Below are 55,863 nucleotides of genomic sequence, written 5' to 3' on the forward strand. Positions count from 1 at the left end.
TTCAAATCGCATCTTCCGAACCTCCTGTAATATCTCTGTCCGTCCCATACGTCACCTCCACTGGTGACCATTGTAAACCGGACAGATTATGTGCTACAATACAGGACAGTTTATTTGTTTCTGACATGTGTCAAATATTGTATTGCAATCGAGTCTATTGTTTAGTAAACTATTATTGGCACAATGAATGATCACTTTTTGAGTATGGAGGTACATCATGCCTGCCACTAAGAAACTTGTCGATGAAGCCCTTTCTCTTCCAGTCGAAGATCGGGCGCTTATCGCAGATTCCTTATTGAAAAGCCTTAACACGCCCGACCCTGACATTGATAAAAAATGGATAGAGTTAGCTAAACGGCGCCTTGGGGAACTTCGTTCAGGAAAAGTCAAACCGATTCCAGGTAATAATGTATTTGACAGGATTCATGAACGGTTTGCCAAATGAGATACTTTTTTCACCCTGAAGCCGAGGCCGAGTTTGACGCTGCTGTAGACTACTATGAAGATTGTGAGCCAGGTCTCGGTTACGATTTCGCAGTTGAGGTGCATGCCACCCTTGAGAACATTCTCAGTTTCCCAAAAGCTTGGCCTATACTTGAAGACGATATCCGGCGCTGCCAGACTCGACGTTTTCCTTTTGGCATTATCTATGCAATCAACGAAGATGTTATCTTCGTCCTTGCCGTTATGCACCTGCACAGAGATCCTGAATACTGGAAAAGTAGATTGTAGTAATTGGCAGAACCTGTCATTCAACCTGACCTGTGCCATGGCAGGCTTTTTGCAACTATTGAATGCATAACAATGTAGCTTCTCCTTAAGAGATTTGTAGTAAGTAATTTCCTTCAAGCCCGACAACATTCAGGAAAGGGGACAGGAAAACTTTCTATGTCTGATAATCTTGTGGTTCTGAATAATTTGAAGAAATACTTCTTTATAAAGGAGGGGTTTTTTTCTGGAAAAGAAGTTGTCGTAAAGGCTGTTGATGGTGTAAACCTTCAAATCAAAAGAGGTGAAATCCTGGGATTGGTGGGAGAGAGTGGATGCGGAAAGTCAACTATGGGAAGATTGGTGCTCAAATTGGAAGAACCCACAAGGGGAGAGATATACTTTGATGGTGAAAACATCACCTCCAGCAACGGAGAGAGAATGAGGGAATTGCGAAAAGATATGCAAATCATCTTTCAGGACCCTTATTCTTCTCTGAATCCTCGTAAGACGGTGGGTAAGATTATTGAGGAACCCTTTATTATTCACAATGTTGGAAATAAAAAAGAGAGGAAGGAAAGGGTTAAATATCTGCTGGAAGTAGTGGGGTTAAGACCCGAATACATAGACAGGTATCCCCATGAATTCAGCGGAGGGCAGCGACAGCGCATCGGGATAGCAAGGGCACTTAGTTTAAACCCAAAGTTGATAGTAGCTGATGAGCCGGTCTCTGCTTTGGATGTTTCTATTCAAGCGCAGGTAATCAACCTTCTGGAGAAGCTTCAAGAGGATTTTAATCTGACTTATCTGTTTATTGCCCATGACCTGAGTGTAGTTGAATATGTGAGCAATAGAGTAGCAGTTATGTATCTAGGAAGGATAGTGGAGTTATCAGATAGTCACGTTCTTTATAATGATCCGGAACACCCCTATACAGAGGCATTGTTATCCGCTGTGCCTGTTCCTGATCCTACCCTTAAGAAAGAGAGGATTATTTTGGAAGGAGATCCTCCAAGCCCGATAACTCCGCCCTCTGGCTGTCATTTTCATACCAGATGTCGTTATAAAACAGAGGTCTGTAAAGAGGAATATCCTGTTTTTAAAGAGGCAGCTCCCGGACACTTTGTTGCATGTCATCTCAGGGGCTAAAAATTTCTGGGAAGGGGATACTTTTCCCGGGCCCTCAAATCATTAACTCTTCAAGCTGGTTTCTTTCCAGGGGCAATACCTGAAAGATCCCTGTCCTGCCGGAGGGGTATTCTTTATAACTGACGGAAATCTCCTTTTCATTCTTTGCTTTGCTATACCCTGCTGTTATACATGCGGGCAGTTTGCTCAAAGAATCTTCCAATTCTCCCCTAACGATAGTTAGTGGTCCTGGAAAATCCAAGACTTTGTAAATAAAATCACCTTTCCGGGCAAAACTCAAGACTTTTTTGTTCTCCTTTTCGTTCCTCCCTACTATGGTTTTTGCCCTAGGAGACAGGCGGAAATGCCTTCCTATTTTCAAAAGATGAACGTCATTCAGGGTAAAGTCTGGATTATGATCCATCAGATCCCGCATCCTTTTTGCGAAACCGGGGTCAGTGAGTAAACACCCACCGGCAGGGCACGGATAATCATTGATCCCCAATTTCTCTGCCAGGGCAATCTGTGGTTTTCTGGATCGTCCCTGAATATCCAGCAGCTTATCTCTGTCTATCAACCCCTCACTTTCGGGTATAGTTGGTGGTAGCAACTTAGCGGAAAGGGGTCTCAGAATCAAACCATCAAAGCCTGAATCCCTTTCGATGATCCTCATGGCATCTCTCCTCTGGGACATGGGTCTTTCTCCCAATACTTCACCTGTTATCAAAAAAGATGCCCCTTGCTTCCTCATATACTCCCCGGCCTTTTTGAATGTAAATATACGACAGTCCAAACATGGGTTCATGTTTCTGCCATACCCGTATCTGGGATGTTTGACCAGCTCTAATATCTCTCTTGAGATGTTAACGACCTTGAGTTTAATCCCCAATTTATCTGCTGCTTTTTTCCCTTCCAGACAGCCACTGTTGGAGGATGTGCAGGTACAGAAAGCCGATATAAAATTTATTGCCCCGACCTCTATGCCCATATCCAAAATAAGCTTAACTGCCAGTGTACTATCCAGCCCACCGGAAAGAAGGGCAATGGCTTTAGTCAAGATTAACCTCCATATGCTCTATGACCCTGGTATGTTTTTCACAAAACTCATACTCGCTATTGATTTGGGCATGGATGACCTCTTCCTGCCAATGGGCGTTATATAACCTCCAGGTATATCCTTTGTAAGTCAATGCAGCACCACCCCTGCTCCCTTCTTCATGGAGAGTAATATTGTAGCAATGTTTATGTCCTACACTGAAGATGCGAGCTCCTGCACGAGCATGGTTGCTGCTTTCTTGCCCGAAAGGAGCATGCCGCCAAAGATTGCGCCCATGCGGGGGCCGCCAAAGGTAGCATTTGCTGACATCCCGGCGACGTACAATCCAGGGAAGACCTCTTTGGTATTCTCCAGCGTAAGCGTCTCTGCCCGTTCAGACCACATAGATTTCTCGCCCTCGATCTTCCCGCTTGCCGTTTTCAGTTTCCCAGGGACCTTCTCCTGAACTACCTTGACAACCTCAACGGGGTGGCCAGAGGCATCCAGCACGAATCGAGCTCGAACAGCCAGTGGGTCGACATGCAGGCCGGCGATTTCCACCGCAGACCAGTTTAAGACTACCCCTACTACTCTGTCGGGACGCATCAGCACATCCTCCACACTAACGCAATTAAAGATCGTCAGTCCAGCTTGGACGGATTTAGACGCAAGAGTTGAAATTGCTTCAACGGAATCCGCAGTGTAATAGCCTGTCTCATACGGTTGATACCGAATGGAGAACTCGTCGAGAATGGGGAGTGCGGATTCCTGTACAACGATTTCGTTGTACATCATACCGCCGCCCCACATACCGCCCCCTACGCTGAGTTTACGTTCGTAGAGCGCCACTTTCTTGCCTGCCTTTGCCAGGTAGTACCCAGCTACTAAGCCAGCCGGGCCACCACCAGCGATAGCAACATCTAATTCCAGATTATCGAGGAGCTTCCGTGAGAATCGCTCGATTATCGCCCTTGAGATTACCACTTCGTCCAGTTCCATATTGCTTCCTTTCATTTTACTGTTTTATTGGCATAATGCCGGAGCTAACACGCTGGAAATGCACAGTCGTTTTCCCATTGATTCTCCAGCAATTTCTTATGCCCATTTTTTGAGTATTATTAGAAATGAACTTCAACAGCACGATAGGGACAGATAGGAATACATAACTCACAGGCTATACATTTTTCCTTTCTGAAAGATACTGACATATCCTTTCTGTCCACAACGAATGCCCCTGAAGGACATATGGATATACAGGCAGTGCACTGGGTACAACGGTCTTTATGCCACCCTACTTCCTGGGTTAATGGCTGTACGTGTACCCCGATTTCATTCAGGTAATTCATTCCTGATTCCATATCCTTTTTATTGCCACCAATCTCTATTACTAATCTGCCTTCTTCTTTTGGAGTCACATTTGCCCGTAATATATTTACCATTAAATTGTGGTCCTTAATCAGATGGTATGTAATTGGTTGATCAACTAACCTGCCTGGAAAGGTTAAAACTATTCTCTTTTTTGACATACTGCACCTCCAATTTACCCTTTACTATCTCATTCTCTCTGAAGAACCTGCTTTTTTTATCGGTTTTGATGGCATGGGCTTGAAGGTTATCCCGGATTCAACAGATGGTAAGGCTGCAACAGGCTCAGTCAATAGAAAATCGCCCCTTTTTATTAAACCCTTAAGTATTTCAGCTATCTCTCTAGCCTTTGCATAACTGGATAGTCCGGCGGTCTTTACCTCTTTCCCCTTAACATTTATCTTCCCACTCTTTAGCTCGGCATAATTGACTTCTCCAAGGGTGTCCGGCTTTCTTTGAGGGTATGCATCGCTGTAATCTACAATCTGCGTGAAGATATCTTCATCTCTGACAGTAGTGTATTTGAGTATCTCTTCGTCGAGGATAGGAATTGGTATACCTATTCCTACTGTTAAGGTAGCCCCATAACCTGTAAAGGTAGTTCCTCTAAGCCAGTTAGGATTCATTTGTTTAAGGTCGCCAATTACAGCAATGGTACCTGCAGGTGCCCTTGGAACTCCATTCTTACTTCTTGACACAGACGGATTGTGTTGGGTACCATTCCAGATTATGTAGCCGATCCCGCCTCCCATGAATATCCTGGTTCCAATGCCAATGGTTTTATAGTAGGGGTCATTTAAAAGAGGACTGAGTTGTCCTGCGCTGCAATAATTAGCATTCCCCAATTTTGGCTGTAATGTTCCCATATAGGTATATATTACTTTGTCTGAAAGGTTCACAGCAACGTTGTAGTTCTGATAGGAATTTCTTGGGTTGAACAGAACCGCTTCATTTATATCCTTAATATTGATAGTAGTTTCAACAATTTTTCTGGGATAACAGTCTGTCCCGTAAGCCGTAGCTGTGAGCTTAACATCCTTACCTGCTACCAATTCCTCTATTACATGTCCGCCCCCGTATCTGAACTCTCCGGGGAATACGGTGTTTCTTGGATCATCATCTGGTATGGCTGTTGCTCCAATATATACATCTACTGCCGCAATGCCGGTATAAACCGGTATATTATTCAGATACGCCTTGCCTCCACCTATCTTTATCCGTGGTTTAGAATGTCCCAGGTTGAGATATGCGCCGGAACTGCACATAGGGCCGAAGGTACCGGTAGTAACTACGTCTATTTCACGAACAGCCTTTTTTGTCCCCTTTTCTTTTACGATATCGATTATCTCTTCAGCAGTGACAATAACTGCTTTACCTTTCTTTATTTTTTCATTAATCTCAGCAATTGTTCTTGTCATAACTTACCTCCAAATTTAGGATTCCCCCCTTTTTGTTTGTGGTGGGGATAATGCCTGGCTAACCCCTTAATGGGGCATAACATTATCCATAGCATAAAACCCACCACCTCCTTTCTGTACTTTGCCCTAAAATTAGAGGACTGTATGAAAAAAATAAAAGTGCTATTTTATATCACAGCTGCTATTCTCATGCAAAGAAAAAATCCTAACTTACACTCTCAAAGACTATTCCGGCTGTCCCTATAATTCCGGCATCATCTTCAAGACTGGCATTAACTATAACTTCCTCCTTTACAGGAAGATTTATAGCTCTTTTAAGAATCTCTTCCCTGGCAGGTTTTAATATTAAATCTCCAGCGCCGGCAACTCTTCCACCAATAACAAACCTGTAAACATTCAGTATATTTATGAGACTTGAGACAGCTATGCCTAAGTATTTCCCTGCCTCTTCCATTATGTTAAGGGATAGTTTATCTCCGGCTACAGCTTCTTCAAAGACCATCCTGGATGTGATAAGGTTAAAATTTCCCTCTATCCTGTTTAGTAAAGATGAATTTATCCCCTTTTTTAATGCCATGACAGCCCTGTTGACTATTCCTGTTCCAGAGGAATAGCTCTCCAGGCATCCGTATCTGCCGCATTGGCATTTAAGTCCAGAGGGTTCCACTACCATATGGCCTATCTCTCCTGCCGCGCCATCTTCTCCTGACCATATCTTTTTATTCAATATCAACCCTCCGCCTACTCCAGTACCCAGGGTAATGCCTACCATACTGTTGTAGCCCTTTCCTGCTCCTCTCCACCACTCACCATAAGTAAAACCATTGGCATCATTTTGGATTGAGATTGAAGGGAAGGGCATTCTCTTTTGTATCTCCTCCCCCAATGCCACATCTTTCCAGCCCGGCAAGTTTGGAGACTCTCTGATTATTCCCCTCTTAATATCGAGAAATCCTGGGGTTCCTATACATATCCCTTTGACCTCTCCGGAAAGTTGGTTTGAAATTTCAACTAGTTGTGTTAACAGGTCTACTATGCGATTGATTACTTCATCCTTTCCGTCTTCAGCCAGGGTAGGCATTTTTAGACTCTTTAGGATTCTCCCCTCTTGGTCTACTATTCCTCCCCTTAGATTAGTACCTCCCAGATCTACGCCTATAGCGGTAGCTTTAATATTTGATTTGTTCATGAGACCTCTTATTTCTTTTAACCTGGTGAGCAGGACTCACACAAATCAAAATTCTATTCCATATATGATTGAGGGTCAAGAACTTTCAATAACAGAACTTTCGATACCATAAAACCGAATACTGCTTTCGACATTTTTTTATTGACAAATTGAATTAAATATTCAAATAAATGTTTAATCCGCTGGATATATTTCTTACAACGTCTTATAATAGTACTTCTTGCCTTTTTTATAGCCCTGATGGCTATTCAGCAGAGACAAAAGATGTGACAAAGCCGATCATCGCAATAGTCTTACCCGAAAGTTGGTTAAAGCTCCCAAAAAAGACATATGTTTCAGGCATTTTACCTTAAAACTTTTGACGAAACAGACTTTATTGAAGGAGGTAGACAGGTATGTATTGTGGGTTTACTGAAGAGCAGGAGATGTGGAGAAAGACAGTTAACGATTTTATGGACAAGGAGGTAGGCAGGGAGTACTGCCGGAAGGTTTATCAAGAGAGACAGTATCCTTATGAGTTCTATGAGAAGGTTGTAAAACAGGGTTGGCTGGGTTTGATGATACCTGAAAAATATGGAGGAGTAGAAACAAGTGTGGTGATGTATACTATAATGAATGAAGCCCTGGCTAAGTTTGGGGTGGACCTTGCTACCTCTGTAAGTGTATGTGCTTTTTCAGCGATGAACATTGTCCATCATGGCACAGAAGAGCAGAAGGTCCGATATCTCTCCCGGGTAATAAAGGGTGAAGTAAGGTTCTCAATCTCGATCACCGAACCGAACGCAGGCTCTGATGCAGCTTCTCTTGTTACATCGGCAAGGCTTGACGGGGATTGTTTTGCCGTTAACGGTCAAAAGGTCTTTGCCTCCGCTGCCCACGCCAAAAACAATATTATGTGCATGGGGGTGAGAACAGACACATCCCTGCCGAAACACAAAGGGATATCTGTTTTGCTGGTGCCGAACGACCTTCCCGGGATCGAGATGAGGCGTCTTGACACTTTAGCCAGGCGGGCGACCGGAACCAATGAGGTCTTTCTCGATAACGTAAAGGTCCCGAAAGAGAATTTACTCGGTGAGATCAACGGTGGCTGGAAGATCCTTACCGGTCATTTGGAGATAGAGAGGGCGGCTGTTGCAGGGATGAACGTTGGGAATGCCCAGACAGCGGTTGACGATGCCATACGGTATGCGAAAGAAAGGGAGCAATTTGGTAGACCAATAGGTCAATTCCAGGTCATAAAGCACATGCTTGCCCAGATGCAGTTAGAGGTGGATGCGGCAAGGCTTTTGACATATCGGGCTGCAGCAATGACAGACATGGGAATCCCATGCAGGAAAGAGGTGTCTATGGCAAAGCTTTTTGCATCAGAGACCCTTTTCAAGGTAGCAACCCAGGGCATGCAGATTATGGGAGGCTATGGTACCATGCCAGAATACGATATGGAGAGGTACTTTAGGGAAGGTAAACAGGCAACCATAGGAGGCGGAACATCACAGATACAGAGAGGTATTATCGCCAGAGAGTTAGGGTTGTAATGAAATAGTTTATCCTGCATGGAGATATGTATATTTTTTAAAGAAAGGAGAAAACATGATCTACAAGTACTTCGATGATCTGGAAATAGGGGAGAAGACGGTATCAGAGAGGGCGAGGACCATTACTGAAACAGACGTAGTATTCTTTTGCTACTTTACAGGTAACTGGTATGAACTCCACTCCAATGTAGAATATGCCAGAAAGACTCAATTTGGTGAGAGACTGGTACAGGGTTCTCTAACCTTTGCTATTGCTGCCGGCTTGCAGATGGTGAGACATGATGTGGTTATGGCGTTCTACGGTCTTGATAAGATGAGATTCCCGGCGCCTGTGAAGATTGGGGATACCCTGCGTGCAGAGGCAGAGGTAGTCGATAAAGAGGTGAAAGGGGATGATCGTGGGGTTGTAACAATAAAACAGACCATCCACAACCAGAGGGATGAGACGGTAGCAATTATGTTTTGGAAGTTGTTGGTTAAAAGGAAACAGTGAAGACTGAAAGCTGAGCGCCAAGGGCTTACTTTTTAAGGAGGATGTGAGATGAAAAAGGTAAGGATCGGATCTGGTTCGGCGTATTGGGGTGATATGCTGGACCCTGCTGTTGAGTTGGTAAAAAATGGGGATATAGGCTATATTGGGTTTGATCATCTTGCAGAATTGACAATGGCTTTATTGCAAAGGGCAAAGACCAAGGATCCTACAACAGGATATATTCCCGACATAATCCCATGGATGAAGGCGATACTGCCTACCTGTGCTGAGAAGGGTATAACGGTGATTTCCAACGGTGGCGGCGCCAACCCCGAAGCGGGAGGAGATGAAGTTGTAAAGCTTGCAAAAGATCTGAATTTAGCAGGGTTAAAGGTAGGGGTGGTAGTTGGGGATGATATATTCGGCAAACTGGATGAGATGAGGGCAAAAGGTATAAAGTTTAAGAACATGGACACAGGGGAAGAAGACATTAACAGGATTCGGGACAAAATCGTGGCTGCTAACGCTTATGTTGGTGCTGATTCCATCATAGAGGCTCTTCAGGAAGGAGCGAAAGTCATAGTCGCCGGTCGGGTCTCTGATAATGCCCTCTATGTAGGTCCGTTGATGTATGAGTTTGGCTGGAGTTTTAATAATCCGGATTGGGATTTGATCGGGGCTGCGATAACTGTAGGTCATATAATTGAGTGCGCAGAGTGCTGTACAGGTGGTATGTCCAATATGTGGAAGGTTGCCCCGAGGCTTTGGGATATTGGCTTTCCTATAGCAGAGGTATACGAAAACGGTGATGCGATCATAACCAAGACCCCAAACTCTGGGGGATTGGTTAATCAATGGACCATTAAGGAGCACCTGATCTACGAGGTACACGACCCGTCCAATTATCTTATGCCCGATGGGATAGCCGATTTTACTGCATTAAAGCTGGAAGAGATAGGAAAAGATCAGGTCAGGGTAACTAACATGAAGGGCAAACAGAGGCCTTCTGAACTCAAGGTGTGCATTGGCTACAGAGATGGTTTTATCGGGGAAGGTCAGGTGTTTTTCCCGTGGCCGGATGCCTATGAAAAGGCAAAAAAAGGCGCCGAGACAGTGAGGGAAAGGCTAAAAAAAGTGAACCTCGATGCCGAGGAACTTCGAGTAGACTATATCGGTATCAATACGCTTCACGGAGAGGTAGCCCCTGAACCTACCTCGGAACTAAACGAAGTGGGGTTGAGGGTCGTTGCCAAGACGAAGACGAAGGAGGAAGCAGAAAAAGTAAGAAGGGAGGTAACCCATCTCTGGACAATAGGTTCAGTAGGGTCAAGCTTTGGGGTTCCCCTCCCTATTAGGCCTGTGGTTTCCCTCTGGCCTACTCTGGTACCAAGAGAAGAAGTTCCGACCAGGGCTATTATAAAGGAGGTCAGGTAAGGATGAAAAAAGTCAGATTAAAGGATCTGGCCTATGCCAGATCCGGTGACAAGGGTGATGTGAGTAACATTGGGTTGATGGCATTCAATAAGGAGAATTATAAAATAATTAAAAGAGAGGTAACCCCTGAAAAAGTAAAAAAACACTTTAAAGGGATGGTAAAGGGTGATGTGAAGATTTATGAAATGCCCAACCTCGATTCCCTCGAGATAGTTCTTTACAATGCTTTGGGTGGAGGTGCGACCCGTACCCTCCGTCTGGATCAGACAGGGAAGTCCATGGGACAGGCATTGCTGTGGATGGAAGTGGAAGTTGAATAGTTGTAAACTGAAGTGGCATTAACTACCGTTGGAGTATTTGCTAACAAGCGGCCAGAGGTGCGCTAATGATATAGATAAAGTAAAAAAGGAGAATTAGATATGGGGTATCAAGATATAATATTCAGGAAAGAGGATCGAGTTGCCACTATAGTGCTCAACAGACCTGATAGTCTCAATGCATTGGGTGGTAGTATGCGAGAGGATATAATCGATGCCATTCAAGACGTAAAAGGCGACAAAAACATAGGGGCATTGGTTATAACAGGTGCGGGGAGGGCATTTTGTGCTGGCGGAAATATTAAAGAGATGGAGAAGATGAGTCTGGAGGTACCTCTCGTAGAGAGAAGGGCATTTGTTCGTAGTGTCTCCCATAGGATAATAACTGAGATCAGAAACCTGGAAAAACCTGTCATTGCTTCTATAAATGGCCATGCCATAGGGGCAGGGTGTAATATCGCTCTTGCTTGTGATATGAGGATTGCCTCTGAGAATGCCAAACTGGGAGTGAGTTTTATAAATATGGGATTGGTTTCTGACTACGGTGGTCTCTATTTCCTTCCCAAACTGGTAGGTACAGCAAAGGCTCTGGAACTCTATTTTACCGGAGATGTGATCGACGCGAAAGAGGCAGAAAGGATAGGAATGGTAAATAAGGCTGTGCCCCCTGAAGAGCTGGAAAAGGTCACCTATGATCTGGCGGGTAAGATAGCGAGAAAGGCTCCCATAGCCCTGGGCATGATAAAGGAGGTACTGTACAAAGGGCTTAACATGGATCTGGCGAGCGAATTAGATTTAGAGGCAAATGCCCAGAGTATCTGCCTAAAAACAGAGGACCATAGGGAAGGAGTGAGGGCATTTTTAGAAAAGAGGGAAACGGTATTCAAAGGGCTGTAATCAGTATAATTTGTATGTGGGAGGTGATGTCTATGGCGGGATGAATAGAAATGCTGAATTCTTAAAGTGGACAATTTGAAATAGAGGGTATTTACAAGGTATAATAAAAACTTTTGACAATACTGAGTAAGATATCAGGAGGATACCATGGAGAAAAGGAATCTTTTTATAGGCATGGGTATTTTGATTGTGGTTCTAGTCCTTTTTACTGGTGTGTCATCTTACCCTGAAGAAGCTAGAGGTGTAACAGGGAAATCGGTTAAGATAGGTTTAATGGCTGACTTGACAGGACCAATTGCTGATGTCTGGAATCCTGTTGCCCATGGGATTAAAGCATATTTCAAAATGATAAACGATAGAGGGGGAATCCACGGTAGAAAAATCGAATATGTCTTCGAAGACGATAGGTATTCCATACCTCTTGCTTTGTCCTCTTTTAAGAAGTTAGTCTATAGGGATAAAGTCTTTAACCTTCTGGGAGCTTCAGGCGTTGGCCACACCGCAGCAATTATTCCCCTTGTAGAAAAAGAGAAGATACCGCTTATCGCACTAACAGCGGAAAAGAGGTTCTATTATCCAGCAAGAAAGTACATATTCTGCCCGATTATCTGGTATAGTGACCATGCAAAGTTGTTCGTTGAATATGTCTTTCATGATCTGAAATTGAAGGACCCTACCATTGTCCTTATGTATCCAGATGCGGCTTCCGGCAAGGATACCAGAGATACCATTCGAGAATTGGTTAAGGCATATCCTGTAAAAAACTATGAAGAGAGCGTCTTTTCTATGGTGGCTGTGGATTTTACCTCAGAGATAATGCGCCTTAAGCAGTTGAAACCTGACATTATTTATATTCATGGATTTATTGTTCAGTCCGGTTCAATTGTGAAGACTGCACGAAGGTTTGGGCTTTCTGCGCCTATCATAGTGTCTCAGTATGCTTGTACCAATGAAACTATAAAAATAGCAGGCGAAAAAGCCAGTGACCTTGTTGGTATTAACAGTTTTGGCACATGGGATGATGATAGCCCCGGTGTTAAGGAACTGAGGAAGGCCTCTCTGGCGTATGATCCGGGTGTCCATTATCAGGGTTCCAACTTTTTCCAGGGCTGGTTTATGGCGATGCTCTTCTGTAAAGGTTTTGAGAATGCTGGAAGGGATCTAAACAGAGAGAGTTTTGCGAATGGCCTGGAGGCTATGAAAGACTTTGATACTCAGGGGATTTGCGGGGTAGTGAGCTTTGGAGCCAATGACCATAAGTCTATAGAAAGCGCTAGATTTCTTAAGGCAGATATAGGTAAAAAGCTATTTGTCCCCATTACCGGGTGGAGAGTACCTAAAAAATATGATTTTTAGGTATATATTTGAATTTAGTATAGGGGTGGTTTTATTTTTGGTAATTAGTTAAGCCCAGGTACTATGGGCGATTCATTCAACTAGGAGGAAACAAATGAAATGAAGGACTGTGTCATTGTGGATGGCGTAAGGACAGCAAACTGCAGGGCCCATTCAGAGAAGGGTTGGTTTAGGAATGTTTTGCCGGATGAACTTTTGAAGACAATATATCTTGCACTCTTTAACAGGAATCCTCAGATAAAACCTGAGGATATAGAGTCAGTGTTCTGTGGAACAGCCAATCAGAGTGGTTATACCAATGACATTGCCCGTTTTGGGTGGCTTGCCGCTGGGCTGCCTGAAGATATCGCAACCAACGGTATCGGTCAGCAATGCGCTTCGGGGATGGCGGCGGTTGAACATGCTGCCAGGGCTATCATGTGCGGTGAAGGGGATATTTACATAGCCTCTGGTGTTGAGGATATGCAGCATGTGCCTATGGGCTCGGGAAGAGAATGGCTCCCCCTATTTTTAAAACTATATAAACCTGAGGAAATCCGGATGGGAATGACTGCTGAAAAAGTAGCGGAAATCTACCAGGTTAACAGAAAGGAAATGGAACTTCATGCCTATTACAGCCATAAACGGGCTGCTGAAGCCAGGGATGGAGGTAAGTTTGCGGATGAAATTATCCCTCTAGAAGGTGAAAGGGAGGATGGAACGAAATTTATGGTGGACTCTGACCAATGGATAAGGAACGGAATCAATCTTGAGGAGATGTCCGTTATGAAGCCTTCCTTTAAAAATGACGGGGTAGTTACCGCTGCTACGTCTTCTCCTCTTACTACCGGTGCCTGTGCATTGCTCCTCATGAGCCGAAACAAAGCAGATCAACTGGGATGTCCCTATCACCTTAAATACAGAGGTGGTGTGATGGTTGGGTGTGACCCTACAATTATGGGTATAGGGCCTATTTTTGCTGTAAGAAGACTTTTAGAAAGAACAAAAATCACAGTAGACGATATCGATGTAGTTGAGATAAATGAAGCCTTTAGTAGTCAAGTACTGGCATGTGTACGGGAACTTGGCATCGAAATGGACATTCCTTTTAAGAAGACCAACCTTTGGGGAGGAGCCATCGCTCTTGGACACCCTCTGGGAGAATCTGGAGCAAGGATTATTGTAACCCTGAATAGTATTATGAAAAAGGAGAAAACCAAAGCAAAGTATGGTCTTGCCACCCTGTGCGGTGGTTTTGGGAATGCCAGTGCTTCCCTTTGGGAAAAGTGTTGATAATCTCTAGGATGACAAGAACTGGTTCCTTTTAACCAGGGAAGCATAACCCCCCATTAACACTAATAGTCTGGCCGGTAATCTGGTCAGAAGCCTCTGATGCCAGGAATAGAGCAGCTTCTGCAATATCATTTGCCCTCAGGGGGAATGGCTGTTTTTCCATAGCCTTTTGAAATACTTTTGCTGCGGGTCCACAGGAAAGTACAAGTTCTATGCCTGGTGTATCCTTTGTTACTGTAGTTGAAATGGTATTAATCCTTATTCCCCACCTGGCAAACTCACTGGCAAGAACCTTTGTAGTCAGAACCAGAGCAGCCCCTGCCCCACCAGGCAGAGATTCTCCTGGGGTAGGCCATCGTCCTGCATCGGTTCCTATAAGTACGATTTTCCCTGATTTCCTTTCAATCATGTGATCCAGGACAGATCTGACACAGTACAACCTGCTGAAATATTGACTGTTGATAAAATCTATATAGGTATCAGGGTTGATATCCCTGAAGAAATTAGGGGTAATTAATGGTTTTCCACGGCTACTGGTTCCTCCGCTGACAACCAGTATATCTATCCTGGACATCTTCTCCAGTACACGGGTTACCATCTCTTTAACTTCATTATAGATAGTTAAATCGGCTTTTTCAAATATTGCCTGTTTTCCCATATCCTTTATCTTGTTTACCGTTTCCATCCCTGACTCTGGAGTTCTCCCATTAATGACCACATCTGCCTCATTCTCGGCAAATTTGAGGGCAATGGTCTTCCCTATACCTTCACTGGAGCCTGTAATCAAAGCGACCTTACCCTTTAACTTTGAATTTGTTCCCATATTCTACCTCCCTTTCAATTAAAATCGTTTTCTATTTGATCTATCAATTTTATTATTTCGTCTTGTTTTTCTTCCATAATTTCCTTAGCTTTGGCTTCTAGATTTAAACGCAATAAAGGTTCGGTATTAGATGACCTCAAGTTGAACCTCCAATCAGGATATTCAATGGAGAGTCCATCTATGTGCTCTACTATAGCCTCTCTATATTTTTTCTCTATAATTTCCAATATCCTTTGTGTATTTCTGGCCTCTCTATTTATCTCCCCAGAGACAAAGTACCTGTTTTTCAGAGGAGCTACCAGTTCTGATAGTGTCTTTCCAGAGGCAGAGAGGATTTCCAACATTACCATAAATGGTATCATCCCATTATCAGCATAGTAGTTGTCTCGAAAGTAATAATGGGCACTCGTCTCACCTGCGAATACCGCATCCTCGCGCCTCATTCTGTCCTTAAAAAAAGCATGACCGCACTTGTTGATTATCGGGATGCCACCGTTTTCTATGACTGTATCAATATTGGCCCAGGTAAGCCTTGGATCGAAGATTATCTTACCTCCCGGGTGTCTCTTTAAGAAGGTTTTGGCCAAAAGGGCAGTAATAAAGTATCCCTGAATAAATTCCCCTGTCTCATCGAAGAAAAAACAACGGTCAGCATCAGCATCCCAGGCAACACCAAAATCGGCCCCTGTTTCTTTTATTCTGCTTATAGTTTCGTGACGATTCTCCGGTATAAGAGGATCAGGACGCCCTTTGGGGAAGCTTCCATCAGGAGTAAAATTGACCCCGATTATATCCAGTGGCATATCACCGGTTAATTTCTTAGCGACCTCTCCAGCTAGACCAAAGTTAGCATTGGCTACAATCTTTAGCGGTTTAACCTTATCAACGTCAATAAATGAGCGGACATGGACCATATAGTCTTCCATAATGTCTTTTGCAATTATCTGACCTTTTTTCTTTGCAGATGTCTTTTTAGATTTAAGGACAATCCCCAGAATATCCTGAAGACCTGTATCAGAAGAGATAGGGATGGCTTCTTCTCTCACCACCTTCATTCCATTGTACTGCGCCGGGTTATGAGAAGCCGAAATGGTAATTCCTCCGTCAAATCCATATGTTGCTACAGAAAAGTAAAGCATGTCAGTGGAGATGGTGCCGATGTCAATCACGTCAACCCCGATATCGTTTATTCCCTGGGCAGCAGCTCGCCATAGAGATGGAGATGAAAGCCGGACATCCTTTCCCAGGACTACCTCTTTAGGTTTCACGAACTCCACATATGCCTGAGCGATTCTGTAGACTGTTTCTTCATTGATCTCTTCGGGATATATCCCTCGAATGTCATATGCCTTGAAGATTCGCTGAACAATATCAACCATAGCTTTTTCCTTTACTCAGTGAAAGCTTTGGAAAAGTATCCCTTTTCGCTTCAGCATACATTGAGACCTTTGAAAAATACGCAGTTTGTCATTTCGACTGGAAGGAGAAATCTTATAACTTATTGATAAATAATAAGATTGCCACGTCGCTTCGCTCCTCGCAATGACAGTTTGTATAGATTTTAAAGCTCTCACGTTGTTTCATTCCTATTAATCTATAAGAATTTTATCTTTTATATAGAATAAATCTGTTCAGGTACATGAAGGGAATATCAACAAGCCCCACAAGCCATTTTATTACAATAAGACCTGTGATTATTGGTTTGACTGGTTGAATCCCCCAGAAAGCAATGGTCACAAATAACATAGAGTCAACGATCATTGATGGCAATGAACTGAGTGCATTTCTCATCCATAGATGTTTCCCTCTCGTGACTCGCTTAAACAAATCATAAATATAAGCATCAAGGTTTTCACTAACCAAAAAAGCGATCCATGATGCCAAAATTATTCTTGGAACCAAACCAATAATCGAAGACAATGCCTTTTGATCTGTCCAGAAAGGTGCTGCAGGCAGGGAGAGTATTAACCATGAAAAGATAGCGACAGCAACGTGGGCAAAGAACGTGATAAATATCATTCGATGCGTTTCCCTTCTTCCAAATTTTTCGTTAACAATGTCGGTCAGAAGGAAGGTTACTGAAAAAATAAGCACTACTGCAGGTGCAAAGAAATCTGCAAAGCCCAAATGAAATGTTGCAATCTTTGAAGCAGCTAAATTACTAAATATTGTAAAAACAGCAAACAGCACTATTAGGAAATCCGGCTTATTGCACCTTTTCGCATACCAGGAACCCATCAAGGTTAAAGCGCTAACCAGAATAATCCACATAAATATTACTACCATAGCGAGATACTACCTTTCAGACATCCATTTCTTCAAAGAATATCTCACAACAGCTATCACCTGCTGTCATCAATCTGCCGTGAGATACCCTGATCTTTGGGTTAACCAACTCTGCTGCCGTCTCTTCAAAACTAGCCATAGCTTCACAGAAAGTGTGGGGAATATCCAGGTCAGGGAACCACAGGCATGGTGAGAACAATCTATAGGCTACTTTTTTGGGTGACATCCTCTCCAATTCAACTTTGTAACCTATTATATCTCCGGTGGCTAACTTAAAATAGCTGGCAAGCGACCAGGCATCGTTGCCTGTTATCCCAAATGCCTTCATCGCCGGTCTAACAAACTTCTTTGCGTTCTCTTTCATAAAGTCTGATAGAATCTCACAGGTTTTCTCTTCCCCCAGGTTTTTATACATAGCTTTTACCAGGTTTTCAAAATACCTCCAGCCGGTATTATTTGATGCCTTAATCTTCCTGATTTCAGGCCAGTCTTTTTCCGACAGCTTCGGCATTTCCTTTTCCATGATTCTTACCTCCTTCTAGGGATGTTCTTTATTCTTTATCCAACCCCTCTACATATTGCCTCTGTCAATACCTGTAAGCGTTCAAGCGGAGCGGCATTTTGGGTATCGGGCTGGCGGACGTATGACCAATTTTCAAGTAGCTACAAAATATTCCTCATTTTGAATAAAATTGAAGGTGATTGTAAAGGATAGACTCGGTCTAACAAGCTGATTGAATGACATTCCTAATAGTTCGGACATATTTTTACCACATAGTCGAAATTGCACCTAACGGGCTGGTGGATGAGCGAAGTGCCCCTTTAGAGGCATTTGGGTTTCAGCCGTTTATTAGGTTGATAGCTTTTATGGCTTGATTATTGATTAAAACCCTAGTGGTGTCAAGGATTTTCTCATGTATGTTCCTTCCTGTTCCGCGATGGACTGGTGGAATAGAAAAAAATAAAACCCTCCACCGTCATTCCTGCTGAGGCGGGAATCTAGCACTTTTAAATGTATTCACCTGCTTTCTGGATTCCGGATCAAGTCCGGAATGACAAAAGAGATGTGTAATTACTGCGAAAGTGGAAACAACCAGGTTATTTTCATGCTTCGTGATGCCCCACGGGGAATGAGGGTTTCCCACATAGGCGGGAAACCAGTAAAATCAGGTAGCTGGATTCCTGTTTCCTGCTTTCGTGGAGATAAATCTACTCCAAGCGGAAGCAAGGGCAGGGAAGGCTGATTATTAGCCTAGCAAAAAAATAAAAATTATTTTAATTTTTTCTTGACATCAAGAATATAAGAATGTATATTCGTCCCACAAAGTGGTATAAAGTGGTATTGTATGGTAAGTATAGGCACAGGGGGGTGTGTTGTCGTGTTTCGTGGTAGATACGAGCATACTATAGATTCAAAAGGCAGGGTGAGTCTTCCGGTAAAATTTAGGGAAGTCCTAAACGAGAGATACGATGATAGGTTGGTTATTACCAACTTTGATGGCTGTCTAGTCGCCTATCCTTTTGATGAATGGCGACTTTTAGAAGATAAGGTTAGTTCTATGTCAATAGTAAAAAAGGATGTTAAATCCTTTCAACGCTTCTTTATCTCTGGAGCAACAGAATGTACCATAGATAAACAGGGAAGGATACTCCTGCCCCCCACTTTAAGGGCGTATGCTAAATTGGAGAAAGATATTGTCTTTGCAGGGATGACAAAGAAGATCGAAATCTGGAGTAAGGAAAAATGGGAACAGGAGATTGCTAAGGCTAAAGAAAATTTTGATGAGATAAGTGATGCCTTGGGGGAATTGGGTTTATAGTCTGCCGTCAGGAGAGAGACTTGTGTTAACCCAAAGATATATAAATGACATTTTGATCATCGATGCTAATGGAGATGTTGGCATTGAAGAGATGGAGGAAATAAAGAATGTTATTTCATCTCTTATGGATAAGGATAAGCACAAGGTTGTACTTAGTTTAAAAAATACCAAACATATCAATTACTTGACTATCAACATTCTTGTAGAAAGACTCCAAAGATTAAGACAGTATCACGGTGATTTAAAATTAGTTGGAGTGAGTGATTATCTGAGGAATATTTTCAAGGTAGCAGATGCTGATAAAGAATTTAATAGTTATGATTTCGTAGAGAATGCGGTAAAGAGCTTTGGGGAAGAGGAGTAAGATTGAACATCTTCCAGTAATGGTAAAAGAAGTAGTCAGATACCTGAACTGCCAGCAGGACGGGATTTATATAGATGGGACATTGGGCAGTGGAGGCCATTCATTAGAGATATTAAAGTGCAGTTCACCAAATGGCAGATTGATTGGAATAGATTGGGATGAAGATGCAATTACAGTTGCCAAAAACAGATTAAATCATTTTCAGGGTCGGGTAACGATAATCTATGATAATTTTAAGAACATTGGAAGCATTGTAAAAAATCTAAAAGTAAATGAGGTTGATGGGATATTACTTGATTTAGGGGTATCTTCAATTCAACTGGAGAATGAAGAGAGGGGTTTTAGCTTTAAACTTGAAGGCCCAATCGATATGCGCATGGACAAAAGCTCCATACTCAAGGCATTTGATTTGGTCAATTTCCTTTCCACACCTGAACTTGAACGGATGTTGTGGAACTATGGTGAAGAACGTTTTGGGAAAAGGATTGCGCGATCTATTGCAGATTACAGAAAACACAAACCGATATCTACAACCGTAGAATTGGCAGATATTGTTAGCGCTGCAATTCCATCCGGATTTCGTCCAAAAAGAATCCATCCGGCTACTAAGACCTTCCAGGCTATTAGGATTGCTCTCAATGATGAATTGAGAAACCTTGAAACTGCTATTCAGGTAGGTGTTGATCTCCTAAAAAAAGGGAGTAAGTTTTGTGTCATATCCTTTCACTCCCTTGAGGATAGGGTCGTCAAACAGTCCTTTAAAGCACTAGAGAAAAGATGCATCTGTCCCCCTGATATGCCGGAATGTAATTGTCAAAAGGAGAGTAAGGTCAAAGTATTGACAAGAAAGCCAATCCTTCCATCGGAGGATGAGGTAAGGAAAAACCCCAGGTCTAGAAGTGCAAAGTTAAGGGTTGCTGAAAGGGTATAACTTTTTATTTTAAGGAGGTTTTATGCAAGGCACAATTGCAGAAAGGCTTATCTTCAACAAATTCGACAAGAGTATTTCAAAGAAACTGTCTCCAAATGGGCGCATAAATACAAAGGATTCAAGTACGATTGGAATGTCTCTGATTGTTGCTGCTGTCTTGATTTTTTCTTCTCTATTTTATGTATGGCCCCATGTCCAGGTTGTCAACCTGGGCTATGAAATCAGTCAGGCAAAAAAAGAGAAAAACGAACTACTCCAAATGAATAAGAAATTGAAATTAGAGATAGCTACTCTGACATCGCCATACCATGTTGAAGATATAGCAAAGAAAGAGCTAAGACTGACATCTCCTAAACCAGACCAATTGGTTATAATAAGATGACTGATAAGGCAAAAAAATGGTTGAAATTTAGAATATTTATTATTTTCGTAGTTTTTATTATGACAACTGTTGCAATCTCAGTCAAGGCTTATCAACTCCAGATAGTGAAAAATCAAAGGCTTAGTCAGCTGGCTGAAAGACAGTATCGGAAGGTTATATCTGTAGTCCCCAAAAGAGGGGTCATATATGATCGAAATAGAGAAGAAATTGCAATAAGTATCGATGTAGATTCTATCTACGCTGAACCTGTAAAGATAACAGACCCATATAAAACTGCAAAAGAATTGTCACCAATTCTCAAAGTGAGCGAAAAAGAACTGGAAAGAAAATTAACTGTTAAAAAACCCTTTACCTGGGTTAGTAGAAGGGTATCTCCAGACCAATCAATAAAGGTGAAGAACCTGAGCCTTAGTGGTATCGATTTCATTAAAGAAGCCAGAAGATTTTATCCGAATCGTGAAACAGCCGGAAATATTATCGGATTTGCTGGATTGGATTCCAGGGGATTGGAAGGTCTGGAACTTCAATATAACGATTATCTTAAAGGAGAGACCACATCCTCAGTTGTAGAAAGGGATGCTCTGGGAAGAGTAATATTGAGCCACGGTCTGAAACAAGGGAATGAAGAAGCGGGTAATGATTTAGTACTTACTATAGACAAAACTATTCAGTACATAGCCGAAAAAGAACTAAAAGAGGCAGTTGCCAGAGCCAGAGCTAAGAGCGGGGTTATTGTTGCGATGAATCCTAAAACTGGCGAGATGCTGGCTATTGCTATTGAACCTCAGTTTAATCCAAACATCTTCGGGAAGTATCCCCCCTCTTTTTGGAGAAATAGAGCGGTTACTGACTGCTTTGAACCTGGTTCAACCTTTAAGGTTTTTTTAGCATCAGCGGCATTAGAAAAAGGTATTGTGTCCCCAAAAGACACCTTCTTTTGTGAAAATGGTTCATACAATGTGGCTAGAAGAACTATTCATGATACTCATTCCTATGGTTGGTTGAGCTTGCAGGACATAATAAAATTTTCCAGTAACATAGGTGCAGGCAAGATAGGGGAAAGACTTGGAAGGGAAACATTATATGAATACATAAGGAAATTTGGTTTTGGAGAAAAAACAGGTATAGATTTGCCAGGGGAAACTTCGGGACAGGTTCGTCCGACCAATGAGTGGTCCCAGATTGCCGTTAATACAATTTCTTTCGGGCAGGGGGTCTCAGTTTCTGCCATTCAATTAATCAGGGGGTTGTCTGCGATTGCTAACAAAGGGGATTTAATGAAACCATACATAGTGAAACAGATTGTTTCTCCCGAAGGTAAAATTATTAAAGAGTTCAGCCCGCAGGTAGTAAGGAGGGTCATTTCCGAAAAAACAGCCAGAGATGTTACATCTATCATGAAAACTACAGTGCTCCAGGGCGGAACAGGTACCAAGGCATCTATGGACGGATATGAGGTCGCTGGCAAGACTGGAACAGCCCAGAAGCCCAATCCATCTTTAGGTGGTTATTTTAACGATAAGTATATAGCACTGTTTATGGGATTCACCCCTGCTGATGATCCTAATGTAGCAATATTGGTGTTGATTGACGAGCCCAGAGGGCTTTTTTATGGGGGTGATGTTGCTGCGCCAGTGTTTAAGAAAGTTGCGGAAGAAACTCTGCATTACATGGGGGTACTTCCTAGCAAGGTTGTTGCCCAGGATAATCATACCCCTTCTGAAGTATTAAGTAAACTCAAGAAATCTGATGGCTTAAAAAAGGATGCAGCCATTAAAGAGGAAGGAACGGTTAAATCCAGTACTGAATCAGTGCGGGATAAATCTGAAAAGTTTGTTATGCCTGATTTTACCGGGATGAGTATTAGACAGATACTTAGAGTAATACACGATTCTAAAATAGATATCAGAATCATAGGAAGTGGCAGGGCAGTTGAACAGAGTTTAAAGCCAGGAAGCATAGTCAATGATGGGGAAAAGTGTTGGGTTAAATTCCAGCAGCCATCGTCGTAGGGGCAAACCTATGTGTTTGCCCCTACGATTCACGAGGCAGACAAATGAAACTGAATGATCTGATAGGGGTTATAGAGGATAAAGAGGTCATAGGAGAGAGATCACTGGAGGTGGCTGGTGTCTCCTATAATTCTAAAAGGATAGCCAAAAACTTTTTGTTTGTAGCTATAAAGGGAACCAAGTTCGATGGTCATAACTTTGTTAAGGAGGCAATTGATAAAGGTGCCAGGGCGGTTGTAGTTGAGCAGATGCAGGAGGGTATAAAGGATGCCATAATTATTCTAGTCCCGGATTCTCGGGTGGCGCTGGCACGGATTGCCGCACGGTTTTATGGAGATCCATCTTCAAAACTAACTCTGATCGGCATTACTGGCACCAACGGGAAGACGACTACTTCCTATCTTGTTGGATCAATATTCAAAGAGGCAGGTTTTAAAACAGGGATCATGGGGACAATAAATTACTGTTACGGAGGTAAGTCAATTCCCGCATCAATGACTACACCGGAATCCCTTGATCTCCAAAGGATGTTAGCTGAAATGGTGGAAGATGGGGTTACCCATGTTGTTATGGAGGTATCTTCCCATGCATTGGATTTAAGACGGGTAGAATCCCTCAACTTTGATGCAGGTGTGTTTACCAACTTTACTCAAGACCATTTGGATTATCATCGAACCATGGAGCATTACTTTAGCAGCAAGGCTAAACTATTCGACCATCTTCTGCTTGAGAGTAACAAAAAAAAGGGTTCTTGTGCCGTAATAAATGCGGATGATCCCTTTGGTGAAAATCTTGCTTTAAACACCATACCAAATATCATTAAATACGGAGTTAAAAACAGATTTCAGGTTTTCCCTGAGCATGTTAAGCTCACTTTAGAGGGGACAAGTGTCAGGATAAACACCCCCGAGGGCAGTTTAAATGTTAAGTCTCCCCTTGTTGGAGAATTCAATCTCTATAACATCCTGGCTGCTACAAGTGTGGCGATAAGCCAGAGTATCTCATTCCCGGATATAGAAAAGGGCATAGAAAGTCTGGATAAAGTCCCGGGCAGATTCGAGTTCATAGAAAACGGAGAAGGTGTTAACATCATAGTTGATTATGCCCATACCAGTGACGCATTGGAAAGGACTCTGGCAACTATAAAAAGCCTTTCCAAAGGAAAGATAATCACGGTGTTTGGGTGCGGGGGAGATCGTGACAGGTTAAAGAGGCCTCTTATGGGGGCAGTGTCGGGCAAATACAGCGACCTGTCCATAATAACATCGGATAACCCCAGAACAGAAAATCCCAATAGTATAATCAGGGGAATCGAAGAAGGAATTAAAAGATTGGGTATAAGAAAGTATTGTGTGGATGATTTGACAGTAAATTCCTATAAAAAAGGGTATGTAACCGTTGTAGACCGTCTCCAGGCAATAAGGCTCGCTATTGATATAGCAAAATATCAAGATACGGTTTTAATTGCTGGTAAAGGGCATGAGGACTATCAGATTGTGGGAAACAAAAGAATACCTTTTGATGATCGGCAGGAAGTCAGGAATGCAATATCTGAAAAGGGGAAGGTGAGGTCCCTATAAATGTCTGAGCCTGATTACAAATTCTCAGCTGCCGATATTTTAAAGATCACTGGGGGGAGACTCATCCACGGCTCTCTTTTTGCCTCCTTCAAAAATATCTCTACTGATTCCCGAACCATCAAACCAGAAGATCTCTTTATAGCCCTAAATGGTGAGCACTTTGACGGACACAATTTTATTCCCGATGTCTGTGAGAAGGGTGCCAATGGCGCAATAGTAAAGAGAGGCTTTTTAGTAGAAAAGGGATGGAATGGCGAAGAAACTATTATAGAAGTTGACGACACTTTAAGGGCACTGGGTGATATTGCCCATTATTGGAGGATGAAACACCCTATTCCGATTGTGGGTATTACCGGCAGCAACGGAAAGACTACCACCAAAGAGATGATCGGCAGTATACTGGGAATCCCCTTTAAGGTGTTAAAAACAGAGGGGAACTTCAACAATCTGATAGGTCTCCCCCTGACCCTGTTGAGACTCAGCGGGAAAGATGAGATAGCGGTTCTGGAAATGGGTACAAACGCCAGGTACGAGATAAAAAGGTTGTCTGAGATTTCTGTGCCAGATGTGGCTGTTATAACCAATATCGGGCAGGCGCATCTTCAGGGACTTCTGAGTGTGGAAGAGGTGAGAGAAGAAAAAGGGGAACTCTTTAATATTTTGAAAGAAGACAGCTTTGCCATAATCAATCAGGATGATCCCATGGTTCTTAAACTGGCTGCTGAATGTAAATGCAGAAAGATTGGTTTTAGTGTGATTAAAGATGCTAACCTTATAGCAAGGGATTTATCAATATCCGATTCGGGTAAAGTTAGCTTTCGGCTCGCTGTTGAGGATAAAGATACTATTATCAATCTGCCGCTCTATGGGGTTTTCAATGTCTATAATGCATTGGCAGCAGCCGGGGTTGCTCAGGCTCTGGGTGTGGGATTGGAGATTATTAAAGAAGGATTGGAGAGATTTAAACCTCTGCCTGGTCGTATGGAGATTATGGAATTAGATGGGTATACGATAATAAACGATACTTACAATGCAAACCCAAACTCTATGGCCCAAGCCCTCAAAACCCTGACAGGGTTTAAGAGAACGGGAAGAACAATAGCAGTTTTGGGAGACATGTTGGAGTTAGGCGAATTTACTGAATCTGCTCATATTCAAATCGGAAATATGGTTTCGGAGTTAGGGATTGATTACCTCTTTACATTGGGTAAGGATTCCGTAAATATTGCCCTGGCCGCCTCTGAGGGGGGAATGAATGAAAAAAACATTTATGTAGAAAAGGAACATCAGGATATTACAGCAAAACTAAGAACCATAATCACTAAAGGAGATTGCATTTTAGTGAAAGGTTCGAGAAGTATGAAGATGGAATTGATTGTAAAAAAGCTTACCACAAGGGAAGAGTAAAAGACGGCCAGATTAGCCTGAAATATATGTAACTAGATCAGGCACAAAGTGGCAAAGGCACATAGGTATAAAGCAGAGTGGAGCAGGGTCGTTTCGTTGTTTTTCCCTACTTTGTGCCTTTGGTGCTCTGTGCCTCTGTTCCTATCTGAATAGTTACTAACATATATAAAGATCCGCAAGTTGAACCGTCAGTATAAATTTTTTAGTTTAATGAGAAGTAAGTTAGCCTTGTGGTTAAGAGGCAATAATTTAAAGGGTTATAGACATGCTTTTTCATTTACTTTATCCACTTCATACTACATATGCCTTCCTGAATGTCTTCAAATACATTACCTTCAGAACTATCTATGCAACCTTGACAGCCCTTATAATCAGTTTCTTTTTGATGCCCTGGTTTATCAGGAAAGTCAGCTCGCTCAAGATTGGTCAGCAGATTCGTGAAGACGGCCCTGCCTCTCATATTCAGAAACATGGTACCCCCACTATGGGGGGAGCACTGATACTTTTTGCTCTGACTGTATCTATTTTACTATGGGGGAACCTGACAAATTCCTATCTTTGGATGGTCATACTCAGCACTCTGGGATTTGGGATTATTGGGGTAATCGACGATTATAAAAAACTGGCAAAGAGGAATTCTACCGGGTTAAGGGCTAAGTACAAGATGGGGGGACAGATACTAATTGGTTTGCTTATAGGGTTGTTTCTTTACTTGTCTCCTAACTTCAGTACATCTATTAGTGTTCCGTTTTTCAAAGGTATACATCCCGACTTAGGCATGTTTTACATTCTCTTCGTCATTTTTGTTGTGGTTGGTACTTCAAATGCAGTTAACCTGACAGATGGATTGGATGGGTTAGCCATAGGTCCTGTGATGATTGCAAGTGCCACTTACCTTCTATTTTCTTACTTTTCAGGTCACATTAAAATCGCCAATTATTTACAGATACCCTATGTAGCTGGCACTGGAGAGTTAACAGTCTTTTGTGGCGCAATGCTGGGTGCAGGTATGGGATTCCTCTGGTATAACACCTATCCGGCACAGATATTTATGGGAGATGTTGGCTCCCTTTCGTTAGGTGGGGCGTTGGGAACAGTAGCAGTAATTACTAAACAGGAGATGCTCCTTGTTATTGCTGGGGGGCTGTTTGTAATTGAGGCCCTTTCTGTAATATTTCAGGTTGGATCGTACAAGTTGAGAAGGAAACGTATATTTCGCATGGCACCTCTCCATCATCATTTTGAGCTAAAAGGTTGGGCAGAACCAAAGGTTATCGTAAGGTTTTGGATTATAGCAATCATACTTGCCCTTGTTGCAATAAGTACGTTGAAGATTAGGTAGGGTCATTACTGAAGAATTGCAATTACAGGAGAGAACTTGATTACCATAAAAGATAAGAAATTTCTGGTAGTTGGTCTGGGGAAAAGCGGTGTAGCCTGCGCTCGTTTTTTGAGGGAGAGAGGAGGGGTAGTAACAGCTACGGATGGGAAGTCAATCGATGACTTGGGTGAAGATGCTCAAAAGCTGAAGGATTTAGGTATCAGGGTAGATGCAGGAGGACACAATATAGAGAGCTTTCTGGAGTGCGATCTCATCGTTTTAAGCCCAGGAGTTCCTATGTCTATCGAGCCGGTCAAGGAAGCAAAGAAAAGAGGGATAGAGGTTATATCTGAAATAGAGCTGGCATATAATTTTATTAAAACTCCGATTGTTGCAATTACTGGAAGCAACGGAAAAACCACTACTACAACCCTGGTAGGTCAGATCCTTAAAAGGGCAGATAAAGAGGTCTTTGTTGGAGGCAACATCGGTAATCCCCTAATCGAGTATATAGAGCTTGAGAGGGAAACAGAATATGTAGTTGCGGAGATTAGCAGTTTTCAGCTGGAAGGTATCAGGAGTTTCAGACCAAAGGTTGCTATGATGCTGAATATTTCTCCTGACCATTTAGATCGATACCCTTCATACGAGGATTACATTGCAGCTAAGGCAAGGATATTCCTCAACCAGAGGGAAGGGGATTTCGCTGTTTTAAATGCCGATGATTCTGTAGTTTCAGAGATGGCAAATTCATTCAAAAATGTAAGAAAGATATATTTTAGCCAAAAAAAGAGGATGAATAAGGGAATCTATCTGGATGGAAATTCCATTATCTCAGAAATCAGCGGGCAAAAACATTGTTACAGTACAGAGTTTTTCAAGATAAGAGGGGTACATAATATTGATAACTTTATGGCATCCATAGCTGCTGCGGAAATATGTGGATGTAATCATGGGGATATCTATGAGGCTTTAAATAGTTTTGATGGGCTTGAACACCGCATGGAATTTGTAGAAGAGATCTCCGGAGTGAAATACTATAATGATTCCAAGGCAACCAATATTGGTGCCGTGGAGAAGGCTTTAGAGAGTTTTAAACAACCCATAATTCTTATCGCAGGAGGAAGAGACAAAGGGACAGGATATGAAAGCCTGAATGAGTTGGTCAAAAGAAGGGTTAAGAAACTAATACTGATAGGAGAAGCCAGGGAGATAATCTTCAAGTCCTTAGGCTCTATGACCCAATCCCTTAAAGCAGACACACTGGAAGAAGCTGTGGAACTGGCATGGCTGCAATCTTCCAATGGAGATGTTGTCTTATTGTCTCCTGCCTGTTCAAGCTATGACATGTTTAATAACTATGAAGAAAGAGGGGAAGTATTTAAGGCGACTGTCAGGAAGCTAAAATCTAAGGCAAATCAAATTGGATAGGGAACAGATGAGTGTAAAGTCGAGGTTTGACTACATATTGCTGCTTTCCACTTTATTGCTGGTCGGTACTGGTATTGTTATGGTCTATAGCTCCAGTGCCATAATGGCATCAGGAAAGTTTAATGACGGATACTTTTTTCTGAAAAAACAGATTCTGTTTGCAGTAGTTGGTGTTTTTATGATGATCGGTGTAGCGAAAATAAATCATCAGATTTACAGGAAGATTGCATATATAATTCTGGGGATAAGTTTACTCTCTTTAATTGCGGTATTGATACCTGGAATCGGAGTTAAAGTTGGAGGGTCAACAAGGTGGTTGAAGATGGGCCCTTTTTCAATCCAGCCCTCTGAATTTGCCAAACTTGCCCTGATAATCTACCTGGCATCCTCTCTGGCAAAAAAAGAGAAGAATATCAAAAAATTTTCTGTAGGGATTCTTCCACACCTTATTATTACTGGCATTTTGCTCTCTTTAATCCTTAAACAGCCAGACATGGGGACAGCCGTGTGTATTGGCGCTGTTGTATTTACATTGTTGTTTGCCGCAGGTGTGCGATTGTCCCATCTTTCCCTGATATTATTGTCGGCTGCCCCTGTTGTTTACTTTCTGATAGCAAATATAGACTATCGTCGCCAAAGAATCCTGTCATTTCTGAATCCCTGGGGAGATCCCTCTGATTCAGGGTTCCAGATTATCCAGTCTTTTTATGCCTTCGGTTCAGGGGGGTTATTTGGACGAGGATTAGGGGAGGGAAAGCAAAAGCTATTCTACCTCCCGGAACCTCATACAGATTTTATCTTTTCCGTCATTGGTGAAGAATTGGGATTAGTAGGGATATTATTGATCCTGGTTGCTTTTTTCATATTTGTCTATCGGGGTATCACTACAGCCATTCGCTCTTCAGACCTGTTCAGCACCTATCTAGCCCTTGGTATAACTGTATTAATAGGGTTACAGGCAACCATACACATGGGGGTTACTGTAGGACTTCTTCCAACAAAGGGAATTCCTCTTCCCTTTATTAGCTATGGGGGATCGTCCTTGGTAATTAATTTAATAGGCTTGGGAATCTTACTAAACATATCCTCACAGACTAAAAGGAGATAATTCAATGAGGGTTTTAATTGCTGGAGGAGGTACAGGCGGTCATCTTTTCCCTGGTATAGCCCTGGCAGAGGAGTTTAAGAGAAGAAACCCGGAAAGTATCTGCGTCTTTGTTGGGGTAAGAGGGGGCATAGAGTCAAAGGTTATCCCGAGGGAGGGTTTTGGACTCAGGAGTATAGATATTAAAGGGCTAAAGGGAAAGCCCTTCAAAGAAAAGGTGTGCAATCTGCTCCTTATCCCTCAAAGTATATATCAGTCTATGACTCTGATAAAAGAGTATAATCCAGAGTTGGTTATTGGCATGGGAGGATATGCTTCGGCTCCGGTGGTCTTTGCAGCCTTATTAATGGGAATTAAAAGGGTAATCTGTGAGCAGAACACCATCCCTGGAATTACCAATAGGATTTTGGCCAGGTTTGTAAACAGTATCTTCATTTCATTTTCGGAGACCAGGTATCTTTCGTCGATGAAGAAAGCCCGATTCACTGGTAACCCCATAAGAAAGAAATTAATAGATGGTTCCTTAAAGGGTAAAGAACATAAAGGAAAGTTTACCCTGCTTATTTTGGGTGGAAGCCAGGGAGCACATTCGCTGAATGAAAAGATACTGGAAGCTCTGGACTATCTTGTGCCTGTGAGGGAGTCTTTAAATATCATACACCAGACCGGAGAAGCAGATCATCAATGGGTTTGTCAGGTATATAGAGAAAAAGGGTTTACTTCAGAGGTAACAGGATTCATCGATGATATGGCAACAGTATACAGAGATGCTGACCTTGTTATATGCAGGGCAGGAGCGACTACTATTTCCGAGCTAACACTCTATGGTAAAGCATCAGTATTAGTCCCTTATCCTTTTGCAGCCAACAATCATCAGGAGATAAATGCAAGGGTATTACTGGATAAGGGGGCTGCTAAAATGGTCTTAAACGGAGATTTAACCGGGGAAAATCTGGCAGAGATGATAATTGATTTGACTGCTGATCCGATAGCTATCTCCAGGATGCGACAGGAGTCTTTAAAACTGGGTAGGCCCGGTGCTGCCGAAGATATAGTTGACAGTTGTTATGAGCTTTTGGGTTCATAGCGACAACAGCGCATAGTGACAACAGCGCACTTAAGTGCGCTGTTTAAAGGGACATTCCACCAGAAATTCAGGGACTTATATGTACAAAAAGATAAAACACATTCACTTTGTTGGAATCGGTGGTATCGGAATGAGCGGTATTGCCGAGGTCTTATTGAATTTAGGGTATAAGGTTAGTGGATCAGATGCTCAGGAGACCGAGATTACCAGACGACTGAGTCACCTGGGTGGCAATATCAGTTATGGACATAGCAAAGAGAACTTAAAGGATGTGGACGTAGTAGTAATATCTTCAGCTATAAGACCCGATAACCCTGAAGTAATCGGGGCTAATGAAAGGCTTATTCCAGTTATACCCCGGGCAGAGATGCTTGCAGAACTAATGAGAATGAAATATGGCATAGCCGTATCAGGTACTCATGGAAAAACCACTACTACATCAATGATAGCAACTGTCCTGGCACATGGAGGTATGGATCCTACAGTGATAATTGGAGGCAGACTGAACAGCATAGGAACCAATGCGAAACTTGGGCAAGGGGAGTTTCTGGTAGCTGAAGCAGATGAGAGTGATGGCTCCTTTCTAAAACTTTCCCCGACTATTGCAGTAGTTACAAACATTGATCAGGAACACATGGATCATTACAGGGATATGGAAGAGGTAAAGAATGCCTACTTAGACTTTATAAATAAGATACCTTTTTATGGTTTGGCAATTGTATGCCTTGATCACGAAAATATCCAGAGTTTAATCCCGAAGATAAAAAAGAGATATGTAACCTATGGACTTTCGAGCCAGGCAGATATTCAGGCAAGAGGTCTAGCATTTATGGGAGCTAAGACAACATTTGAGGTTTTACAAAGCAGAGATGTCCTGGGCAAGATTACACTTCAAATACCAGGTATTCACAATGTCTATAATTGCCTGGCTACCGTAGCTGCAGCCCTTGAATTAGACCTTGATTTTAAGACTATACAGGAAGGGCTTAATGAGTTTACTGGTATACAGCGGAGATTCCAGATAAAGGGAGATTATAATGGCATATTGATTGTAGACGACTATGCCCACCATCCTGTAGAGATTAAAGCTACCCTGAGCGCGGCAAAGACCGGATGGGGAAGACGGTTAGTTGTTGTTTTCCAGCCTCACAGATTTACCAGGACCAGAGATCTATATGAAGATTTTCTGGTTGCCTTCTATCAGGCAGATGTATTGATAATTACGGAAATTTATCCTGCCGGTGAAGACCCCATACCCGGGGTTGATGCAAAGGCTCTGTTCGAGGGAATCAGGGAACATGGGCACAAAAATGTATCATTCATTGATGATAAGGACAGGATTGCTGCTCATCTGGTGGATGTACTGAAAGAGGGCGACATCCTGATTACTCTTGGGGCAGGGGATATATACAAAGTCGGATATGAATTGATAGAGAAGATTTCGCCGGTGAATGGTGAACGGTGAAGGGTAAGCGGTTAAGGGATAATGGTAAACAGTAAAAGGTAAAAAGTGAACGGTAAACGGTCAACGGTAAACGGAAGGCAAATAGAGGAGCTAAGGAAGATAGTAAGGGGAGACCTACTTACAAATCAGCCAATGAAGGAATACACATCCCTTAGAGTGGGTGGGCTGGCGGATCTGATTGTCTTTCCTGAGGACATAGAGGATCTAAGAGGTACGATTAAATACTTAAGTAGAGAACACATACCGTGTTTTATCCTGGGCAATGGAACAAACCTCTTAGTTAGAGATGGAGGGATTGGGGGTGTAGTAATAGCTCTGCACCATGGCTTTAAAAGGGTTGAATTACTTGGAGAAGACGGGATTTTTGCTGAAGCCGGCGTAACATTGGTGTCATTGATTAGATTTGCTACAAAACACAGCCTTTCTGGTCTTGAATTTGCAGCTGGAATACCTGGAACAGTAGGCGGTGGCATTATTATGAATGCAGGGGGCAGTATGGGAGAGTTAAAGGACGTGACCGAATCGGTCACCATATTGAACCCCGGGGAAGAGATCACTGCAAAAAAGCGGGAGGATTTGAGATTTTCGTACAGAAACTTACAACTTCCCAAGGATAGTGTCATACTGAGTGCGGTCTTCAGATTAAAGATCGATAATCAGTCGCACATTAGAGAGAGGATACAGAAGATATTGCTTAAGAGAAAAGAGACACAGCCCCTGGATTTACCGAATGCTGGCTCGATATTCAAAAACCCTGAGGGTGCCTCAGCCGGCAAGCTGATTGATGAGTCTGGACTTAAGGGAATGCAAATAGGAAATGCCAGGGTTTCAGAACTCCATGCGAATTTCATTTTAAACATTGGAAATGCTACCGCTCAGGATATACTGAGTTTAATGGAAAAAATCCAACAAGAGGTATATCAAAAAACAGGAGTTATGTTGGAGACGGAAATTAGAATTGTTGGTGAGAACTAGTCTATGAGGAATGAAAAAAAGATCGGTGTCTTGATGGGTGGATTATCAGCAGAACGAGAGATCTCTCTTTTGAGTGGTAATGCTATACTTTCTGCCTTAAGGGAGAAAGGGCATAATGCGTGTTCTATATATGTGGACAGGGATGTTCCTCAAAGAATAATTGAAGAAGGGATTGATGTAACATTTATTGCACTCCATGGTCGATGGGGAGAGGATGGAACTATCCAGGGAATGCTGGAGATTATGGGAATCCCTTACACTGGTTCTCCTGTACTGGCAAGTGCCTTGGCTATGAATAAACCTATGACCAAAAAGGTTTTAAATTTCCATAAACTGCCGACTCCCAACTTTCAGGTTTTAAATAAAGCGGAGATAGCAAAAGGCAAACTGAAGAAAAGAATAGAGTTAAAATTCTCATTGGTGGTTAAACCTGTATCAGAAGGTTCTAGTGTTGGGGTTAGTATTGTTGAAAGTGAAGAAGGATTGGCAAATGCTGTCGGGAAAGCAAGCAAATATACGGACCAGATAATGATCGAAGAGTTTATCCATGGTTCAGAGATTACAGTAGGGATTTTAAATGGGTGCCCCCTCCCAGTTATTGAGATTGTTCCCAAAGGTGGATTATATGATTACAAATCAAAGTACACCAAAGGGATGACGGACTATATCTTACCTGCCAGGTTGAGCGGAGAGCAGCTATTTAAAGTGCAGGGTATTGCATTGAAGGCTTATCAGGCTATAGGCTGTCATGGAGTTGCCAGGGTAGATATGGTGCTGGATTTAAAGGGCAATCCCTACATTCTTGAAATTAATACCATCCCTGGCATGACCCATACCAGCCTGATACCAAAGGCTGCTGATTATGCCGGGTTGAGTTTTAATACTCTGGTAGAAGAGATACTAAAGAGCGCCAGGCTGCATTCAGGAATCATAAATCGTGAGTCGTAAATTGTAAGTTGTGAATCGTAAATCGCAAACCATTCACGATTCACGACGGTCTTGTAAAAAGTTCCAAAAGCCGTCACTCCGGCGAAAGCCGGAGTCTAGAAGTGCTTGAAATTACTGGATTCCAGTGCTTGCCCCGTACTTGATACGGGGTCCGCCGGAATGACAAGAAAGAGGATTTCCTGACTTTTTACGAATTCATCAATCATGATTCACGAAAAAAGGGGAGGATAGGATGAAAGATTTAAAGACCGGAAAGCTCAAAAATGGCAGACGGATATCCCGACAAAAAAGGAAGATTAAGCTTAATTACACCAGGATACTTTTAAAGTTGTGTAAAGGGGGCAGTTTTCTGCTGTCGGTTGGTATATTAGGGATATTAGTGTATATCTTTTTTGGGTATCTCTATACATCCCCTTATTTTCGGGTTGAACGAATCGTCGTAAGTGGTGAGAACAGACTTTCTGAAATAGAGGTTTTAAATCTGGCAAGAATCGACAAGGGGAGTAATATACTTGGGATAGACCTTAGAAGAGTAAGCGATAGGATAGAACGACACCCCTGGGTACAAAAGGCTTTTGTAAAACGGGAATTGCCTCAAAGGATAATAATTAATGTCACTGAAAGGGTCCCTGTTGCCATGATTAACCTGGACAGATTATACCTGGTGGATAAAAAGGGTATTATCTTTAAGGAAGTAGGTCCTGAAGATACTTTCGATGTTCCTGTTTTAACAGGATTAGAATCGGAAGATTTGGCAACCAATGAGCGTATTTCAAGGAGCCTCATAGAGAAGGCACTGACTATTATAGATGAGGTGAACAAAAGAGGGACTTTGGGTGTAGATCAAATATCAGAGATCAATATGGACCCATATGCCGGGTTAACCATATTCACATTGGAAGATGGGACTCAGGTAAAATTAGGGTTTGATGATTATGAACAGAAGCTGGATCATCTTAAGAAGGTTATAGCTGATTTGCAGGAAAGAGGTGAAAAGGCAGAATACATTAACTTAAACTATGGTGAAAAGGTTTATGTAAAGCTGGATAAAACAGATTTGCCAAAAACCTTAATGGCTTCACATGAGACAGAAAGGAGGTGAAAAATGTGGGTAAGAAACATAATAACATAATAGTTGGTTTGGATATAGGTACTACAAAGATTTGTGCCATAGTAGGAGAAGTGAACAACGGAAGCGTTGATATTGTTGGATTTGGTTCTTGCCCTTCAGAAGGGCTTCGAAAAGGGGTGGTTGTAAACATTGAAAGTACGGTGAACTCCTTAAAGAAGGCAATTGAAGAAGCAGAGTTAATGGCAGGTTTTGAGATCAGTTCTGTCTATTCAGGGATTTCAGGTGCTCACGTAAAAGGATTTAACAGCCAGGGAATCATCCCTATTAAAGATAGAGAGGTTAGCGAAGGCGATGTAAAGAAGGTTATAGATGCAGCTAAAGCTGTAGCTATTCCTTTAGACAGAGAAGTCATTCATGTTTTACCCCAGGAGTTTATTGTCGATGATCAGGATGGGATTCAGGAACCTATTGGTATGATTGGTGTAAGGTTGGAAACCAAGGTTCATATTGTAAGCGTGGCTGCAACTTATGCTCAGAATATTATAAAATGTGCCAACAGGACAGGGTTAAGTGTTTCTAATATCATCCTGGAGCAATTGGCATCAAGCGAGGCGCTCTTAAGTCCTGACGAAAAAGAGCTGGGTGTTTTATTAATGGATATTGGTGGAGGTACTACGAATATTGCGATTTTCTCCAAAGGCAGCATTAAGCATACATCAGTGTTACCCTTGGGGGGGAACCATATTACCGGCGATATAGCAGTGGGGTTAAGGACTCCTGTAGTAGAGGCAGAAAAGATAAAAAAGAGATATGGATGTGCGTTCCCCTCAATAGTTGATCGGAGTGAGACTATTGAAGTTCCCAGTGTGGGGGGGAGGGAAGCGAGAGTTATTCCACGGAGACAGTTATGTGAGATTATTGAACCCCGGGCAGAAGAGATTTTATCATTGGTTAGAAGAGAGTTGGTTAAATCTAATTGTGAGGAATTAGTAGCTTCAGGTATAGTTATTACTGGCGGTACCGCGCTGCTGGAAGGCCTGCCAGAGCTTGGAGAAAAAGTGTTTAACCTTCCAGCCAGGGTAGGTTACCCAACGGGGATAGGTGGGTTAAGCGATGTGGTCAATAACCCAATGTACAGTACTGGAGTCGGGTTGGTTCTATATGGCAGCAAAAACCATTACAGAGGAGAATCTCAGGATAAAAATGGAAGTATATTCGGAAGACTAACCAACCGGATGAAAAGATGGTTTGAAGAAGCATTTTAGATATTTGTGTATCTGTTTACAGTTTACGGTTTGCAGTTAACAGTAGAATACAAACCGTTAACGCTTACTAGATAAGGAGGTATTAACCATGGTGTTTGAAATTAGTGAAAATAGTAAACAGCCGGCTAATATTAAAGTTTTTGGGATTGGCGGCGGCGGATGTAATGCCGTAAACACTATGATCCATTCAGAACTGGATGGAGTAGATTTTATTAGTGCCAATACGGATGCCCAGGCTCTAAGGGTTTCCAAAGCCCCATTGAAATTACAATTGGGGCAGAAGTTAACCAAAGGTCTGGGGGCTGGAGCAGACCCCGGGATTGGTAAGAATGCGGCTGAGGAAGATAGAAATCGGATAAGGGATGTACTGACAAACTCGGATATGGTCTTTATTACTGCCGGTATGGGAGGTGGTACTGGAACCGGTGGAGCCCCTGTGGTGGCTGAAATTTCCAAAGAATTGGGAGCACTCACAGTGGCTATAGTCACCAAGCCCTTTCTTTTTGAAGGTAGAAAGAGACAGAAGGCAGCGGAAGAAGGGATAATGGAATTGAAAAAGGCAGTGGATACCTTAATAATTATCCCTAACCAAAGACTCCTGTCGATTACCGGTAAAAACACCCCTCTCCTTGAGACATTCAAGATGGCTGACGAGGTTTTGCTCCACGCCGTCAGAGGGATATCTGATTTAATTATGGTCAATGGTTTAATCAATCTGGACTTTGCTGATGTAAGAACAATAATGTCTGAAAAGGGTATGGCACTTATGGGAACAGGAACCTCTAATAGTGAAAATAGAGCTGTGGAGGCTGCACAGTATGCCATATCCAGTCCGCTTTTGCAGGATATAAGTATAAAAGGGGCCAAGGGTCTATTGATTAATATCACTGGAGGACCTGATCTGACTCTGTACGAGGTCAATGAAGCAGCCACATTAATCCAGGAACAGTCCCATGAAGATGCGGATATAATCTTCGGAGCAGTAATAAATGATGCTATGAATGATGAAATTCGTGTTACTGTTATTGCCGCTGGATTCAACAATGGTGCAGAAGAGGTTAAATATGGGACAACGGATGTTTCATCTCTGGCAACACCTTTCAAAAAGATAAGAAAGGAAGATTATGATATTCCTGCCTACATAAGAAGAGATTATACAGATGGGGGAGTGATACGGTTGGATAAAATACTTCCAGAAGATGACGATGAATATGATATTCCAGCCTTCGTGAGAAGATAGGTCAGGGAACAGGTATAGGTATGTCGTGGAGCTTGATTAATAATGCCAGAAAGGTTCTTATTCAAGAAAGGGGGACTATTAAGAAAGCCCGTGGAGGGAAAATAACAGTTGCAATAGCCTATCCCAACCTCTACTATATAGGGATGTCAAATCTTGGGTTTCATACCATCTATTATCACCTGAACAGTTTACCAGACGTACTCTGTGAAAGGGTATTCCTTCCTGACAAAGATGAATGTCTGATATATAGCAGTACGAATACCGCCCTCTTTACACTGGAATCACAAAAGCCTCTCTACCAGTTTGACATCATTGCCTTTTCCATTTCCTTTGAGAACGATTATATAAATATCTTAAAAATACTGGATCTGGCCAGGATACCTCTGGAAAGAAGAGAAAGGAACAATGGCTACCCATTAATTATTGCAGGTGGTGTTGCATCCAGCCTGAATCCAGAACCTGTTTCGGATTTTATAGATATATTTGTGATTGGCGAAGGTGAAGAGGTCGTTCCGGAACTCTTTGTATCATACAAAAAAGGGGTAGAGAACGGGTATAAGAAGGATGAAATTTTAGAGGGTATGGCTGATATAGTGGGGGTTTATGTGCCTGGCTACTACACGGTGGATTACAAAACCGACGGCACGATCATGGACTTTGAGCCAAAAGGCAGGTTTCCCAAAAAGATAAAGAAAAGATGGGTGAAAGGTATTGATAAATTTAAAACCCATTCTGTTATTCTGACCCCCAACACGGAATTTAGCAACATGTTTTTAATAGAGATAAGCCGTGGATGCAAGTGGAGCTGCCGGTTTTGCGCTGCCGGTTTCATATATCGTCCTTACAGGAAAAGGGGACTGGGGAATCTTGGAGAGACAGCTATCAATGGGTTAAAGGATAAGGATAAAATTGGGCTTGTAGGAGCAGCCGTTTCAGATTATCATATGCTCCCTGAACTGTGTGAGTTGATTCTAGCCAGGGGTGGAAAAGTCTCGCTGGCTTCCTTAAGAGCAGACTCCCTTGACGATAGAGTTGTGAGATGCCTGAAGGCGAGTGGTCATAAAACCATCTCCCTTGCCCCGGAAGTTGGTTCAGAAAGGTTACGTGAGGTTATAGGCAAGAAGATTACTGAAGAGGATGTCCTGAGGGCAGCTGAGACTATAATAAGAAGTGATATATTAAACCTTAAACTCTATTTCCTGATAGGATTGCCTGCAGAAACCCTCGAAGATATTGAAGAGATAATTCATCTCGTAAAGAAGATAAAGCATCGTATATTAGAGACAAGTAGGGGTAAAAAACGACTGGGGAGGGTTACACTCAGCATTAACTCTTTTATCCCAAAGCCGGCTACACCCTTTCAGTGGCATCCTTTCGATGATATAAAATCCCTGAATAACAAGCTGAAGGTTATAAGAAACGCCTTAAAGAAAGAAGGTAATATTACTGTTATTTCTGACTTGCCAAAATGGGGTTATGTCCAGTCTTTGCTGAGCAGAGGAGACAGAAGGGTTGGCAGAATCATCCTGGCTGCTTATAAATTCGGCGGAGATTGGAAAAGGGCATTTCGAGAGACAGACATAAACCCGGACTTTTACGTTTATAGACAGAGATATTTTGAGGAAATCTTTCCATGGGATTTTATAGACCATGGAATAAGGAAAGAACACCTCTTTGCAGAGTATCAAAAGGCGTTAAGGTAAACTTTTAGCCATCTTTAAACCCGTCTGATAAGGTAAACGTCTGGTTAACAGGCAAGTTTTAATATGTAACCTCCTCAGCTGAGGAGTAGGCATGGATTCAAGATTATAATTTAGCCCCTGCTAGAATAGATTTTCTCCTAGTGGGGTTTTTTGTTCTTAAGAACAAAAGGAGGATTTTTTAATGACCAGAAAACCAACATATAGAGAATTAGAAAACAAATTAGAGAGCATCGAGGCAGAAATAAGAAAACTAAGTTCTGCTGTTGAGCAATCTATAGATGGCATAGCCATAAGTGACTTAGAACTAAAACTGACATATGTGAACGATGCCTTTGCCAGAATGCATGGTTATTCTCCTGAACAGATTGTTGGAATGGACGCGTTGAGTCTGTTTGAAGATGGACAGGCAGATGGACATAAATTTGCTGTTGATCAAATAAAAACACATGGCTCGTGGAAGGGTGAGATAAAACATGTAAGAAAAGGTGGAGCCGCTTTTATCACACACATGTCTGTGATTTTATTGAAAGACGCTGCTGAAAAGCCTACAGGAGTTTTGTGGATCGCAAGGGACATTACCAAGCAAAAGCAGACAGAAGATGCAATGATGATAAGGGATAATGCTATAGCCTCGTCCATTAACGCGATCGTTTTATCTACCTTTGATGGATATATTATGTATGTAAATGATTCTTTTTTAAAAATGTGGGGATATGATGATGAAAAGGAGATTCTGGGAAGGCATAATGACGAACTGTGGGCGATGGAAGAGGATACTGTGGAGACTGTAGAAGCTCTGATTTCTGAAGGGAGCTGGATAGGAGAACTAAAAGGGAAAAGGAGAGACGGTTCACTGTTTGATGCCCAGGTTTCGTCAAGCTTTGTTAGGGACAAGGCAGGTAAGCGAATATGTTCGATGGGTTCATTTTTGGACGTTAGTGAAAAAAAAAGGGCAGAGCAGGCGCTAAGACAAAGAGAGGCAGATTTACAGATTAAGACTAAGAATCTTGAGGAGATGAATACTGCTTTAAAAGTCTTGCTGAGAAGGAGAGAGGAAGACAGAACGGAGATTGAAGAAAAGATATTGGTCAATGTGAAAGAGCTGGTATCCCCATTTTTAGAGAAGTTGAAGAGTACTAACTTGCATCCCAGGCAAATGGCATACATAGACATCCTTGAATCAAATCTTAAAGATATTGTTTCGCCATTTTCCCGCAAGTTGTCATCTGCATATTTAAGCCTTACCCCAGCAGAGATTCGGGTAGCTAATCTTGTGCAACAGGAAAAGACTGCAAAAGAAATAGCAAAATTGCTGAATGTGTCCACACGGACAATTGAGGCTCACAAAAAAAATTTAAGGGTGAAGCTTGGAATAAAAAACAAAAAGGCAAACCTTAAGTCCTACCTCTTGTCTCTATAATTCGTATTTTATATAAGTATTTTATACCCAATAATTTAGTATTGACTTTTGTTTCCAATGGGCTATTCTTGCTTAGGAAACAGTTATTCAAGGATAGAGAAGGCCTGACCTAAGGAAAGGTTATTTAAGAGAAGAACCACAATAACTAAACAATGAAGGAGGGTAACATGGCGGCATTAGAGGAGTTAACAGATTTATCGAAGGCTATTGAAAATACTTCTGTCTCTAAGTGGAAAGCACAGGGTAAGCCTATAGTTGGATATTTTTGTTCTTACGTGCCTGAGGAGATTATTCATGCAGCAGGTATCTTACCTTACCGTATCAAAGCAAGAGGATGTACTAAAACTACTGCGGCAGATACCTATTTATCCTCTGCAATGAACTGTTCGTTTACCCGGAGCTGTCTGGATCTAGCGCTTGAGGGGGAGTATGGATTTCTCGATGGGGTGGTATCCATGAACAGTTGTGAGCACATTCGGCGGGCGCATGATGTCTGGAAGCGTAAGATAGATATTCCCTATTTTCATTTTCTCAGTGTTCCACATAAGACTGATGAAGACGCAGTGGAATGGTATAGAGATGAGCTTCATAAGTTCAAAAAAAGTCTGGAGAGCGCCTTCAATGTTGTTATTACAGATGAAGCACTTGCGGATTCGATAAAGGTCTACAATGAGACACGGGATCTTCTCAAGAAGCTATACGGATTGCGTCGAGGTGATTCTCCTTCTATAACTGGTTCGGAAACCCTTGACGTTGTTGTGGCTGCCACTTCGGTTCGTAAGGAGGACTATAATGGGTTAATAAAGAGGCTGCTGGAAGAACTCAGTATTCGTAAGGGTGTCCCTAACCATAGATCAAGGTTGATGGTTATAGGGAGTGTAGTTGATGATCCTTCATATATAAAGCTTATTGAGGACCTTGGTAGTGTTGTGGTTGCTGATAACCTGTGCTTTGGCAGCAGGTATTTTTGGGAACCCGTTGACACTGGTAGTGATCCACTCGAGTCTTTGGCCCGCTCGTATCTGAGGCGTCCTGTATGTCCCCGTATGGCTGACGAGATTGTTAAGCTCTATACTTATACGCGTGACATGGCAGAGGAATTTCGTGTTGATGGTGTTATCATGGAGAGGATTCGCTGTTGTGATCTCTGGGGTGGAGCGACACTTCTTTTGGAAAGGAGACTGGGGGAGGACGGTATTCCTTTCTTGGTTATTGATCGCGAGTATGCAATGAGTGGAATGGGACAGATTAACACAAGGGTAGCAGCATTCTTGGAAATTATAGGGAGGGACTAAGATGGGAGAAAAGAACATACGTGAAATAGAGAAGATCCATAAAAACATGCAAGGGATGCTAGCGCATGTTGGGAAGAAATATCCTGAACAGAAATGGATGTACGAACCAATCGTAAAGTGTATTGAGCTTCTATATGAAGACTTGTTAAAAAACAAACCGGTAGCATGGTACTTCTTTCTTCTGACCCCGGAGTTGTTCCGTGCCATGGATATAGCCCCCTTCTCGGGGGAAGTTATAGGCTCGGTAATGGCGTCATATCCCGAAGGGGTCGTTAAATATGTTAATATTGCTGAAAAATGGGTTCCAGAGACCCTCTGTACCATAAACAAGTACACCCTTGGGGCTGCATTGTCTGGAGATTTTCCTGCTCCGGATATGCTCATCCATACGACAGCCCATCCCTGCGATTCTGCTAGTATCGTATATCCGGTTGTTTCTGATTATTTGCAGGTGCCTCAGTTCAGTTTGGATACACCTTACGGGGATGATGAGAGGAGCTACAAATATTATTCTCGTCAATTTTTAAAGTTGATCTCTTTTCTGGAAGAGCGCACAGGGCGGAAGTTAGACTTTGACAGGCTAAGGGAGGCAGTGGAATATTCTAACCAGGCGCAGGAGTATATGTTAAAGATCAATGAGCTCAGAAAAATAGTGCCCTGTCCTTGTCCCAGCCGTTCTTCTGCCACTGCCTTATCAGCGATTATGGGACTGGCCGGGACGCCCTTCCTGGTCGACTGGTACAAGAAGCAGTATGAAATGGTCTCTGAGAGGGTAGAGAAAAAGGAGGGAGTCGTTCCTGATGAGAAAATCAGGGTAGCCATGGTCTGGATAACTACCTTTTTCGACCTGGGAATTCTGGAGTGGATGGAAAAGGAGTATGGAGCCGTAGTTGTAATGGATCTGATATGTACGTGGACCGCTCAGCCCATAGAGGACACCTCGAGCCTGTCCAAGATAGTAGATGGTTTGGCGGCCAAGACATTGAGTGCCCCTATGGGAAGACACGGTCGGGGCCCCGTAGAGCCTTTGCTGGAAGAGGTTGTTGGAATATGCAGGGACTATAAAGCGGATGTAGCCATCTTTGCAGGGCATATTGGTTGCAAGTATGGCTGGGCGTCGGCAAAGCTGGTAAAGGATGTGATCCAGGAAGAGGTGGGGATTCCGAGTCTGTTTTTTGATTTTGATGCTTTCGATCCCAGGGTAGCGTCATCGGAGACGATTAAGTCTAAAATTGGGGAGTTTTTCGAGACGTATCTGTAAAGGGTAGGGTATCGCGAATAAATTCTAAAGTGTGAAAACAAAAGGTTTTGCCCCAATATGGTCAGGAACAGGATATGGCGGATTGGGGCATTTGTTAAGATATTGATTAAGAAACTTAGTCTTGAAGGCTATATTAAGGAGGTGGACCATGTACACAGATTTTTTGAAATTATGTGGGTATGAGGATACAGAACTAAAGAAGCAGATGCCCAGGATAGAAAAGGCATTTGGTATCCTTGGGATAGATGAGGAGGACATAAGCCGGGCAGAAAAACGTGTTCGGGAGAGCTTTAATGTTGATCTCGAGGGTATACGAAGGCTGCTTCGGGTATGGATGGAGGAGCTTGTATCATTGCCCCTGTGCCGGGAGGAGTATAAGAAAGTCATCTATAGTGACTGGCCTTTCCCCGGTGCGATGATGATGGCAGCCCACAGGCTGTCAGAGGATGTGTATATTGGTTCTATAGGAGAAATTATGAACGTCGGTATGGGGATGATCTTTGATAAACTCAGCCCTCTTCTAGAGGCAGGTGAGAAGACCGGGCTGGGGGTGGGAGAGGCACACTGTGCCCTATGGCAAACCCACATAGGCGCTATTGAAAAGGGGATGATACCCATACCTGATTTGATGATATCCTCTGGCTGGTATTGTGATCAGCCTGCGGAGGCTGACCAGCTTCTGGCTGAACTCTATGGTATTCCTACCGTCTATATGGACGGGGTCCTTGATGGCCAGTGGGGAGAATGGCCTAAAATAAACGAGAGGCTAACCAGATACGCAGGACGTCAACTGGAGAAAGTTTTTAAAAAGATCGAAGATGTGACGGGTTGTACGTTTACAGAAGAGGCGCGAAGAGATGGTCGTAGAGACCAGGCAAAGATTTTTTTCAATTTTAATACACTGGTAGAAACAGTGGGGAAAAGTGATCCCCAGGCTATCAGCCAGGCGGATGTTAACCTTCCGTTTTGGCTGACCGGTACCCCTATAAGGAAGAGGGAGGAGGCAAATAATGCCTTAACTATATTGATAAGAGAAACGAAAGAACGGGTGGAAAGAGGTGAAGGGGTTGTTGAAAAGGGTGCTCCCAGAATATACTTTGGACTCCGGATGGCGGTTGATGCCTCTATACTCAAAATGGTCGAAAGTTTGGGACTGGCTATGTCGGTTGTCTTTGTTGATTGGTTGACCCCCAGGGAACGAACAGAGAAAGGGAATGCCACCGAATATGGTCAAAAAGTTATGGAAGGTTGGTTTAGACGTGGCTGCCTCTATTCAGCGCAGGGAGCGATCGACTATTTTGCAGAGTACTGTAGAGAATGGAAGGTGGATGGGGCAATACTCTGTTATCCCTATTCATGTCGTCCGTATACTATTCCTCCTCTGATGTCAAAGAAGACACTTAAGGACAGGCTGGGTATCCCTGTGTTAGTCCTGGAGGGGGATGCCTACGATACCCGCAATTACAGTGCCGGCCAGTTAAGAACCAGGGTTGAAACATTTGCTGAACTGTTGAAGATGAGGAAGGCTTCTTAAAATTGACAGGACTCTAATTACAGGAATGGGAGTAGACCGGATGGAAAAGGAAGAATGGACGAAGGGTTACGAAGCCTCTTTGAAGAGATGTCCCGAGAGAAGGAGGGAATTTAAGACACTTTCAGGGATAACGAGGAAACCTATTTATACTGCGGAAGACCTGAAAGATTTTGATGGATCCAGAGACTTGGGATTGTCGGGTGAATATCCATACACCAGAGGTATTTATCCTTCCATGTATAGAGGGAGATTATTTTCAAGCAGATTCCTTGTTGGGATTCAAAGTCCTGAGGCATTCAATATTAGACAGAGACAGATGCTTGAAGCAGGGCAGAACGCTATCAATTTTGTTCCTTGCAGTTCGTATATTCGTGGTTATGATTCCGATGAAGTCGATCTGGAATTGGTTGGGAGAACAGGTACCCCAGTTGATTCTATGAAAGATATGGAGATTGCATTTAACGGTATCCCTTTAGACAGAGTGAGCTTTGCATTTCAAGAGCCTGGCCCGTTCATGTTAATAGCCTCAACATTTGCTATGGCAGAAAAACAGGGCATACCTCTTTCAAAAATACAGGGAACTACCGGTCAGAGCGATTTTTTATCCCATTATGTTGGTGCTCATCAGCTATTGAGATATAGTCTGGAAGGACATTTAAGGATACTGGTGGACCATGTAATATTTTGTACGAAGAATGCGCCTAAATGGAATCCTATTAGTATCATAGGCCAGCATTACTCACAAACAGGCGCAACGCCGGTTCAGGCTGTGGCATACGCATTGGCAAGCGCCATATTTAGCATTGATACACTTATAAAATCGGGGCTGGATGTGGATGATTTTGCTCCGAGAGTTTCTTTTGCTTTCGATGTGAGTGGTGATTTATTTGAAGAGGTGGCAAAATTTAGAGCAGTCAGAAGGATGTGGGCTAAGATAATGAAGGACAGGTTTCATGCCCGAAATCCGAAGTCCTGGTTAATGAGGTTTCACGCCCAGACGAGTGGTACGGAGTTGGTTCGACAGCAGCCGTTGAACAACGTAATTCGTGCATCTCTTCACACACTGGCGGCTGTGCTTGGAGGAGCCCAATCGATCCACACTGATGCCTATGATGAACCCTTGTGGACCCCTACTGAGCAATCACAACGAATAGCGGTAATGACACAGAACATCATAGCTGAAGAGAGTGGTGCAGCGGATGTTATTGATCCTCTGGGTGGTTCCTATTATGTTGAATCACTTACGAACGAAGTGGAAGATAGAGCCTGGGAATACATCAGAGCAATCGAGGAAATCGGGGGTATGTTTGAGGCTGTAAAGAGTGGATATATTCATAAAGAGATCGCAAAATCATCTATTGAATATCAACAGGAAGTTGAAAACGGTGAAAAAGTTGTTGTTGGTTTGAACAAATATCGTATTGAAGAAGAGGAATTGTCCGTACCGCAGAATAAGTTAAATTTAGAGGACGTTCAGAGACATATTAACAGGACAAAAAAGATGAAGGAGACAAGGGATCAGAAAAGGGCAAAAGATGCTATTAAAAGATTACGCAAAGCGGCGCTCGATCCTGAAAAGAACATATTTGAATCTGTAGTGGATGCAGTTAAAAATGATGTTACTAATTCTGAGATTGCTTCTGAGCTGAGGGATGTTTTTGGATATGGCAGACCCTTACCAATCTGAAACATTGAATGGAGATGATAAGCATGAAAAATATAAGAGTCTTGCTGACCAAGATAGGATTTGACGGGCATGACAGGGGTTTAAGGCTTGTGGCTTCGGCATTGAGAGATGGGGGAATAGAAGTAATTTATACAGGCCCCTGGCAGACGATTGAACAGGTTACAGAGACTGCCCTACAGGAGGATGTTGATGTAGTTGGCATAAGCAGTCTGGGGTATGATCATGTATTGATACCGAAGCTGTTAGAGCTTTTTAAAGAGAAGGAGATGGATAATATACTGGTTATAGTCGGGGGGATAATTGCCCCGGATGAGGTACCCGCCTTAAAGGATGCAGGTGTTGCCGAGGTATTTCATCCTGGTACAAAGCTGAGCAGCATTGTTGAATTCGTGAAGGAAAATGTGAGTATAAAGGAAGCCAATGGATAATTTAGGGCAAGGAGCAAGCGGTACTTAGAAGCCATCAAAAATAGCCGTCCATTCGATATTGTGGTTCAGTTAATGTATGTCGGTTTAAGACTGTCAACAAAATAAGGAGGCTTAAAAGAGCCATGGATATAGAGAAAATGGTGGAAGAATTTCGGCAGAGATTAGACTATCTGAGGAGCAAGCCCTCACGGGTAAAGAGTAAGGAGCAGTTTGCCCAGATTAAGCTTGACTACTTTGAAGAGCTGCGTGATGCCAGGAAGGAGGGTAAGCCCATAGTCTGGGTGGTCTGGTCTGTTCCCTCGGAGCTGATTGTCGCTATGGATTTAGCTGTTTTTGTACCGGAACAATATTCAATACAGATGTCCACAGTGAGTACTGACCTTACGCTAAATTACATTCAACTTGCTCAGATTCATGGTATGGCGGAGGAGATTTGCAGACCTCACCAGTCCACTACTGGTATGGCTATAGCCGGTGAGATAACGCCTCCTGATTGTCTGATCAGCTCAACAGTCCCCTGTGACAGCTATCTGATGCTGTTCGAGGTCTGCAGCAATATCTACAAGCGACCTGCCTATTATCTTCACATCCCTATGGATACTGGAGAGAAACTGCGTGATGAAGCGATTGTAGGCTATTACCAAAAACAGCTTGAAGGGTTAATAGAGTTTTTGGAGAAACACACAAATCGAAAAATGGATTATAGAAGGCTTAAGGAAACGGCCGAGCTATCACGAAGAACGCATAACTATCATGTCAGGATACAGCAAGAGTTAAGAAAGGTTGTTCCAGCGGCGCTCACCGGGAGGGAGGGGATATCGTTTTTTGGGATTTTGTACCACTGCCGGGGGCGTCAGGATGCGCTGGAGTACTATGAAACCCTGTATCAAGAGAGAAAGGAAAAAGCAGATAGAAAAGAAGCGCCTCTTGCCGAGGAAAAATACCGCATCGGCTGGATAGGTGCTCTACCTTATTGGAATTTGACACTGCTCGACTGGATCAAGAAAGAACACAACACAGAGGTTGTCTTGGATCTTAATAACTTTCTCCCTGAACCGATGATCGAGGAGGATACCGAGCCATTACGGATCATAGCAAAGAGGGTTTTGGGTTATCCTGGTTTAAGAGTGTGTTGGCCTTATAATACTTGGAGGGAGGAGTTCCTCAATAGCTGTAAAGAGTTTAAACTCGATGCATTCATCATATATAACCACTTCGGCTGCTCTAATATAGGGGGCGTATGTGGCCTGATGAGGGATGACCTGAGGAAGCAGATAGGCATTCCCACCTTAATCATGGATGGAGATCCCATAGACCCACGGGTAGTTTCCATCGAGGAGCAGAAGAGTAAAATCGAAGATTTTCTGGTTACTCTAAAGAAATAAAACTATGGTTCAGGAGAGTGCTAATGACTGATAAATTCAGGAATATACTTGAGAACAGATATGACGTCATAAAAGAAGAAGGGAAAGAGAAAAAGATTATCGGGTGGGTTTGCAGTTATGTCCCCCAGGAAATAATTTATGCTGCAGGGATGCTTCCGGTAAGGGTTGTGGGTGCCAGCATGGCAACTCCTAAAGCAGATGCAGTCCTTCACTCTAACGCGTGTTCTTTTATCCGTAGCTACATTGAAGAAGGGCGCAAAGGGTGCTACGATTTTCTGGATGGTTTCGTTGCCGCAGATGGCTGTATGCAAACCAGGCGTGCTTATGATATCTGGGCCAACTATGTGAGAACTCCCTTTGTTCACATTCTCAATCTGCCAAATTCAATTTCAGAGGTAACACTTGGCTTCTTCAAGAATGAACTGAGCGTATTTAAGGATAGGCTGGAGCATTTCTTTAATGTGAACATCTCAGAAGAGTCTTTAAATCAGGCTATTGATGTTCACAACAGGACGAGGTCTCTCCTGAAAAAATTATCTCTGCTGAGAATGGCTGATCCCCCTCCTATCTCAGGGGCAGAGGCTATGGCTGTTTTCATGGCGGGAGTGTTTATTAACAGGGCCCGGTATAATCGGCTTCTGGAAGAACTCCTGGAGCAGTTGAGTGCCGGACACGCCAAGCAGGTGAAGGATGGAAAGGTGAGGCTTTTACTTATAGGCAGTGAGCTTGACGATTTGGGGTTTATCAGGCTTGTTGAGGATTCAGGTGGTGTTGTAGTTGCAGATGACCTGTGCACAGGGACAAGGTATTTCTGGGAGCAGGTGAGTGAAACTAAAGCCCCTTTGGATGCACTAGGTGAATACTATCTCACCCGCAGTCCCTGTCCTCGTGTATCCCCGGCAGAAGGTAGGCTTAGGCATCTCAGGGAAATGGTAAAGATGTTTAAGGTCGACGGCGTCATTTTTCAGAAGATTAAGTGGTGTCACATTCATGGTGGGAGCTGTCCTGTAATCAAACAGGATATTGAGGATTTGGGCATCCCATTTCTGATGCTGGAGCGGGAATACATTGTGAGTCCGTCCGGTCAGCTGAGTACTCGGTTAGAGGCATTCTGCGAACTCATCAGGGGAATATAATAAGTACTAAATTCATACCCTTTTATCCTACTTTTGCACAACCAGCCTTTTTAAAGCCTCCAGATACTTTTCCCTGGTTTTTTCTATTATGTCTTCCGGCAATTCAGGGGGAGGGGGGGACTTATCCCAATTTATAGAAAGCAGGTAGTCTCTCAGGAACTGTTTATCGAAACTCTTCTGAGCTCTCCCTGGTTTATACTCATCTTTAGGCCAGAAACGGGAAGAGTCCGGGGTGAGGAGTTCATCTATCAGCATTAATACGCCGTTGAAAATTCCGAATTCAAATTTGGTGTCTGCAATGATTATTCCCTTGTCTTCCGCTACCATACTTCCTTTTTTATATATCTCCAGGCTTATCCTGGTTACCTCATCTGCAAGCCTATCCCCTATAATTTTTTTAATCTCTTGAATAGTTATATTCTCGTCATGGTGCCCTTTTTCTGCCTTGGTGGATGGGGTAAATATGGGTTCGTTCAGTCTGGAGGATTCCAGGAGCCCGCGAGGAAGCTGTATGCCACATACAGTATTTCCCTGCTGATACTCCTCCCATGCAGAACCTGCCAGATAACCACGGACCACGCATTCAACAGGCAAAGGTCTGGCTTTTTTTACTAACATACTTCTGCCTTCTAAAATATCTTTATATTCCTGACATTCTTGAGGAAAATCTCTAACATTGGCAGATACCAGATGGTTAGGCACTATATCGTTCATAACTTCAAACCAGTATTTCGAAATCCGGGTTAGCGTTTTCCCCTTATCGGGTATGCCGTTTTGCATAATTACGTCAAAGGCAGAAACCCTGTCCGTTGCTACTATCAATAGATGTTCACCCATATCATATATGTCTCTGACCTTCCCTCTTCCCAAAAGTTTGAGTCCTTTTAAATTCGTTTCAACTGTTACCTCTTTGGTCATCTAATAACCCCTTTCTTTGAAGATATTCTGCAAAAATGTATCTGTTTAAAAGAGTATCCCTGAGATGGAATTAATACCGAAGCGGAAATGGATACGCCTTCAAGGTTCTCACTGGGTTATGATTCCAATGATAGAAGAGAATCCACCACTCGTTCCAGGTGATGCACTGTATTGCATTCTCTGGCAAGATGGCAGCAGGGGAGGTATTTTTTCATCTCTGAATCGCCTGTGCCCCAGAACGACCGGGGCTCCGGGTTCAACCAGATAAGCCTCTTGCTCCTTTCATGCATCGATTTCAGGATGCCGGTTTGAGGGTCGCCGTAATTGTTCCGTGCATCTCCCAGGATAATTATTGTTGTCTTATTGGTGATAAGGGGAGACCAGTTTTCGTCGAAATCGCGTAATGCCTGCCCATAATCTGTTGGACCAAGTACGATACCCAGACCTATACCGCTTTGTAGCTTTACCAGTGCCTCTCCAACAGGATATTCATCGAAAATATGGGTTACCTCTATGAGATTAGAGCAGAAAATAAATGTCCGTATCCTTGCGAGTGACTTATTCAGGCTGTATAGAAATAATAACAGAAACCTTGCCACGGTTTCAACCGAACGACTGACATCACATATGGCAACAATATCCGGGCGGTCTACCTTCTTCTTTTTCCAGTGAATATCAAAAAGGATGCCTTGATAACTGATGTTGTTTCTCAGGGTTTTTCTGAAATCAAGGTGACCTCTTTTAGAGGTTTTCCTTCTTCTTGAATGAATGTCGTTAAGGCGTTTCACCATCTTCTGGATAATGGAATGCATGCGGTAAAAGTCTCTCTGCTCTAAATTGGACAGCTTGATACTTTTCAGGTAATCTTCAATCAAGTTTTCTGTTGCTGAAGGTGAATACAAGGCAAATTGCTGCTCTACAAAATCCTTTACATTTTCAAAGAGGTAGTCTTTGCCCTTCTCCAGTTTCTCCGCCATTTGTCTGGAGGAAAGAGTGTTCTTATGAAAAAGACGTTTGATGTCTTGATTCAGTCCATTCAATCCCATATGACGTAGAATTCTGTGAATGTAGAGTCCTTTCTGTGTAAAAAACTGCATCCCTGTGATACGGACTTCCCGTGCCGCCTCTCTTATTGAAGAAGCAAGCCCTCCAAGATCACCAGAGAGTATCATCTGAGAAAGGAGAGAATTCTCTTCCATTATATCTGGGGCAAGATTCTCTGGAAAATCACCTGTAGTTTCTGAGAAGGTGTCAAAGGAAAAAAACCTATAGAAACACTCCTCAAAGATTTCCTTTTCGTGAAGGGATTTTGCCAGGACAGCAGACAGGGAATCTTTAAAAACTTCCCTGTCATGATAACCTGTCAGCTTCACGGTATTCATAGCATCAATAGTCTCTGGTACTGATATTCTGGCTCCGGAACTGCGAAGTGCCAGGATAAAATCTTTCAGAATTTGTTCCATTTTTTAGATTGCAGCTTCTTTTATAGCTTTCCTGGTCATATCATAGAGATGTTCTTCAGCTACTTTAATATCTCCTTCAAATTTCAGGATGATATGGAGAGTTTCACTGATCAAATCCGAACTCAGTTTATCTGCATGAAGAAGGAGCATTACTCTTGCCCAATCAATAGTTTCGCTTATAGAAGGAATTTTCTTTAGATCCAGTTCTCTCAGTTGTTGGATGAAGGAAACCAGCTGGATCCTGAGCTTTTCTGAAATGCCGGGCACCCGAATACGGATGATCTCTCTTTCGAGTTCTGGGGCAGGGAGCGGGATAAAGAGGTGTAGACAGCGCCGTTTCAGTGCTTCACTCAGTTCTCTGGTATTATTGCTTGTCAGAAACACGAATGGCCTGGTTTCTGCATGGATGGTATCGATCTCCGGAATGGATACCTGAAAGTCTGAAAGAATTTCCAGCAAAAAAGCCTCGAATTCGTGGTCTGATTTGTCAATTTCATCTATCAGCAGCACAGCGCCGTCTTTTTGTTGTAGTGCCTTCAGTAGCGGTCTTGGCTCCAGGAAGGAGCGGGAAAAGAAGATGTCATTGTATTGATGAAGCTTGTCAATGGATGCTGAAAGTCCCTTTGCCCCCTTTAAGACATCATTGAGTTTATCCTTCAGCATCTGGGTATAAAGTAACTGCTTCCCATATTTCCATTCGTAGAGTGCCTTTGATTCGTCAAGCCCTTCATAGCATTGCATACGGATTAAAGGGGCGCCAAGAAAAGTTGCCGCCGTTTTAGCCAGTTCGGTTTTACCAACACCGGCCGGTCCCTCGACAAGGATAGGTTTCTCTAAATGATACGCAAGATATACAGTGGTAGCAATCTTTTTGCTGCAAATGTACTCTGCATTTTTAAGACCCTGCCGAACGTTTTCGATAGAGGCAAATTTTTTATCATGGAGCAAATTCATCAGATTCCTTTCGTGGGAGGGGCTTTGCCGATGCCTACTTCCGTTTCGACTTTTTCTATTTTATGCCTCTGGAGTAATTAATCATTATCGTGAGGTGTTTTTTAGTGGCATTCTCAATCTGTTGTATCTTTTTGGTAAATTCCGTATCATTGATTTTAATTTTCCTGAAAAAATTGGACTCATCAAGGTCGCCTTCAACAGATGCGCCAAATTTATAGGCTTCTGACTCATTTTTATAAATTTCTAACTCGTTTGAGTCTTTTCCCCTTAGTTCTTTCAATAAGCTGTTAACCTTGTTAACAAAAAGTTTTAGCTGATTGTTGTCGATAAGAATCTTAACCTGAAACGACTTCTCAATACTGGCTTTTGATCGAATATCATTAAATACTTTGGCATGTGTTAGTTCTTCTTTTGTTATTGTTTCCCAAAACTTCTTGACAGGATTCGTAAAATTATCGCATTCAGAGAAACATTGATATATCTTTGAAAGTCCAACTTCGATTTTAGCTAAATTTGCTAAAACCAGATCATGCTCTTTTGATAGCATTTGTCCTCCTTTCTATAGACCTTCTTTTGTGAATTGGTTGAGATTTTTAAAGGATTGAATCAATTCCTACCTGTTTCAGGTGTTCTAATTTCTGTATTAAGAAATAAATGTCCCTCCTGTTTGGCAATATACTCCCGTGTTGTGGCGCAATCATATTAATATCAAGATTTTTTATTTCACTCATTGCGTGCCTGAGTGATTTTTCACATGGCATTACTTTCCTATGAAATGTAAGGATATCTAGTAAAGGACAATAATCCTTTTCGTTTTTACAATTACTATAATCAGCACAAGTTATACAATCATTATCCAATTTAAGGAAGAGGTCCCATTTTGTCGAAAAACTGCCGAAAAGATCACTGGTAAATAGAGTTTTTGTTTTTACATCATACGTAACAAAGCTTCCTTGTGTATGGGCATAAGGGGTTTTTATGAATAGAAATGTCCGATTATTAAATGTGAAAGCGTAATTTCGGTTATCAATAGAGTCCAAGAGATAGTGTTTTTCTCTGTCAATATAATAGTTGATAAAGAAATTGCTGTTTATTTCAGAAAAGATTTTAAGATTTTTATTTTCACATATGTCGATCATATTTTGCATTGATCCACATAGATCAGGGTCATAATGTTGATAAATCAGCCCTACTATTTGATTTGGATCAACACCTGCCTGTAAGATCTTCCTTAAGACTATAGCAAAATCCGGACGGCTTCCTCCATCTATTAAAACTGCTTTGTCATCCTCAACAATCAGATACGGATTGCAGTGCAGATTTGATTTCTCTTCATAAAAGCCAACCCAGTAAATGCCTTCTTCTATCTTGATAGGTCTGTCATATTTTTCATGACTGTTCATCTGTTTCCCATAAATGTTTAATGTGTTATATCACAGTTCTTTTATAACAAAATAAGCCTTCATACTATCCTTGTTCTTTAAGCCTATTTCCCCTCTTTCCTCGAATTCAAAAAAATCACGGGTTTGCAGATATGTTTCCTCTGATATATTAACCTTTCCTTTCTCTCCCGATGATTCAAATCGTGAAGCTATATTTACATTGTCACCAAAGACGTCAAACTGCATCCGTTCTTTCCCTACTACCCCTGCCATTACTTTACCTGTATGAATACCTATGCGTATCTGAAACTCTTCCTCGCTTTCTCTGTTTAATGTTTCAACAACTTTTAGCAAGGCAAGCCCCGCTCTTACTGCCATAACAGCGTGTTCTTCAAATTCATCCGGAGCGCCAAAAACAGCCATATAGGAATCACCGATAGTCTTTATTTTTGTACCTTTAAAACGAGCTATTATACCATCAAAGTCAGAAAAGAGTTTATCCAATATCCCTATCAATACTTCACCTGAAATTCTTTCAGCCAGACGGGTAAAGCCCACAAAGTCAGAAAATAATATAGTACAATTATACAATCTAGGAGCAAACTGCCCTTCATATTTTATCTCTTCTGCAACCTTTGCTGGCAGGGTATTCTTTAGCAAAGAGTCTACCTTTCTTTCTAAAATAACATATTTTTGAATTACCTCTTTTAGAAGTTTCTTTTGTATACTATCATCTTCAATTATAGCAAGGGAATTCAAATAATCCATTACAATGCTGTTCGTTGATTCTGACTCGAGATTATTTTCTTTATATAGAGTCAATATTGTTTTTGTTTTCATTATATGCCGTTCTTTACAGCCCTAACTCCTTATCAATTCCCTGCATGGCTTTGAGACTCAGCTCTGCAAATTCCTCCAGGGGGATATTGAGCTTTTCACACTCTCTGATAAGCTCCCTGTCAACACTTCTGGCAAATTCCTTTTGTTTCATCCTTTTTAGTATGGATTTGGCTTTAACGCTGGTGATCTTCTTGTCAGGATAAACCAGGGTTGTCGCAACGATCAAACCGGTTATGCACTCGGCACAGGTCAGGGCAAAGTCGAAATCTGTATCACGTTGTATGCCCAGTGCGTCCCCATTGTGGGCTTTGATGGCCTGGATTATCTCGTGGTCAATACCTTTCCCCTCTAGTATCCTTGCTGTTTCCAGTGCATGCCTGGAAGGGGTGTCTTTTGTCTCTTCGTAGTCCAGATCATGTAAAAGCCCTGCAATACCCCAAGCATCAGCATTATAACCCAGTCTTTCCGCCAATGCCCTCATAATTACCTCTGTAGCAAAAGAGTGTTTTTGCAGGTTGTCCTTCTTCAGATATTCGCCCATAAGTGAAAGGGCACCTTCTCTATCAATACCTAAATCTTTTCTTCTTTCCATCTGATCTTCCCCGACCATCCTTACCTTTTCTGCTCTATTAGTTATTGTTTCAATTTTATTTAGGTCTTTATTTATAGCCGAAGTTCAGGGGGGAGAGTTCCGGGGAGAGAGTTCCGGAGACAGTATACCTAACTGCCCGTGTCTTTCTTTTTCGGCCCCGGCTTTTGCCGCCGCAAAACAAGGGAGACCAATCCTTCCACTCTCTCCAAAAAGGCTTCATC

54 protein-coding genes are annotated in these 55,863 nt (G+C 42.5%); 37 read left to right on the top strand and 17 right to left on the bottom strand.

From position 1 onward, the window contains the following. The first annotated feature begins 217 nt into the window (after positions 1-217). The 3 genes from AB1401_12545 (at position 218) to AB1401_12555 (ending at position 1,857) form a co-directional block, all read left to right on the top strand. Positions 218-445 (top strand): addiction module protein, encoded by a 228-nt coding sequence (locus AB1401_12545; protein ID MEW6616275.1) that lies wholly within the window; start codon positions 218-220, stop codon positions 443-445. Further along, the gene (locus AB1401_12550) at positions 442-732 is read left to right on the top strand and encodes a type II toxin-antitoxin system RelE/ParE family toxin (protein ID MEW6616276.1); all 291 of its coding nucleotides are present in this window, start codon (positions 442-444) and stop codon (positions 730-732) included. The genes AB1401_12545 and AB1401_12550 overlap by 4 nt, the downstream gene beginning before the upstream one ends. Before the next feature lie 156 nt (positions 733-888). Beyond that, entirely contained in the window at positions 889-1,857 is a 969-nt protein-coding gene (locus tag AB1401_12555) for a dipeptide ABC transporter ATP-binding protein (GenBank protein ID MEW6616277.1), read from the top strand. Positions 1,858-1,891: 34 nt separating this feature from the next. Here AB1401_12555 and AB1401_12560 read toward each other — a convergent pair whose 3' ends face one another. The 6 genes from AB1401_12560 to AB1401_12585 form a co-directional block, all read right to left on the bottom strand. Further along, the gene (locus AB1401_12560) at positions 1,892-2,893 is read right to left on the bottom strand and encodes a hypothetical protein (GenBank protein MEW6616278.1); all 1,002 of its coding nucleotides are present in this window, start codon (positions 2,891-2,893) and stop codon (positions 1,892-1,894) included. Next, positions 2,886-3,026, bottom strand: coding sequence for a DUF6775 family putative metallopeptidase (locus tag AB1401_12565; GenBank protein MEW6616279.1), 141 nt, complete (start codon positions 3,024-3,026; stop codon positions 2,886-2,888). The genes AB1401_12560 and AB1401_12565 overlap by 8 nt, the downstream gene beginning before the upstream one ends. A gap of 59 nt (positions 3,027-3,085) precedes the next feature. Continuing rightward, positions 3,086-3,871, bottom strand: a complete 786-nt coding sequence (locus AB1401_12570) for a sulfide-dependent adenosine diphosphate thiazole synthase (protein ID MEW6616280.1) — start codon at positions 3,869-3,871, stop codon at positions 3,086-3,088. 119 nt (positions 3,872-3,990) lie between these two features. Further along, positions 3,991-4,398 carry an NIL domain-containing protein gene (locus tag AB1401_12575; GenBank protein MEW6616281.1) on the bottom strand — a complete coding sequence of 136 codons (408 nt, stop codon included), beginning with the start codon at positions 4,396-4,398 and terminating at the stop codon, positions 3,991-3,993. 24 nt (positions 4,399-4,422) lie between these two features. Further along, positions 4,423-5,655, bottom strand: coding sequence for a homocysteine biosynthesis protein (locus AB1401_12580; protein MEW6616282.1), 1,233 nt, complete (start codon positions 5,653-5,655; stop codon positions 4,423-4,425). A 205-nt stretch (positions 5,656-5,860) separates the two neighbouring features. Next, on the bottom strand, positions 5,861-6,844 hold the full coding sequence (locus AB1401_12585; GenBank protein MEW6616283.1) for an ROK family protein: 984 nt from the start codon (positions 6,842-6,844) through the stop codon (positions 5,861-5,863). Positions 6,845-7,239: 395 nt separating this feature from the next. On the opposite strand from AB1401_12585, the gene AB1401_12590 reads away from it, so the two are divergent. The 7 genes from AB1401_12590 (at position 7,240) to AB1401_12620 (ending at position 14,130) form a co-directional block, all read left to right on the top strand. After that, positions 7,240-8,382 (top strand): acyl-CoA dehydrogenase family protein, encoded by a 1,143-nt coding sequence (locus tag AB1401_12590; protein MEW6616284.1) that lies wholly within the window; start codon positions 7,240-7,242, stop codon positions 8,380-8,382. A gap of 55 nt (positions 8,383-8,437) precedes the next feature. After that, positions 8,438-8,875, top strand: a complete 438-nt coding sequence (locus AB1401_12595; protein ID MEW6616285.1) for a MaoC/PaaZ C-terminal domain-containing protein — start codon at positions 8,438-8,440, stop codon at positions 8,873-8,875. Between the two features lie 48 nt (positions 8,876-8,923). Next, positions 8,924-10,288: an acyclic terpene utilization AtuA family protein gene (locus tag AB1401_12600; GenBank protein MEW6616286.1), complete on the top strand. Its 1,365-nt coding sequence runs from the start codon at positions 8,924-8,926 to the stop codon at positions 10,286-10,288. Between the two features lie 2 nt (positions 10,289-10,290). After that, on the top strand, positions 10,291-10,608 hold the full coding sequence (locus AB1401_12605; protein ID MEW6616287.1) for a hypothetical protein: 318 nt from the start codon (positions 10,291-10,293) through the stop codon (positions 10,606-10,608). A gap of 99 nt (positions 10,609-10,707) precedes the next feature. Then, positions 10,708-11,502, top strand: coding sequence for an enoyl-CoA hydratase (locus AB1401_12610; GenBank protein ID MEW6616288.1), 795 nt, complete (start codon positions 10,708-10,710; stop codon positions 11,500-11,502). 147 nt (positions 11,503-11,649) lie between these two features. Continuing rightward, entirely contained in the window at positions 11,650-12,858 is a 1,209-nt protein-coding gene (locus AB1401_12615; protein ID MEW6616289.1) for an ABC transporter substrate-binding protein, read from the top strand. Between the two features lie 99 nt (positions 12,859-12,957). Further along, positions 12,958-14,130, top strand: coding sequence for a thiolase family protein (locus AB1401_12620; GenBank protein MEW6616290.1), 1,173 nt, complete (start codon positions 12,958-12,960; stop codon positions 14,128-14,130). A 31-nt stretch (positions 14,131-14,161) separates the two neighbouring features. On the opposite strand, the gene AB1401_12625 is transcribed toward AB1401_12620, so the two are convergent. From AB1401_12625 to AB1401_12640, 4 genes are all read right to left on the bottom strand, one after another. Continuing rightward, a complete protein-coding gene (locus tag AB1401_12625) occupies positions 14,162-14,953 on the bottom strand; it encodes an SDR family NAD(P)-dependent oxidoreductase (protein ID MEW6616291.1) in 792 nt (263 codons plus the stop codon). Between the two features lie 14 nt (positions 14,954-14,967). Further along, positions 14,968-16,332 carry a phosphomannomutase/phosphoglucomutase gene (locus AB1401_12630; protein ID MEW6616292.1) on the bottom strand — a complete coding sequence of 455 codons (1,365 nt, stop codon included), beginning with the start codon at positions 16,330-16,332 and terminating at the stop codon, positions 14,968-14,970. A 226-nt stretch (positions 16,333-16,558) separates the two neighbouring features. Continuing rightward, on the bottom strand, positions 16,559-17,239 hold the full coding sequence (locus tag AB1401_12635) for a queuosine precursor transporter (GenBank protein MEW6616293.1): 681 nt from the start codon (positions 17,237-17,239) through the stop codon (positions 16,559-16,561). A gap of 16 nt (positions 17,240-17,255) precedes the next feature. Continuing rightward, positions 17,256-17,762: a hypothetical protein gene (locus AB1401_12640; protein MEW6616294.1), complete on the bottom strand. Its 507-nt coding sequence runs from the start codon at positions 17,760-17,762 to the stop codon at positions 17,256-17,258. Between the two features lie 529 nt (positions 17,763-18,291). Here AB1401_12640 and AB1401_12645 point away from each other — a divergent pair. The 27 genes from AB1401_12645 to AB1401_12775 all read left to right on the top strand — a co-directional run bounded on the left by AB1401_12645 (position 18,292) and on the right by AB1401_12775 (position 49,493). Then, positions 18,292-18,483, top strand: a complete 192-nt coding sequence (locus AB1401_12645) for a hypothetical protein (GenBank protein ID MEW6616295.1) — start codon at positions 18,292-18,294, stop codon at positions 18,481-18,483. Positions 18,484-18,585: 102 nt separating this feature from the next. Further along, the gene (gene mraZ, locus AB1401_12650) at positions 18,586-19,059 is read left to right on the top strand and encodes a division/cell wall cluster transcriptional repressor MraZ (protein ID MEW6616296.1); all 474 of its coding nucleotides are present in this window, start codon (positions 18,586-18,588) and stop codon (positions 19,057-19,059) included. 22 nt (positions 19,060-19,081) lie between these two features. Further along, positions 19,082-19,423 (top strand): STAS domain-containing protein, encoded by a 342-nt coding sequence (locus AB1401_12655; GenBank protein ID MEW6616297.1) that lies wholly within the window; start codon positions 19,082-19,084, stop codon positions 19,421-19,423. Then, positions 19,407-20,354 (top strand): 16S rRNA (cytosine(1402)-N(4))-methyltransferase RsmH, encoded by a 948-nt coding sequence (gene rsmH, locus AB1401_12660; GenBank protein MEW6616298.1) that lies wholly within the window; start codon positions 19,407-19,409, stop codon positions 20,352-20,354. The genes AB1401_12655 and rsmH overlap by 17 nt, the downstream gene beginning before the upstream one ends. Positions 20,355-20,376: 22 nt before the next feature. Further along, positions 20,377-20,736: a cell division protein FtsL gene (gene ftsL / locus AB1401_12665; protein MEW6616299.1), complete on the top strand. Its 360-nt coding sequence runs from the start codon at positions 20,377-20,379 to the stop codon at positions 20,734-20,736. Positions 20,737-20,795: 59 nt separating this feature from the next. After that, the gene (locus AB1401_12670) at positions 20,796-22,748 is read left to right on the top strand and encodes a penicillin-binding transpeptidase domain-containing protein (GenBank protein ID MEW6616300.1); all 1,953 of its coding nucleotides are present in this window, start codon (positions 20,796-20,798) and stop codon (positions 22,746-22,748) included. 44 nt (positions 22,749-22,792) lie between these two features. Beyond that, positions 22,793-24,328, top strand: a complete 1,536-nt coding sequence (locus AB1401_12675) for a UDP-N-acetylmuramoyl-L-alanyl-D-glutamate--2,6-diaminopimelate ligase (protein MEW6616301.1) — start codon at positions 22,793-22,795, stop codon at positions 24,326-24,328. Then, positions 24,329-25,735, top strand: coding sequence for a UDP-N-acetylmuramoyl-tripeptide--D-alanyl-D-alanine ligase (murF, locus tag AB1401_12680; protein MEW6616302.1), 1,407 nt, complete (start codon positions 24,329-24,331; stop codon positions 25,733-25,735). Between the two features lie 265 nt (positions 25,736-26,000). Then, positions 26,001-27,077, top strand: coding sequence for a phospho-N-acetylmuramoyl-pentapeptide-transferase (gene mraY / locus AB1401_12685; protein MEW6616303.1), 1,077 nt, complete (start codon positions 26,001-26,003; stop codon positions 27,075-27,077). 39 nt (positions 27,078-27,116) lie between these two features. After that, on the top strand, positions 27,117-28,487 hold the full coding sequence (gene murD / locus AB1401_12690; protein ID MEW6616304.1) for a UDP-N-acetylmuramoyl-L-alanine--D-glutamate ligase: 1,371 nt from the start codon (positions 27,117-27,119) through the stop codon (positions 28,485-28,487). 7 nt (positions 28,488-28,494) lie between these two features. Beyond that, the gene (ftsW, locus tag AB1401_12695) at positions 28,495-29,595 is read left to right on the top strand and encodes a putative lipid II flippase FtsW (GenBank protein MEW6616305.1); all 1,101 of its coding nucleotides are present in this window, start codon (positions 28,495-28,497) and stop codon (positions 29,593-29,595) included. A gap of 4 nt (positions 29,596-29,599) precedes the next feature. Beyond that, the gene (gene murG, locus AB1401_12700; GenBank protein ID MEW6616306.1) at positions 29,600-30,679 is read left to right on the top strand and encodes an undecaprenyldiphospho-muramoylpentapeptide beta-N-acetylglucosaminyltransferase; all 1,080 of its coding nucleotides are present in this window, start codon (positions 29,600-29,602) and stop codon (positions 30,677-30,679) included. Positions 30,680-30,758: 79 nt separating this feature from the next. Continuing rightward, a complete protein-coding gene (gene murC, locus AB1401_12705) occupies positions 30,759-32,144 on the top strand; it encodes a UDP-N-acetylmuramate--L-alanine ligase (GenBank protein ID MEW6616307.1) in 1,386 nt (461 codons plus the stop codon). A gap of 45 nt (positions 32,145-32,189) precedes the next feature. After that, entirely contained in the window at positions 32,190-33,119 is a 930-nt protein-coding gene (murB, locus tag AB1401_12710; protein MEW6616308.1) for a UDP-N-acetylmuramate dehydrogenase, read from the top strand. A 3-nt stretch (positions 33,120-33,122) separates the two neighbouring features. Continuing rightward, a complete protein-coding gene (locus tag AB1401_12715) occupies positions 33,123-34,067 on the top strand; it encodes a D-alanine--D-alanine ligase (protein MEW6616309.1) in 945 nt (314 codons plus the stop codon). A 232-nt stretch (positions 34,068-34,299) separates the two neighbouring features. After that, positions 34,300-35,169, top strand: a complete 870-nt coding sequence (locus AB1401_12720) for an FtsQ-type POTRA domain-containing protein (GenBank protein ID MEW6616310.1) — start codon at positions 34,300-34,302, stop codon at positions 35,167-35,169. A 5-nt stretch (positions 35,170-35,174) separates the two neighbouring features. Further along, a complete protein-coding gene (ftsA, locus tag AB1401_12725) occupies positions 35,175-36,404 on the top strand; it encodes a cell division protein FtsA (GenBank protein MEW6616311.1) in 1,230 nt (409 codons plus the stop codon). Positions 36,405-36,492: 88 nt separating this feature from the next. After that, the gene (gene ftsZ / locus AB1401_12730; GenBank protein ID MEW6616312.1) at positions 36,493-37,644 is read left to right on the top strand and encodes a cell division protein FtsZ; all 1,152 of its coding nucleotides are present in this window, start codon (positions 36,493-36,495) and stop codon (positions 37,642-37,644) included. 20 nt (positions 37,645-37,664) lie between these two features. Further along, entirely contained in the window at positions 37,665-39,347 is a 1,683-nt protein-coding gene (locus AB1401_12735; protein MEW6616313.1) for a TIGR03960 family B12-binding radical SAM protein, read from the top strand. A gap of 181 nt (positions 39,348-39,528) precedes the next feature. Next, positions 39,529-40,767, top strand: coding sequence for a PAS domain S-box protein (locus AB1401_12740; protein MEW6616314.1), 1,239 nt, complete (start codon positions 39,529-39,531; stop codon positions 40,765-40,767). A 167-nt stretch (positions 40,768-40,934) separates the two neighbouring features. Continuing rightward, positions 40,935-42,062 carry a 2-hydroxyacyl-CoA dehydratase family protein gene (locus AB1401_12745; protein MEW6616315.1) on the top strand — a complete coding sequence of 376 codons (1,128 nt, stop codon included), beginning with the start codon at positions 40,935-40,937 and terminating at the stop codon, positions 42,060-42,062. A 1-nt stretch (position 42,063) separates the two neighbouring features. Next, a complete protein-coding gene (locus tag AB1401_12750; protein MEW6616316.1) occupies positions 42,064-43,323 on the top strand; it encodes a 2-hydroxyacyl-CoA dehydratase family protein in 1,260 nt (419 codons plus the stop codon). 148 nt (positions 43,324-43,471) lie between these two features. Then, positions 43,472-44,857, top strand: coding sequence for a 2-hydroxyacyl-CoA dehydratase family protein (locus AB1401_12755; GenBank protein MEW6616317.1), 1,386 nt, complete (start codon positions 43,472-43,474; stop codon positions 44,855-44,857). Between the two features lie 40 nt (positions 44,858-44,897). Beyond that, a complete protein-coding gene (locus tag AB1401_12760) occupies positions 44,898-46,544 on the top strand; it encodes a methylmalonyl-CoA mutase family protein (GenBank protein ID MEW6616318.1) in 1,647 nt (548 codons plus the stop codon). A gap of 14 nt (positions 46,545-46,558) precedes the next feature. After that, complete coding sequence (locus AB1401_12765) at positions 46,559-46,972, top strand: cobalamin-dependent protein (protein MEW6616319.1); 414 nt, start codon at positions 46,559-46,561, stop codon at positions 46,970-46,972. A gap of 122 nt (positions 46,973-47,094) precedes the next feature. Next, the gene (locus tag AB1401_12770) at positions 47,095-48,357 is read left to right on the top strand and encodes a 2-hydroxyacyl-CoA dehydratase family protein (protein ID MEW6616320.1); all 1,263 of its coding nucleotides are present in this window, start codon (positions 47,095-47,097) and stop codon (positions 48,355-48,357) included. A 23-nt stretch (positions 48,358-48,380) separates the two neighbouring features. Further along, positions 48,381-49,493, top strand: coding sequence for a 2-hydroxyacyl-CoA dehydratase family protein (locus AB1401_12775; GenBank protein MEW6616321.1), 1,113 nt, complete (start codon positions 48,381-48,383; stop codon positions 49,491-49,493). Between the two features lie 27 nt (positions 49,494-49,520). On the opposite strand, the gene AB1401_12780 is transcribed toward AB1401_12775, so the two are convergent. The 7 genes from AB1401_12780 to AB1401_12810 form a co-directional block, all read right to left on the bottom strand. Then, positions 49,521-50,411, bottom strand: a complete 891-nt coding sequence (locus AB1401_12780; protein ID MEW6616322.1) for a phosphoribosylaminoimidazolesuccinocarboxamide synthase — start codon at positions 50,409-50,411, stop codon at positions 49,521-49,523. Between the two features lie 116 nt (positions 50,412-50,527). Further along, a complete protein-coding gene (locus tag AB1401_12785; protein ID MEW6616323.1) occupies positions 50,528-51,874 on the bottom strand; it encodes a VWA domain-containing protein in 1,347 nt (448 codons plus the stop codon). Between the two features lie 3 nt (positions 51,875-51,877). Next, positions 51,878-52,828, bottom strand: coding sequence for a MoxR family ATPase (locus tag AB1401_12790; protein ID MEW6616324.1), 951 nt, complete (start codon positions 52,826-52,828; stop codon positions 51,878-51,880). 55 nt (positions 52,829-52,883) lie between these two features. Next, entirely contained in the window at positions 52,884-53,375 is a 492-nt protein-coding gene (locus tag AB1401_12795) for a hypothetical protein (protein MEW6616325.1), read from the bottom strand. Between the two features lie 46 nt (positions 53,376-53,421). Then, positions 53,422-54,231 carry an MBL fold metallo-hydrolase gene (locus tag AB1401_12800; GenBank protein ID MEW6616326.1) on the bottom strand — a complete coding sequence of 270 codons (810 nt, stop codon included), beginning with the start codon at positions 54,229-54,231 and terminating at the stop codon, positions 53,422-53,424. A gap of 30 nt (positions 54,232-54,261) precedes the next feature. Next, positions 54,262-55,050, bottom strand: coding sequence for an adenylate/guanylate cyclase domain-containing protein (locus AB1401_12805; protein ID MEW6616327.1), 789 nt, complete (start codon positions 55,048-55,050; stop codon positions 54,262-54,264). 13 nt (positions 55,051-55,063) lie between these two features. Continuing rightward, complete coding sequence (locus AB1401_12810; protein ID MEW6616328.1) at positions 55,064-55,642, bottom strand: HDIG domain-containing metalloprotein; 579 nt, start codon at positions 55,640-55,642, stop codon at positions 55,064-55,066. Positions 55,643-55,863 lie beyond the last annotated feature (221 nt).

Source organism: Thermodesulfobacteriota bacterium, assembly GCA_040757775.1.
In the GTDB taxonomy this organism is placed as follows: Bacteria; Desulfobacterota; UBA8473; order UBA8473; family UBA8473; genus UBA8473.

Coding starts and splice junctions, on each gene's coding strand:
- AB1401_12545 (MEW6616275.1), top strand. CDS start 218: ATGCCTGCCACTAAGAAACTTGTCGATGAAGCCCTTTCTCTTCCAGTC.
- AB1401_12550 (MEW6616276.1), top strand. CDS start 442: ATGAGATACTTTTTTCACCCTGAAGCCGAGGCCGAGTTTGACGCTGCT.
- AB1401_12555 (MEW6616277.1), top strand. CDS start 889: ATGTCTGATAATCTTGTGGTTCTGAATAATTTGAAGAAATACTTCTTT.
- AB1401_12570 (MEW6616280.1), bottom strand. CDS start 3,871: ATGGAACTGGACGAAGTGGTAATCTCAAGGGCGATAATCGAGCGATTC.
- AB1401_12575 (MEW6616281.1), bottom strand. CDS start 4,398: ATGTCAAAAAAGAGAATAGTTTTAACCTTTCCAGGCAGGTTAGTTGAT.
- AB1401_12580 (MEW6616282.1), bottom strand. CDS start 5,655: ATGACAAGAACAATTGCTGAGATTAATGAAAAAATAAAGAAAGGTAAA.
- AB1401_12585 (MEW6616283.1), bottom strand. CDS start 6,844: ATGAACAAATCAAATATTAAAGCTACCGCTATAGGCGTAGATCTGGGA.
- AB1401_12590 (MEW6616284.1), top strand. CDS start 7,240: ATGTATTGTGGGTTTACTGAAGAGCAGGAGATGTGGAGAAAGACAGTT.
- AB1401_12595 (MEW6616285.1), top strand. CDS start 8,438: ATGATCTACAAGTACTTCGATGATCTGGAAATAGGGGAGAAGACGGTA.
- AB1401_12600 (MEW6616286.1), top strand. CDS start 8,924: ATGAAAAAGGTAAGGATCGGATCTGGTTCGGCGTATTGGGGTGATATG.
- AB1401_12605 (MEW6616287.1), top strand. CDS start 10,291: ATGAAAAAAGTCAGATTAAAGGATCTGGCCTATGCCAGATCCGGTGAC.
- AB1401_12610 (MEW6616288.1), top strand. CDS start 10,708: ATGGGGTATCAAGATATAATATTCAGGAAAGAGGATCGAGTTGCCACT.
- AB1401_12615 (MEW6616289.1), top strand. CDS start 11,650: ATGGAGAAAAGGAATCTTTTTATAGGCATGGGTATTTTGATTGTGGTT.
- AB1401_12620 (MEW6616290.1), top strand. CDS start 12,958: ATGAAGGACTGTGTCATTGTGGATGGCGTAAGGACAGCAAACTGCAGG.
- AB1401_12625 (MEW6616291.1), bottom strand. CDS start 14,953: ATGGGAACAAATTCAAAGTTAAAGGGTAAGGTCGCTTTGATTACAGGC.
- AB1401_12630 (MEW6616292.1), bottom strand. CDS start 16,332: ATGGTTGATATTGTTCAGCGAATCTTCAAGGCATATGACATTCGAGGG.
- AB1401_12635 (MEW6616293.1), bottom strand. CDS start 17,239: ATGGTAGTAATATTTATGTGGATTATTCTGGTTAGCGCTTTAACCTTG.
- AB1401_12640 (MEW6616294.1), bottom strand. CDS start 17,762: ATGGAAAAGGAAATGCCGAAGCTGTCGGAAAAAGACTGGCCTGAAATC.
- AB1401_12645 (MEW6616295.1), top strand. CDS start 18,292: ATGACAAAAGAGATGTGTAATTACTGCGAAAGTGGAAACAACCAGGTT.
- mraZ (MEW6616296.1), top strand. CDS start 18,586: ATGGTAAGTATAGGCACAGGGGGGTGTGTTGTCGTGTTTCGTGGTAGA.
- ftsL (MEW6616299.1), top strand. CDS start 20,377: ATGCAAGGCACAATTGCAGAAAGGCTTATCTTCAACAAATTCGACAAG.
- AB1401_12670 (MEW6616300.1), top strand. CDS start 20,796: ATGACAACTGTTGCAATCTCAGTCAAGGCTTATCAACTCCAGATAGTG.
- AB1401_12675 (MEW6616301.1), top strand. CDS start 22,793: ATGAAACTGAATGATCTGATAGGGGTTATAGAGGATAAAGAGGTCATA.
- murF (MEW6616302.1), top strand. CDS start 24,329: ATGTCTGAGCCTGATTACAAATTCTCAGCTGCCGATATTTTAAAGATC.
- mraY (MEW6616303.1), top strand. CDS start 26,001: ATGCTTTTTCATTTACTTTATCCACTTCATACTACATATGCCTTCCTG.
- ftsW (MEW6616305.1), top strand. CDS start 28,495: ATGAGTGTAAAGTCGAGGTTTGACTACATATTGCTGCTTTCCACTTTA.
- murG (MEW6616306.1), top strand. CDS start 29,600: ATGAGGGTTTTAATTGCTGGAGGAGGTACAGGCGGTCATCTTTTCCCT.
- murC (MEW6616307.1), top strand. CDS start 30,759: ATGTACAAAAAGATAAAACACATTCACTTTGTTGGAATCGGTGGTATC.
- AB1401_12715 (MEW6616309.1), top strand. CDS start 33,123: ATGAGGAATGAAAAAAAGATCGGTGTCTTGATGGGTGGATTATCAGCA.
- AB1401_12720 (MEW6616310.1), top strand. CDS start 34,300: ATGAAAGATTTAAAGACCGGAAAGCTCAAAAATGGCAGACGGATATCC.
- ftsZ (MEW6616312.1), top strand. CDS start 36,493: ATGGTGTTTGAAATTAGTGAAAATAGTAAACAGCCGGCTAATATTAAA.
- AB1401_12735 (MEW6616313.1), top strand. CDS start 37,665: ATGTCGTGGAGCTTGATTAATAATGCCAGAAAGGTTCTTATTCAAGAA.
- AB1401_12740 (MEW6616314.1), top strand. CDS start 39,529: ATGACCAGAAAACCAACATATAGAGAATTAGAAAACAAATTAGAGAGC.
- AB1401_12745 (MEW6616315.1), top strand. CDS start 40,935: ATGGCGGCATTAGAGGAGTTAACAGATTTATCGAAGGCTATTGAAAAT.
- AB1401_12750 (MEW6616316.1), top strand. CDS start 42,064: ATGGGAGAAAAGAACATACGTGAAATAGAGAAGATCCATAAAAACATG.
- AB1401_12755 (MEW6616317.1), top strand. CDS start 43,472: ATGTACACAGATTTTTTGAAATTATGTGGGTATGAGGATACAGAACTA.
- AB1401_12760 (MEW6616318.1), top strand. CDS start 44,898: ATGGAAAAGGAAGAATGGACGAAGGGTTACGAAGCCTCTTTGAAGAGA.
- AB1401_12765 (MEW6616319.1), top strand. CDS start 46,559: ATGATAAGCATGAAAAATATAAGAGTCTTGCTGACCAAGATAGGATTT.
- AB1401_12770 (MEW6616320.1), top strand. CDS start 47,095: ATGGATATAGAGAAAATGGTGGAAGAATTTCGGCAGAGATTAGACTAT.
- AB1401_12775 (MEW6616321.1), top strand. CDS start 48,381: ATGACTGATAAATTCAGGAATATACTTGAGAACAGATATGACGTCATA.
- AB1401_12780 (MEW6616322.1), bottom strand. CDS start 50,411: ATGACCAAAGAGGTAACAGTTGAAACGAATTTAAAAGGACTCAAACTT.
- AB1401_12785 (MEW6616323.1), bottom strand. CDS start 51,874: ATGGAACAAATTCTGAAAGATTTTATCCTGGCACTTCGCAGTTCCGGA.
- AB1401_12790 (MEW6616324.1), bottom strand. CDS start 52,828: ATGAATTTGCTCCATGATAAAAAATTTGCCTCTATCGAAAACGTTCGG.
- AB1401_12795 (MEW6616325.1), bottom strand. CDS start 53,375: ATGCTATCAAAAGAGCATGATCTGGTTTTAGCAAATTTAGCTAAAATC.
- AB1401_12800 (MEW6616326.1), bottom strand. CDS start 54,231: ATGAACAGTCATGAAAAATATGACAGACCTATCAAGATAGAAGAAGGC.
- AB1401_12805 (MEW6616327.1), bottom strand. CDS start 55,050: ATGAAAACAAAAACAATATTGACTCTATATAAAGAAAATAATCTCGAG.
- AB1401_12810 (MEW6616328.1), bottom strand. CDS start 55,642: ATGGAAAGAAGAAAAGATTTAGGTATTGATAGAGAAGGTGCCCTTTCA.